The 56,901-nt window shown below is 66.4% G+C and carries 48 protein-coding genes, 6 tRNA genes and 1 other RNA gene (2 of these 55 only partly in view); 43 read left to right on the top strand and 12 right to left on the bottom strand.

Translation table 11 applies throughout. The features are described 5' to 3' along the window. The 7 genes from gltX to BM115_RS01320 form a co-directional block, all read left to right on the top strand. Positions 1–78, top strand: partial view of a glutamate--tRNA ligase gene (gene gltX / locus BM115_RS01350; RefSeq protein ID WP_092289754.1) — the end only. Its footprint begins 1,320 nt before the window's first position; the window shows 78 of its 1,398 coding nt (coding positions 1,321–1,398); its start codon lies beyond the left edge, outside the window; its stop codon occupies positions 76–78. Positions 79–289: 211 nt separating this feature from the next. Beyond that, a tRNA-Ala gene (locus tag BM115_RS01345) sits at positions 290–365 on the top strand. Between the two features lie 7 nt (positions 366–372). Further along, positions 373–448, top strand: a tRNA-Glu gene (locus BM115_RS01340). Positions 449–517: 69 nt separating this feature from the next. Beyond that, positions 518–594 (top strand) — tRNA-Asp (locus tag BM115_RS01335). 191 nt (positions 595–785) lie between these two features. Continuing rightward, positions 786–861, top strand: a tRNA-Ala gene (locus tag BM115_RS01330). 105 nt (positions 862–966) lie between these two features. Further along, positions 967–1,042: transfer RNA gene (locus BM115_RS01325), tRNA-Glu, on the top strand. Positions 1,043–1,111: 69 nt separating this feature from the next. Further along, positions 1,112–1,188, top strand: a tRNA-Asp gene (locus tag BM115_RS01320). A gap of 79 nt (positions 1,189–1,267) precedes the next feature. Here BM115_RS01320 and BM115_RS01315 read toward each other — a convergent pair. The 6 genes from BM115_RS01315 to trxA form a co-directional block, all read right to left on the bottom strand. Next, positions 1,268–2,617 (bottom strand): MATE family efflux transporter, encoded by a 1,350-nt coding sequence (locus BM115_RS01315; RefSeq protein WP_092289752.1) that lies wholly within the window; start codon positions 2,615–2,617, stop codon positions 1,268–1,270. An 83-nt stretch (positions 2,618–2,700) separates the two neighbouring features. Then, positions 2,701–4,485, bottom strand: a complete 1,785-nt coding sequence (locus BM115_RS01310) for an ArnT family glycosyltransferase (protein WP_092289750.1) — start codon at positions 4,483–4,485, stop codon at positions 2,701–2,703. Between the two features lie 133 nt (positions 4,486–4,618). After that, entirely contained in the window at positions 4,619–4,879 is a 261-nt protein-coding gene (locus BM115_RS01305; protein WP_092289748.1) for a type B 50S ribosomal protein L31, read from the bottom strand. A 195-nt stretch (positions 4,880–5,074) separates the two neighbouring features. Beyond that, a complete protein-coding gene (locus tag BM115_RS01300) occupies positions 5,075–5,926 on the bottom strand; it encodes a M90 family metallopeptidase (RefSeq protein ID WP_092289746.1) in 852 nt (283 codons plus the stop codon). Positions 5,927–6,013: 87 nt separating this feature from the next. Continuing rightward, entirely contained in the window at positions 6,014–7,276 is a 1,263-nt protein-coding gene (gene rho / locus BM115_RS01295; protein ID WP_092289745.1) for a transcription termination factor Rho, read from the bottom strand. A 188-nt stretch (positions 7,277–7,464) separates the two neighbouring features. Then, a complete protein-coding gene (trxA, locus tag BM115_RS01290; protein WP_092289743.1) occupies positions 7,465–7,803 on the bottom strand; it encodes a thioredoxin TrxA in 339 nt (112 codons plus the stop codon). Positions 7,804–8,241: 438 nt separating this feature from the next. Between trxA and BM115_RS01285 the strand changes: the two genes are divergently transcribed. The 3 genes from BM115_RS01285 (at position 8,242) to BM115_RS01275 (ending at position 15,149) form a co-directional block, all read left to right on the top strand. After that, positions 8,242–8,520 carry a hypothetical protein gene (locus BM115_RS01285; RefSeq protein WP_092289741.1) on the top strand — a complete coding sequence of 93 codons (279 nt, stop codon included), beginning with the start codon at positions 8,242–8,244 and terminating at the stop codon, positions 8,518–8,520. A gap of 138 nt (positions 8,521–8,658) precedes the next feature. Beyond that, positions 8,659–11,592 (top strand): PD-(D/E)XK nuclease family protein, encoded by a 2,934-nt coding sequence (locus BM115_RS01280; RefSeq protein ID WP_092289739.1) that lies wholly within the window; start codon positions 8,659–8,661, stop codon positions 11,590–11,592. Then, positions 11,589–15,149 carry a UvrD-helicase domain-containing protein gene (locus BM115_RS01275; RefSeq protein WP_092289737.1) on the top strand — a complete coding sequence of 1,187 codons (3,561 nt, stop codon included), beginning with the start codon at positions 11,589–11,591 and terminating at the stop codon, positions 15,147–15,149. The genes BM115_RS01280 and BM115_RS01275 overlap by 4 nt, the downstream gene beginning before the upstream one ends. A 158-nt stretch (positions 15,150–15,307) precedes the next feature. Here BM115_RS01275 and ffs read toward each other — a convergent pair. Beyond that, positions 15,308–15,406, bottom strand: an RNA gene (ffs, locus tag BM115_RS01270) — signal recognition particle sRNA small type. Between the two features lie 154 nt (positions 15,407–15,560). On the opposite strand from ffs, the gene BM115_RS01265 reads away from it, so the two are divergent. The 11 genes from BM115_RS01265 to BM115_RS01215 all read left to right on the top strand — a co-directional run bounded on the left by BM115_RS01265 (position 15,561) and on the right by BM115_RS01215 (position 28,854). Next, the gene (locus BM115_RS01265; RefSeq protein WP_092290833.1) at positions 15,561–18,071 is read left to right on the top strand and encodes an adenosylcobalamin-dependent ribonucleoside-diphosphate reductase; all 2,511 of its coding nucleotides are present in this window, start codon (positions 15,561–15,563) and stop codon (positions 18,069–18,071) included. Between the two features lie 42 nt (positions 18,072–18,113). Next, entirely contained in the window at positions 18,114–20,450 is a 2,337-nt protein-coding gene (locus BM115_RS01260) for a DNA polymerase III subunit gamma/tau (RefSeq protein ID WP_092289735.1), read from the top strand. Between the two features lie 78 nt (positions 20,451–20,528). Further along, positions 20,529–20,855: a YbaB/EbfC family nucleoid-associated protein gene (locus tag BM115_RS01255; protein ID WP_092289733.1), complete on the top strand. Its 327-nt coding sequence runs from the start codon at positions 20,529–20,531 to the stop codon at positions 20,853–20,855. Between the two features lie 25 nt (positions 20,856–20,880). Beyond that, positions 20,881–21,495 carry a recombination mediator RecR gene (recR, locus tag BM115_RS01250; RefSeq protein ID WP_092289731.1) on the top strand — a complete coding sequence of 205 codons (615 nt, stop codon included), beginning with the start codon at positions 20,881–20,883 and terminating at the stop codon, positions 21,493–21,495. Positions 21,496–21,518: 23 nt separating this feature from the next. Further along, positions 21,519–22,424, top strand: a complete 906-nt coding sequence (locus tag BM115_RS01245; RefSeq protein WP_092289729.1) for a LysR family transcriptional regulator — start codon at positions 21,519–21,521, stop codon at positions 22,422–22,424. A gap of 197 nt (positions 22,425–22,621) precedes the next feature. Further along, a complete protein-coding gene (locus BM115_RS01240) occupies positions 22,622–23,818 on the top strand; it encodes a CaiB/BaiF CoA transferase family protein (protein WP_092289727.1) in 1,197 nt (398 codons plus the stop codon). After that, positions 23,815–24,783 (top strand): hydroxymethylglutaryl-CoA lyase, encoded by a 969-nt coding sequence (locus BM115_RS01235; RefSeq protein ID WP_092289725.1) that lies wholly within the window; start codon positions 23,815–23,817, stop codon positions 24,781–24,783. Before BM115_RS01240 ends, BM115_RS01235 begins: the two co-directional genes overlap by 4 nt. Positions 24,784–24,836: 53 nt before the next feature. Continuing rightward, entirely contained in the window at positions 24,837–25,814 is a 978-nt protein-coding gene (locus BM115_RS01230; RefSeq protein ID WP_092289723.1) for a Bug family tripartite tricarboxylate transporter substrate binding protein, read from the top strand. 251 nt (positions 25,815–26,065) lie between these two features. Continuing rightward, positions 26,066–27,109 (top strand): ABC transporter substrate-binding protein, encoded by a 1,044-nt coding sequence (locus BM115_RS01225; protein WP_092289721.1) that lies wholly within the window; start codon positions 26,066–26,068, stop codon positions 27,107–27,109. A 105-nt stretch (positions 27,110–27,214) separates the two neighbouring features. Then, complete coding sequence (locus BM115_RS01220) at positions 27,215–28,027, top strand: ABC transporter ATP-binding protein (RefSeq protein ID WP_092289719.1); 813 nt, start codon at positions 27,215–27,217, stop codon at positions 28,025–28,027. A gap of 35 nt (positions 28,028–28,062) precedes the next feature. After that, on the top strand, positions 28,063–28,854 hold the full coding sequence (locus BM115_RS01215) for an ABC transporter permease (RefSeq protein ID WP_092289717.1): 792 nt from the start codon (positions 28,063–28,065) through the stop codon (positions 28,852–28,854). Positions 28,855–28,936: 82 nt separating this feature from the next. Here the strand turns inward: BM115_RS01215 and BM115_RS01210 are convergent, their stop codons facing one another. Beyond that, positions 28,937–29,911 (bottom strand): NADPH:quinone oxidoreductase family protein, encoded by a 975-nt coding sequence (locus BM115_RS01210; protein WP_092289715.1) that lies wholly within the window; start codon positions 29,909–29,911, stop codon positions 28,937–28,939. Between the two features lie 151 nt (positions 29,912–30,062). Here BM115_RS01210 and surE point away from each other — a divergent pair, with 151 nt between their 5' ends. Genes surE through BM115_RS01185 form a run of 5 tightly spaced genes read left to right on the top strand, consistent with a single transcriptional unit; the run spans position 30,063 to position 34,681 of the window. Continuing rightward, positions 30,063–30,815, top strand: a complete 753-nt coding sequence (gene surE / locus BM115_RS01205; protein WP_092289713.1) for a 5'/3'-nucleotidase SurE — start codon at positions 30,063–30,065, stop codon at positions 30,813–30,815. A 49-nt stretch (positions 30,816–30,864) separates the two neighbouring features. Next, on the top strand, positions 30,865–31,770 hold the full coding sequence (locus BM115_RS01200) for a protein-L-isoaspartate(D-aspartate) O-methyltransferase (protein ID WP_092289711.1): 906 nt from the start codon (positions 30,865–30,867) through the stop codon (positions 31,768–31,770). 8 nt (positions 31,771–31,778) lie between these two features. Beyond that, entirely contained in the window at positions 31,779–32,660 is an 882-nt protein-coding gene (locus tag BM115_RS01195) for a peptidoglycan DD-metalloendopeptidase family protein (protein ID WP_092289709.1), read from the top strand. A gap of 6 nt (positions 32,661–32,666) precedes the next feature. Continuing rightward, on the top strand, positions 32,667–33,842 hold the full coding sequence (rpoS, locus tag BM115_RS01190) for an RNA polymerase sigma factor RpoS (protein WP_092289708.1): 1,176 nt from the start codon (positions 32,667–32,669) through the stop codon (positions 33,840–33,842). Continuing rightward, complete coding sequence (locus tag BM115_RS01185) at positions 33,839–34,681, top strand: 3'-5' exonuclease (protein WP_092289706.1); 843 nt, start codon at positions 33,839–33,841, stop codon at positions 34,679–34,681. Before rpoS ends, BM115_RS01185 begins: the two co-directional genes overlap by 4 nt. On the opposite strand, the gene BM115_RS01180 is transcribed toward BM115_RS01185, so the two are convergent. Then, positions 34,678–35,532 (bottom strand): endonuclease/exonuclease/phosphatase family protein, encoded by an 855-nt coding sequence (locus BM115_RS01180; RefSeq protein ID WP_092289704.1) that lies wholly within the window; start codon positions 35,530–35,532, stop codon positions 34,678–34,680. The genes BM115_RS01185 and BM115_RS01180 overlap by 4 nt on opposite strands. 168 nt (positions 35,533–35,700) lie before the next feature. On the opposite strand from BM115_RS01180, the gene rlmD reads away from it, so the two are divergent. Further along, entirely contained in the window at positions 35,701–37,029 is a 1,329-nt protein-coding gene (rlmD, locus tag BM115_RS01175; protein WP_092290831.1) for a 23S rRNA (uracil(1939)-C(5))-methyltransferase RlmD, read from the top strand. An 84-nt stretch (positions 37,030–37,113) separates the two neighbouring features. On the opposite strand, the gene BM115_RS01170 is transcribed toward rlmD, so the two are convergent. Continuing rightward, positions 37,114–37,815 carry a Bax inhibitor-1/YccA family protein gene (locus tag BM115_RS01170; protein ID WP_092289702.1) on the bottom strand — a complete coding sequence of 234 codons (702 nt, stop codon included), beginning with the start codon at positions 37,813–37,815 and terminating at the stop codon, positions 37,114–37,116. 340 nt (positions 37,816–38,155) lie between these two features. Between BM115_RS01170 and ndk the strand changes: the two genes are divergently transcribed. From ndk to BM115_RS01090, 16 genes are all read left to right on the top strand, one after another. Then, complete coding sequence (ndk, locus tag BM115_RS01165) at positions 38,156–38,581, top strand: nucleoside-diphosphate kinase (RefSeq protein WP_092289700.1); 426 nt, start codon at positions 38,156–38,158, stop codon at positions 38,579–38,581. Positions 38,582–38,630: 49 nt separating this feature from the next. After that, the gene (gene rlmN / locus BM115_RS01160) at positions 38,631–39,785 is read left to right on the top strand and encodes a dual-specificity RNA methyltransferase RlmN (protein ID WP_092289698.1); all 1,155 of its coding nucleotides are present in this window, start codon (positions 38,631–38,633) and stop codon (positions 39,783–39,785) included. Further along, complete coding sequence (gene pilW / locus BM115_RS01155) at positions 39,782–40,561, top strand: type IV pilus biogenesis/stability protein PilW (protein WP_092289696.1); 780 nt, start codon at positions 39,782–39,784, stop codon at positions 40,559–40,561. The genes rlmN and pilW overlap by 4 nt, the downstream gene beginning before the upstream one ends. Further along, the gene (locus BM115_RS01150) at positions 40,554–41,642 is read left to right on the top strand and encodes a RodZ domain-containing protein (protein WP_092289694.1); all 1,089 of its coding nucleotides are present in this window, start codon (positions 40,554–40,556) and stop codon (positions 41,640–41,642) included. The genes pilW and BM115_RS01150 overlap by 8 nt, the downstream gene beginning before the upstream one ends. Positions 41,643–41,687: 45 nt before the next feature. Then, positions 41,688–42,980 carry a flavodoxin-dependent (E)-4-hydroxy-3-methylbut-2-enyl-diphosphate synthase gene (gene ispG / locus BM115_RS01145; protein WP_092289692.1) on the top strand — a complete coding sequence of 431 codons (1,293 nt, stop codon included), beginning with the start codon at positions 41,688–41,690 and terminating at the stop codon, positions 42,978–42,980. Positions 42,981–43,031: 51 nt separating this feature from the next. After that, positions 43,032–44,393, top strand: a complete 1,362-nt coding sequence (hisS, locus tag BM115_RS01140; protein WP_092289690.1) for a histidine--tRNA ligase — start codon at positions 43,032–43,034, stop codon at positions 44,391–44,393. A 92-nt stretch (positions 44,394–44,485) separates the two neighbouring features. Then, the gene (locus tag BM115_RS01135) at positions 44,486–45,118 is read left to right on the top strand and encodes a YfgM family protein (protein WP_092289688.1); all 633 of its coding nucleotides are present in this window, start codon (positions 44,486–44,488) and stop codon (positions 45,116–45,118) included. A 35-nt stretch (positions 45,119–45,153) separates the two neighbouring features. After that, complete coding sequence (gene bamB, locus BM115_RS01130) at positions 45,154–46,341, top strand: outer membrane protein assembly factor BamB (protein WP_092289686.1); 1,188 nt, start codon at positions 45,154–45,156, stop codon at positions 46,339–46,341. Positions 46,342–46,585: 244 nt separating this feature from the next. Beyond that, positions 46,586–47,929, top strand: a complete 1,344-nt coding sequence (der, locus tag BM115_RS01125) for a ribosome biogenesis GTPase Der (RefSeq protein WP_092289684.1) — start codon at positions 46,586–46,588, stop codon at positions 47,927–47,929. 210 nt (positions 47,930–48,139) lie between these two features. Continuing rightward, complete coding sequence (gene hfq, locus BM115_RS01120; RefSeq protein ID WP_092289682.1) at positions 48,140–48,379, top strand: RNA chaperone Hfq; 240 nt, start codon at positions 48,140–48,142, stop codon at positions 48,377–48,379. 164 nt (positions 48,380–48,543) lie between these two features. Beyond that, a complete protein-coding gene (hflX, locus tag BM115_RS01115) occupies positions 48,544–49,803 on the top strand; it encodes a GTPase HflX (protein ID WP_092289680.1) in 1,260 nt (419 codons plus the stop codon). A gap of 118 nt (positions 49,804–49,921) precedes the next feature. Next, complete coding sequence (gene hflK / locus BM115_RS01110; protein WP_092289679.1) at positions 49,922–51,265, top strand: FtsH protease activity modulator HflK; 1,344 nt, start codon at positions 49,922–49,924, stop codon at positions 51,263–51,265. Positions 51,266–51,276: 11 nt separating this feature from the next. After that, entirely contained in the window at positions 51,277–52,176 is a 900-nt protein-coding gene (hflC, locus tag BM115_RS01105; RefSeq protein WP_092289677.1) for a protease modulator HflC, read from the top strand. A gap of 164 nt (positions 52,177–52,340) precedes the next feature. Further along, complete coding sequence (locus BM115_RS01100; RefSeq protein ID WP_092289675.1) at positions 52,341–53,492, top strand: ATP phosphoribosyltransferase regulatory subunit; 1,152 nt, start codon at positions 52,341–52,343, stop codon at positions 53,490–53,492. 177 nt (positions 53,493–53,669) lie between these two features. Beyond that, a complete protein-coding gene (locus tag BM115_RS01095) occupies positions 53,670–55,013 on the top strand; it encodes an adenylosuccinate synthase (protein WP_092289673.1) in 1,344 nt (447 codons plus the stop codon). 149 nt (positions 55,014–55,162) lie between these two features. Next, positions 55,163–55,732, top strand: a complete 570-nt coding sequence (locus tag BM115_RS01090) for a phosphoribosyltransferase (protein ID WP_092289671.1) — start codon at positions 55,163–55,165, stop codon at positions 55,730–55,732. 59 nt (positions 55,733–55,791) lie between these two features. Here BM115_RS01090 and BM115_RS01085 read toward each other — a convergent pair whose 3' ends face one another. Beyond that, positions 55,792–56,403, bottom strand: coding sequence for an NAD(P)-dependent oxidoreductase (locus BM115_RS01085; protein WP_092289669.1), 612 nt, complete (start codon positions 56,401–56,403; stop codon positions 55,792–55,794). 62 nt (positions 56,404–56,465) lie between these two features. Next, a protein-coding gene (locus BM115_RS01080; RefSeq protein WP_092289667.1) for an Rrf2 family transcriptional regulator crosses the window boundary here: on the bottom strand, positions 56,466–56,901 show its 3' portion. 2 nt of this gene lie beyond the right edge of the window; the window shows 436 of its 438 coding nt (coding positions 3–438); only part of the start codon is in view: it crosses the right edge, with 1 base visible at position 56,901; it ends in the stop codon at positions 56,466–56,468.

Below are 56,901 nucleotides of genomic sequence, written 5' to 3'. Positions count from 1 at the left end.
TTGCAGACGCCGGGCATCGACGCGGTGCTGGAACTGTTCGGCCGCGAGACGGTGCTGCGCCGCCTTGCGGCAGCCTGAGAAAAGTGCGGAAAAATCTCGGCAGGGGCTTGCGCTCGGGCCGGGATTTCAGCATAATCTCCTTCTCCCTGCCGCGCGGCAAAAACCACGCGGATCGGTTGAAAGGCCGAAAAAGGGACTTGCAAAGCGGTTGGATTGCTATATAATCTCGGCTTCGCCGGAATCGTAGTAAATCCCGCGACAGCAAGAAGCAGTAAATGACAGTAACATTGGGGCTATAGCTCAGCTGGGAGAGCGCTTGCATGGCATGCAAGAGGTCAGCGGTTCGATCCCGCTTAGCTCCACCAAGTTTCTGTCCCCTTCGTCTAGAGGCCTAGGACATCACCCTTTCACGGTGAGTACAGGGGTTCGAATCCCCTAGGGGACGCCAAAACAGTAGGGCGTAATCAAACGTCCAGCTAGTCGTCCGAAGCAATAGCTTCGAGCGGCGAACCAACACGGAGCGGTAGTTCAGTTGGTTAGAATACCGGCCTGTCACGCCGGGGGTCGCGGGTTCGAGTCCCGTCCGCTCCGCCAAAACTGAACCCGCTTGGGTAAAACCAAGCGGGTTTTTCTTTGGGTGAGAGGTTGATTATCTGATAATCGCCTCGCGGTTTTTGGCGAAAGCAAATGCCACATGGCAGTTGCACTTCGAAAGAAAATCGTAATATAATCGCGGCTTCGCTGAAACGCGATTATGCAGTACTGGTAGTAAAGGGCAGTACCACGGGGCTATAGCTCAGCTGGGAGAGCGCTTGCATGGCATGCAAGAGGTCAGCGGTTCGATCCCGCTTAGCTCCACCAAGGATTTCGAGGCACCGACCCAGCAAAAAAGGTGCCTCAGTCGTTGAAAAGTCTGTTACAGTTACGGACTTCGCAGCGCAGACGGAAACGTTGCAACAAGTTTCTGTCCCCTTCGTCTAGAGGCCTAGGACATCACCCTTTCACGGTGAGTACAGGGGTTCGAATCCCCTAGGGGACGCCAAAACAGCAGGGCGTAATCAAACGTCCAGCTAGTCGTCCGAAGCAATAGCTTCGAGCGGCGAACCAACACGGAGCGGTAGTTCAGTTGGTTAGAATACCGGCCTGTCACGCCGGGGGTCGCGGGTTCGAGTCCCGTCCGCTCCGCCAATATTAAAAATGCCTGCGCAAGCAGGCATTTTTTTTATCCTTCGCTTCCCGTTATTGCATTGCGTGACCCGCCTTTAAATCATGCGGGTTTGCTCACCCGCATGAAATACCGTACCAGCAGCGTGCCGGCCAAGGCCAGGCTGATACTGTTGCCGAACCAGAAACCGGCGGCGCCGCGTGTCCACTCGGGTAGCGCGTCGATCAAGCCGAATCCCATCACATACCCACTACCCAGCCCCACGCCCCACAGCGATCCTGCGTAGATCAACGTCGGAATCAGGGCGATCTTGTACGCGCGCAGGATGAAGGCGGTCATGACCTGCACCGCGTCAAATGCCTGATAGAACGCGACGAACAGCATCAACGGCAGTGCCTTGGTGACTACAGTCGGATCCTTGGCGTAGGCCTGCAGCAGCGGCTCGCGGAGCAGCCACAGCAGGGCGCCTGTCAGCAGCGCCAGCCCGGCCCCGAAGCGGATGCCGCGCCACGCCAGCCGGCGTGCCCCAGCCAAGTCACGCGCGCCAATCGACTGGGCCACCAGCGTGGACGTGGCAATCGCCAGAGAGAGCGGCATCATGTACGCTACCGCGCTCAGATTGGCGATGATCTGATGCCCGGCCAGCGTCTCGGTACCGAGTCGTGTGATGAAGATCGACATCAGCGTGAACGAGGTGATCTCGATCAGATAGGTCAGCCCCATCGGCACGCCCAGCCGCAGCAGCGGGCGGATCTTGCTCCAGTTTGGCCACTCCCAGCCGGCAAAAAGCGCCAGCGGCCGGTAGGCGGCGCCGGTGCGCAGGATCAGCAGGCCGGCGATGCACCAGGTCCAGCTGATCAGCGTGGAGGCCAGTGCGCAGCCCGGACCGCCCATCGGCGCCAGCCCCAGTCCCCCATGAATGAACCACGCGTTGAGCGGCACCTTCATCGCCAGCCCGGCGATCTGGAGCACCGTCACCATGATCGGCCGCGACAGCGCGTTGTTCAGCGCCATATAGATGCGGAAGCTCAGCGCGGCCGGCAGGCCGAACGCCACGATATGAAGATAGTGCGAGGCCTTCTCGACCAGCTCAGGCGGCGCCTTGGCAAACGTGAGCAGCGGCCCAGGGAACAGCAGCAACAGCATGCCCGGCACGGCCAGTGCCACACCCAGCCACGCGGCCTGGCGCACTTCGCTGCCAATCTCGGCGGTGCGGCCCGCGCCATAGAGTTGGCCGGCGATGGGTGCCAGCGCCTGGAGCACCCCCATCAGGCTGATATAGATGGTGATGTAGATGGAGCCGCCCAGGCCCACGGCGGCGAGGTCGGTAGCGGAGGCGCGCCCGGCCATCACCGTATCGATGACGCCGAAGGCCACCACCGCGAGTTGTCCGACCAGGACGGGCGCGGCGAGGTGGAGGATGCGGCGAATGTCTTGCAGCGCGCTGCTCATTGTTCTTGTCGGAAAGCATGGCGCGCCGGCTCAGTCGTGAGTCCGGCGCGTGAGGGGGGGCGAGGGGGGTCCTGCGCGGAGGATTAAGGCTGGCGCGGCAGGCGGCGCGGCACCGTGGGCCGGGGCGGCGCAGCGCGGCCAACATCGACCAGCCGGTACAGGCGGAAGCGCTCGTCCCGGTCCGCAGGCCGGCGGCCTTCCCAGACCAGCCGCCATTCGAAGTGCGAAATGTTGCCGGGCGGGCCGTAATCCACGGCGTCGTGGCGCAGCAGCACGTCGCAGCCGTCATCGGGCCCGCCAAAGCGGATATGGCCGTAATACGAGAACGACGCCAGTTGCGCATTCCCCATGCGGATCGGCTGCACGCAGGTATAGGTCGACGGTAGCGCCATCGAGGCGGCTTGCGCCACATCGCGATAGGTCTTGGCGTAGTTGATGGCGGGCAGCCACAGCGTCATGGCCATCACCCACATCAGCGTCGTGCCGGCGGCCGAGATCACCACCGGGCGCCAGATCTGCTTGGGCGCACGCGACAGCCGCCAACGCACCACCAGTACCCAGGCCAGCGTCACCGCCAGCGCGATCACCACCGCGCTCCAGGTGAACGAGTGCTGGAAGCCCGGAATCAGCCGGTACACGTTGTTGGCGATCTTGGGCGGAAAACCGGTCGTGCGGGCGATCCACATGAACCAGAGGAAGCCGCAGAAGATCGTGAAGAACAGCAGGGCGAACCAGTCGATCGCGTTGATTACGCCACGCGCCAGCGTGGGCAATGCGAAGGCAGCCAGCACGGCCATCGGCGGCAGCAACAGGATGAACTGCACGTCGCCGGGGCTGCGTTGCAGCACCAGCAACAGGAGCAGTGTCGTCAGCATCGACAGCGGCAGCGCTACGTGGGCCGCGCGCCGCATGCCACGCCACGACAACCACGCCCAGACGGCCACCGGCCAGACCGGCCACGCGAACAGGAACAGATTTCGTGCGATGAAGCCGGCCGCGGCCAGTGACGGCCCGCCATAGGTGCGACGGTCGTAGCGGGCCCACTCGCGGATGAAGGTGACAGCCTCGTCGCGGTCGGCCGCGCCCAGGTACACCATCGCCATCCACGCGCCGACGATGGCCAGCGCCAGCGGCAGGCCAATCCCCGCCAGCCACTTCGCGGGCAGCGGCCGGCAGGCCACGGCGGCAAGGGCCGTGGCGAGCAGCAGGGCGGTGGCCAGGATCGGCCCGCTGGACAGGCACAGCGCGCCCAGCCCCACGCCGTACCAGAGGCTGCCCTGCACGGGCTTGTCCAGGCTGCGCACCAGCCCGTACAGCATGAAGGCGATAAAGCAGACCTGGCCGACCTGCGCCGTGGTTTCGTGCCCGCGCATCGCCAGCCCCACGCATGCCAGGAACAGCAGCAGCGCGCCATCGGCCAGCGCACGGCCATAGGAGCGCGCATCGGGCTGGCCGCCGAACGCGAACGCGAACGGCTGCACTTCGTCGCGTCGGCCGAGCAGGTAGGTGGAATACCAGATGAAGGCGCAGGTGCCGAAGTAGAACAGCGCCGTGGCCAGCCGCGACGCGTCCGGGGCGCCGAGCCAGCCGCCAAACAGCCGGATCATGATGCCGCCGAGCCAGAACACCAGCGGGCCGTCCTCGCTGAACGGCCGGCCGGCGATGTTCGGCATCAGCCAGTCCTGTGTACCGCCGGTGGCGAGCTGCCACATCACGCCGAAGCCCGCGGCATCCTCGTTCTTCCACGGATCGCGGCCGAACAGGCCGGCCAGCCCGTAGATGATGCAGATGGCCAGCAGCAGGGCGCGCGGCAGCGCGCCGGTGGCGGCGGCGGTCAGGTGGACGGGAGAGGTCTTGGCTTGACTCATCGGCGGTGAAATCGTAGGCAGCAACAATCGGCTGCACAAAAGCAAAGAGGCAGCCGATGCTGCCTCTTTGTCAGGTCGCGCGCGGCGGGAGCATCTGTTCCCTCGTGCGCGGCATGCTCGCGGCTCCGCGAGATTACTTCTTCATCGTGCTCAGCTTGCTGCCGAACTTCTGACGGAACTTCTCGACGCGGCCGGCCGTGTCCATGATCTTCTGGGTGCCGGTGTAGAACGGGTGCGATTCCGACGACACTTCGATCTTGGCCAGCGGGTAGGTCTTGCCGTCGTGTTCGATCGTGTCCTTGGTCTGGATCGTCGAGCGGGTCACGAACTTGAAGTCGTTCGACACGTCGTGGAACAGGACTTCGCGATAATTCGGGTGAATGCCTTCTTTCATGGTGCTTCCTTTCAGGTTGGGTAGCCAGTCCGCTCATGTCTGCCGCGTGCGTGCATCGGATGACGAATGCTTGCGACGAGCGAACCACTTGCCGATAACGGGCAAACCGGGATTATGCCAGAAAGACAAGCGCTTGGACAACAATACGCGCGCGGCTGTGACCATGTCGTCGGGTGTTCGGAAGTGCATTTTGCGTCATTTTTTGGCCGGGTCCTGACGATAGAACGTGGCCAGCGCTTCGTATAGCGTAGACCAATGCCGGCGCAGGCCTTCGGGCTCCACGAAAAATGCCTCGGACGCCACTGCGAAGAACTCGCTGGGCGCCTCGCATCCGTAGGGGTCGATCACCCGCAGCCGGGGCGGCAGCCGCTCGGGGTGGTTCCATGCACTGTCCGGTACGGCCTCGCAGGCATCGGCGAAGGCATCGTACTGGCTCAGGAACGCCTCGGCCCACTGTTCGGCATCGACGCCCGGATGCAGCACGCGTGAGAAGGGCGGCACGCCGTCGGGCTCGCCGTCGAGCATGTCGAGCTTGTGGGCGAACTCGTGGATCACCACGTTGTAGGTGTCCGCCGGCAGCGCGTGGTCGGAATCGAGCCCGGCGCCGGGCGTGCTCACGTCCTGCCAGGACAGGATGACGGGACCATGCTCCCACGCCTCGCCGCTCGCCTCCTCCTCCACGCCGTGCACCAGCCCGATCTCGTCCTCCACGGTGCGCCGGATCAGGAATTCGCCCGGATACAGCACGATGCCGTGCCAGCCGCGATACCACTCGATACCGAGCTTGAGGATCGGCACGCAAGCCTGCACGGCCACGCTGACCACCATCTCATCGGTCAGCGGCAGGTCGTGGGCAGTCGAATATTCCTTGCCGGCGATGAACAGCGTGGCCAGCTCGCGCAGCGCGGCCTGATCCTCGGCGCCGTAGCGCTGCACGTAGGGCAGGGCAGCCACGGTGCGCGTCCAGAGGTCGTCCGGAATGGCGTAGTGCTCGAGCTTGCGGGCGCGTGAGCGCGAGCGCAGGTAGCTGGTCAGTTTGCCGAACATGGGCGGAGGGTCGTCGGATCGATTGGCAGAGACAAAAAAGGCGCACCCAAGGGTACGCCTTTCCTGCCTGATGCACTACCGGGGCGGTTAGCCGCCGCGGCGCATCATGTCGAAGAACTCCGCGTTGTTCTTCGTCGGCTTCATCTTGTCGAGGATGAATTCCATCGCCTGCACTTCGTCCATGTCGGAGATGAACTTGCGCAGGATCCAGATCTTCTGGAGGATTTCCGGCTTGATCAGCAGTTCCTCGCGGCGCGTGCCCGACTTGTTCAGGTTGATGGCCGGGTAGACGCGGCGCTCGGCCAGACGGCGCTCGAGGTGCACTTCCATGTTGCCGGTGCCCTTGAACTCTTCGTAGATCACGTCGTCCATGCGGCTGCCGGTTTCGATCAGCGCCGTGGCGATGATGGTCAGCGAACCGCCTTCTTCCAGGTTACGCGCGGCGCCGAAGAAACGCTTCGGGCGTTGCAGGGCGTTGGCGTCCACACCGCCGGTCAGCACCTTGCCGGAGGCCGGCACCACGGTGTTGTAGGCGCGTGCCAGACGGGTGATGGAGTCCAGCAGGATCACCACGTCGCGCTTCAGTTCCACCAGGCGCTTGGCCTTCTCGATGACCATTTCGGCCACCTGCACGTGACGGATGGCCGGTTCGTCGAAGGTCGACGCCACCACCTCGCCGCGCACCGAGCGCATCATTTCCGTAACTTCTTCCGGGCGCTCGTCGATCAGCAGCACGAACAGGTCAGCTTCCGGATGGTTGTTCGCAATCGCATGCGCGATGTGCTGGAGCATCACGGTCTTGCCCGACTTCGGCGAGGCCACCAGCAGCGCGCGCTGGCCACGGCCGATCGGGGCGATCATGTCGATCACGCGGCCGGTGATGTTCTCTTCGGCGCGGATGTCACGTTCGAGCTGGAGCGGCCGGTTCGGATGCAGCGGCGTCAGGTTCTCGAACATGATGCGGTTCTTCACCGCTTCGGGCGCCTGCCCGTTGACCTTGTCCACCTTGACCAGCGCGAAGTAGCGCTCGCCGTCCTTCGGGGTCCGCACTTCACCTTCGATCGAATCGCCGGTATGGAGATTGAAGCGGCGGATCTGCGAAGGGCTGATGTAGATATCGTCCGTGCTGGCCAGGTACGAGGTTTCCGGCGAGCGGAGGAAGCCGAAGCCGTCGGGGAGGACTTCCAGCGTGCCGTCTCCGTAGATGGTTTCGCCCATCTTGGCGCGCTTCTTCAGGATCGCAAACATCAGTTCCTGTTTGCGCATCCGCTGTGCATTGTCGATCTCGAGCGTTGCCGCCATTTCGAGAAGCGCAGACACGTGAAGCGATTTGAGTTCTGTCAGGTGCATAGACGAGGGGTACAGAAGTGGCCCGGACGGGCGAGACCAAAGGGAAGGGGGAAAGAATGAGCGAACGCTCGGGGAAGTTGTTGATGGCATCTTAGCACAATCCGGCCGGCGCGCCAGAGCTGGCGCACGCGAAGCCGGATCATGCGGTGCCGCAGCCAGCCATGCCGGGCTGGCCGCGGGGTCTGGCGTCAGGCCAGGGCCGGGACGTTGTTCTTCAGGAACGCGGTCAGGTCCGACTTGGACAGGGCGCCAACCTTCTGGGCGACAACCTTGCCTTCCTTGAACAGGATCAACGTGGGAATGCCACGGATGCCGAACTTGGCCGGCACCTGCTGGTTCTCATCCACATTGATCTTGGCGATCTGCACCTTGTCGCCGAAATCGCGTGCCACTTCGTCCAGGATCGGGGCGATCATCTTGCACGGACCGCACCACTCGGCCCAGAAGTCCAGCAGGACGGGCTTGTCGGACTGGAGGACGTCGGCGTCGAACGATGCGTCGCTCACATACTTGATTTGTTCGCTCATGGCGTGAAACCTCTGGGGCTCAGTTGATGTTGAAGGCTGACCGCTACCTTACACGAGAATCCGGCGATCGGTTTGCGATGGCGCCGGAGGCAGTCAGGTCAGACAGGTCGTGCCGTTGATGTCGATATGTTACCAGCTTGCCGAATTTCAATACCCCCTCGGAACGGGGTGCCGACAGGGCCGGGGACAGGTGCAATTGTGCCCCTGCGCGGTAATACCTGCTCAACATTGTGTTAATCGCGGCAAGAGAATCGCTCAATCGGCATCGGGTTATCCAGTACTCAAATGGATTATCTTTGTGCCCGGGGAATTCCCCCAATAAGGGTATCCGGCATGACCTGAAAAGCACTTTGAGAATCCTCCCCATGCCGGCCGACCGGCCGCGCGCGTAGAATGATATGGATTGCCAACCCCGCAGGCACCACAAGGCCACCGACCATGACTGCCGATCCCCGCAAGCCCGATCCCGCCGACGATCTGCCCGACACGCCACCGGACGTGGATCACCTGAGCGACGCCCTGGCGCACCTGAACAGCGCGGTGGAGACCAACAGCATTGCCACTGGCGCGGCCCGTGGGCTCGTCTACAGCGTGATGGAGACGCTCGGCACGCTGGTTGGCGATCCGGACCTGCCCGAGCACGCCCGCTCCGGCTACGAAGGGTTGCTCGAAACTGCCCGCGAGTTGCGTGCGCGGCTGGAGCGCGGTGATCACTGACCCGCGCCCGCCCGGGCTGCCGGGCGGCCCCGGCCAACGCCATCGTATTTCCTTGACTGACTACGCCGTGGCGCCCTGGCGCGCCACGGCCCCGTGCCCCCATTTGCGCCTGACCCGACGCGGTCGGGCGCGCCATCCATGACCCGGCTTTCGTTTTCTCCCGGCCCCGCCTTCCTTGAGCAGGCCGCCACCGCGACGTGGTATTTCCTTGACCATTGCGGACCGGCCGCCGCCGGCGCACACGTGGTCGTGCCCACGGCCGCGCAGATTCCGGGTGTCAGGCTGGCGCTCGACGCCGCCGCGCGCACCGCCGGCACGCCCCGGCTGCTGCCGCGCGTGCTGACGCTGGGCCACTGGCTGCTGGACCTCCCGCCCGACCTGGAAGCCGAGCCCAGGCCGGTGCGCAGCCATGCCGCGCGCCTGCTGGCCGTGCAGCAGGCCATCCGCGAACAGGACTGGCTGCGCCGCGCGTTCGGCGCCCAGACCGAGGGCGCCGCCTGGGGGCTGGCGCAAACGCTGCTGTCGATCAGCGACGAACTGAGCGCGCGCTGGCTGGAGGACGCCGCCGTCCGCGACGATGACGATATCGATGGCGAGGATCGCGCCGCGCTGCTCCAGGGCGCGTTGCAACGCACCTATGCGCACCTGTCGGAACAATTTCTTGGTCAGGAGGCGCAGATTGTTCTGGCGTTCTGGCAGATGCTTTCCGGTCCGGACGATCCGCTGCCAGCCCGGCGCCGCGCCCTGCAGCGGCTGGCGCAGCAGGTGGCCGGCCCAGTGGTGTGGATTGGCCCGACGCCGCCCGAACCCGTCGAGGCCCGCTTCCTCGCCCAGGCTGGCGAGCAGGTGCCGACGCTCGAAGTGGGCTACGACTGGTCCGGCGGCGCGCACGATGCCGAGGCCACGCCCGACTGGTACGGCACGCTGCTGGCACTGTGGCCCGAGGCACGGCGGATCGATGCAGTGGCAGACGAAGACGAATCTGATGCGTCAGACGATTCCCTGACCCGTCAGTCGCAAAATGCATTGCCTGATCAGCTCCCCGAACATCGCCCCCGCATCCGCGTGGTCGGCAGCGCGCGCTTCGAGGACGAGGCGACCGCCGCCGCCGACCAACTCGTGCAATGGCTCAACGAAGGCCGCCGCCACGTCGCGCTGGTCGCGCATGACCGCGTGGTGGCCCGCCGGGCCCGCGCGCTGCTCGCCCGCGCCGGGGCGCCGGTCCGCGACGAAACCGGCTGGAAGCTCTCCACCACGCGGGCGGCCGCCGCGCTGATGCGCTGGTTCGACGTCCTGGCGCGCGATGGCGACACCGCCGCGCTGCTCGACCTGCTCAAGAGCCCGTTCTGCCTGCCCGGCTTTGCCCATCGCGGCGGCGCCATCGCGCTGATGGAACGCCAGATTCGCCGCGAAGCCATCACCGGCGGCTGGGCGCGCCTGCGTCATCTGTTTGCCGAGCGGCGCGCCAACGCCACGCTGGTCGATGCCGAGACGATGGACGCCGACGAGGCCCAGCAAGCCACCCGCGCCGGCGCGCGCGCGTTGATCGCCACGCTGGCCGACGAGGCCGCCGCGTGGCCGCGCGGCCTGGCGCAGAAGCCCCTGACGGTCTGGCTGGAGCGGCTCGACGCCACGCTGGACGCGCTCGATATGCGCACGCCCCTCGCCGCCGACGACGCCGGCCGGCAGATGCTCGACGCCCTCGCGCGGCTGGCCGAGTTGCCCGACGACGAGACCGGCGCCCACGCCACGCTGAGCCAGCAGGAATTCCGCGCGATGCTGTCCGCCTTGCTCGAATCGGTGGCGTACAAGGAGCCGTCCGCGCAGAGTTCGTCCCGCATCACGATCCTGCCGCTGAACGGCGCGCGCATGCGGCGCTTCGACGGCGTGGTGATCGTCGGCTGCGACGATGCGCAACTGCCGTCCAGCGCCGCCGAACTGATGTTCTTCTCGAACCAGATGCGCCGCGAACTGGCGCTCGAAGACCGCGAGGCGCGCTTCGCCCAGCAGGCGCGCGATCTGGCCGAAGTGCTATTGAACAACGACGACGTGGTGATGACCTGGCAGCGCTTCGGGGGGCGGGGCGAGCCGCACCACGTGTCGGGCTGGATCGAGCGACTGTCGGCGTGCTGCGCGCGCGCCGGGGCGCCGATCGAGGCCAGCATCGCCCCGCGCCTGCACGACACCTTCGCCCAGCCCGGCTATATGCCGGTGCCGACCGCCCCCGAGCGCGTGCCCGCCCGCTGGAGCGCGCAGGCGTACAACATGCTGCGGCGCTGCCCGTACCAGTTCTTCGCCGCGCGGATGCTCGGGCTGGCCGGTCTTGAGGCGGTAAATGACGACCTAGAGAAGCGCGATATCGGCAATCTGCTACACCGCGTGCTGCTGCAATACCACGCCGAAATCGCCGAAGCCGACGAACAGGACGCCGCGCGGCGGCTGGCCCGGCTGCGCCAGATTTCCGACACCGTGTTTGGCGCGCTGATGGCCGAGGACGGCAACGCCATCGGCTACTACCGCCGCTGGCTGGAGGTGCTGCCGTCCTATATCGACTGGCAGGCCGCGCGTGAGGCCGAGGGCTGGCTGTGGCGCGCCGGCGAATTCGACGTGAGCGTGGATGTGGCGATGCCGGACGGCTTGCCGCTGCGGCTGGCGGGCCGCATCGACCGGCTCGACAAGGGCCCGGATGGCGCGCACGCGGTGCTCGACTACAAGACGCAGCCGGCCAGCCGCCTGCGCCGCAAGGCCGGGGATGCCGAGGAAGACTGCCAGCTGCCGTTCTACGGCCTGCTGCGCGCCGATGCAGTGGCGGGAAGCTGGGTCGCGCTGGAAGGCGTGAAGCACGGCGGGAAAGACAGCGCCGCCGCCGCGCAGCGCGAAGTGGAACTGCCCGACTTCGCCGCCGCCGTCACGTGGCTGGAGCGCCAGCTGCGCCACGATGTGGGCCGCCTGCGTACCGGCGCCAAGTTGCCGGCCTTCGGTGACGCCGCCGCCTGTACCTATTGCGAAGCCCGCGGCCTGTGCCGCAAGGGCTTCTGGGAATCCACCGCCTTGCCAGATCTGCAGTCATGACCGACGTCCACGCCTACCTTCGCGATGGGCACCCCATCGAAGAGGCCGATTTCACGCGCGCCGCCTGCGACCCCGCCCGCTCGGTGGTGGTGGAGGCGTGCGCCGGCAGCGGCAAGACCTGGCTGCTGGTGGCGCGACTGGTGCGCTTGCTGCTGGCCGGCGCCGCCCCCCACGAGATTCTGGCGATCACCTTCACGCGCAAGGCCGCCGAGGAGATGCGCGAGCGCCTGCTGGAAGTGCTCTCGCAACTGGCCAGCGGCACCGACGCCGAGGTGCTGGCCGCCCTGACCATGCGTGGCCTGACCCCGGACGCCGCCCGGGCCGCGCTGCCGCGTGCGCGCGGGCTGCACGCGAAGGTGCTCGCCTCGCCGGGGCGCATGGCCATCGACACCTTCCACGGCTGGTTCGGCACGCTGCTGCGTGGCGCACCGCTGGCCTCCGGCATCGTGCCGGGCGCATCGCTGCGGGAAGACGCCCTGCGCATGAAGCGGGAAGCCTGGGCGCCGTTCTGGCGTGCGTTGGCCCAGCCCCAATTCGCCGAATTGCGGGCATCGTACGAACAACTGGTCGATGCCATCGGCGACTTCCAGGCGCGCAGCCTGCTGGACCGCATGTTCCACGCGCGCAGCGAATGGTTTGCGATGCGCGAGGCTGGCGACCCGGCGACGATGCTCGCGGAACACCTCGGCGACGATGCCACGGCGGACGTACTGGTGGAGGCGCTCTGCGAGGGCGAATGGCTCGACGACTGCACGGCCCTCGCAAAACTGCTAGGGCAGGGCGGCAAGACCGAGCACGGCCATGCTGCCCGGATGATCGACGGCCTGACCGCCATCCGCACCTGGCGCGAGGCGGGCGGCGCGCCCGGCGACGCCGCCGCGCAAGCCTTCCACCGCCTGCGATCGGCGTTCTTCACGGCGGCGGGCGAGCCACGTGCGATGCGTCGCACCACGGCGCTGGTCAAGGCCGCGGGCGGCGAGTCCGCCGTGGACGATCTGCTAGCCCGCCATGCCGAACACTGCGCCCGGCTCGACGAGATCGCCGCGCGCCGCTGCGAGGCCGCCGTGCTGGCCATCAACCTCGCGCTGTACCAACTCGGCGATGCCCTGCTCGAGCGCTACCAGCGCTACAAGAACGACCAGCGCGCGATGGATTTTGCGGATCTCGAATGGCTCGCCGCCCGGCTGATGGCCGACGAGGAGACCGCCACCTACCTCCAGGTGCGGCTGGACGCGCGCTACAAGCACCTGTTGCTCGACGAGTTCCAGGACACCAATCCGCTCCAGTGGCGGATCCTGCAGGGCTGGCTGGCCGGCTACCAGGGCCTGGGCGAGAAGCCGACAGTCTTCCTGGTGGGCGATCCAAAGCAGTCGATCTACCGTTTCCGTCGCGCCGACGCCCGCCTGTTCGGCGCGGCGAGCGCCATGCTGCAGGCCGATTTCGGCGCCACCGTACTGCGGACCAATCGCACGCGGCGTAACCGTCCGGAGGTGCTCGACTGGGTCAACGCCGTGTTCGACCATGCGCGCGCCGAGGGCCGCTATCCGCTGTACGAGACCCAGACCACGGCGCTGCGCGAGCCCGGCGGGCCGGTCTGGCTGCTGCCGCTGGTCGAGGAGCCGGCTGAGGACGAAGCCGAGGTTCCGGCTGACGCCCCATCCCACCGCGACACGCTGACCCAGCCGCGCACGCGGCAGGGCGATTCGCTGCGCTACGAAGAAGGCCGGCGCGTGGCCGCCTGGCTGCACCATGTGCGCGACCACGTGCCCGTGCGGGAAGGCGACACCACGCGGCCTGCCTGCTGGCGGGACATGCACCTGCTGGTGCGCCGCAAGACCCATCTGGCCGATTACGAGCGCGCGCTGCGCGAGGCCGGCATCCCGTGCCTGAGTCCGCGCCGGGGCGGCCTGCTGGCGACGCTGGAGGCGCTCGACATCTCCGCGCTGCTCGCCTTCCTGATGACGCCGGAGTCCGACCTCGACCTCGCGCACGTGCTCAAGAGCCCACTGGTGGGCGCCACCGACGATGACCTGCTGCTGCTGGCCGGCCTGGAAGGCGAGGGCGGCTGGTGGGCGCGCATCCACGCGGTGGGCGTGCCGCCCGAATGTTCCGATGCGCTACGTGGCGGCGTGGCCCGGCTGCGCGCCTGGCTCGCGCTGGCGCCACAGCGACCCGTGCATGACCTGATCGACCATATCTATGATGCGGGCGAGGTGCGCCGCCGCTACGCCGAGGCCGCGCCAGCCGCCATCCGCGAGCAGGTGCTGGCCAATCTCGACGCCTTCCTGAAGCTGTCGCTGGACCTCGATGGCGGTCGTTATCCGAGCTTGCCGAAGTTTATCGACGAGTTGCAGGAAATTCGGCGCGGCGACGAGGACGAGAGCCCCGACGAGGGCGGCATGGGCGAAGGCGTGGAGGACGGCGAGGCGGAGCCGGAAGATGACGGCGAAAGCCAGCTTGATGCGGTGCATATCCTGACCGTTCACGCCGCCAAGGGGCTCGAGGCCCCCTTCGTGGTGCTGCTCGACGCGAACCACAGCGACCCGGCGGCGGACCGTGGCGGCATTCTGGTTGACTGGCCGCCTGAGTCGCCGGTGCCCCGGCATTTCTCGGCCTACGGCAAGCGCAGCGAGCGCGGCCGGGCCCGCCAGCCCCTGTTCGAGGCCGAAGCGGCGCTGGCCGAGCGCGAGAACTGGAATCTGCTCTATGTGGCGATGACGCGCGCCCAACAGGGTTTGCTGGTGAGCGGCGTGAAGGGCCGTGCGAGCAAGGCCGAGAAAGAGGGCGCGGCGGCCGAGATCGCGGGTAGCTGGTACGTGCGACTGGCGGCGGCAGGCGTGGGCGAAGCGGTGGACGGCTACCCGGAAACCGAAGCTGCCCCAGGCGATGCCGCGCTGACGCCAGTGAGCGAGCGCGTGCGCTACGCGGACTTCCGCCTGCGCTATCGCGACGCGGCGCCACTCCCGCAAATTGACGAATTCGATGAGTTCGACGACAAAGACCAGGAAGAAACGGTGGTGTTCGACGCCGCAGCGGCGGCCCATGGCGAACTGGTCCACGCCTTGCTGGAACGGGTGACGCGCTATCCGGAAGCCTTCGGCGCCTTGCCGGACGTGCCCACGGTCATGCGCTGGTTCCCGCTGACCGGCGCCGGGGCGCCGCAGGCGCGCGAACGCTGGCAGGCCCAGGCCGAAGCGGCCGTGGCCGACGTCCGCACGATGCTGACCGCACCGGCGCTGCGCCCGCTGTTCTTCCCCGAAGCGGCGCTATCGTCGCGCAACGAGGTGGAACTGTACGACGGGCGCGGCCGGCTGCTGCGGATCGACCGACTCGTGGAATTCACCGACCGCGTGGTCGTGATCGACTACAAACTGCGTTTGCTGCCGCAGGAACATGCCGCCTATGGCGCCCAACTCGCGCGCTACGTGGCGGCAGTGGGGCCGATGTTCCCCGGCAAGCGCATCGAGGCCGGCGTGGCCACGGCGGCCGGGGAGTGGATCGACGCGGGCAGTTTGCGCGCGCCGGTTCCGGCAATGCAGCAGGGGTCGTTGTTCTGAGCGATTGGGGGCATGCGCCCCCAATCGAAAAATGGGAGCAGAATAGGCGGCATTGCAGGGCGTTGCCGACGCTGTTGCCTGATTGTGCGGGGAGTGTGTGACGTGTAACGCGAACGGCTACGAAGATGTGCCGCGAAGGAATGCAGCAAAAGAATATGGGGGACGAGCCTGACCCTCGGCACTGATGGAAAACGGCTGTGGCTGCTTCGTTCCCGACCTGACCAGGTTGACCGCGCCACCATGCGAGGAGGCCCGTCCGACCGGCATTGTATCGCAACCGGCCGGCGGCGTCCCGAAATTAGTTGGAATACGATTTGTTCTAGCTAGTTTGATCTGACGCAGGCTGTGCGCCGGAGGATCGCTGGCAGCATGGCGGACTGGAAAAATCGTTCCATCTGAATGAGCCAGGACATGAACGCAAACGACCAGATCTTGCGCGGCGCGCTGGCGCCGCAGGACATTTCCACCGAAGTGCTGCTGGAGAAGTACGCCAAGGGCGAGGAAAGCACCATTGCCGATGTGCGTGCCCGCGTGGCGCGTGCGCTGGCGGAGGCCGAGCCGGCCGACCGGCGCGAGATGTGGGGCGCGCGCTTCCTCTGGGCGCTGGAGAACGGCTTCGTGCCGGCGGGGCGGATCAATTCCGCCGCTGGCACGGGTATCCAGGCCACGCTGATCAACTGCTTCGTCCAGCCCGTGGGCGACTCGGTTTCCGAGGCGCGCGACGGCAAGCCCAGCATCTACGCGGCCGTGGCCCAGGCGGCCGAGACCATGCGGCGCGGCGGCGGGGTGGGCTACGACTTCTCGGCCATCCGCCCCGGCGGGGCGCTCGTGCGCGCGACGCACTCGCGCGCGTCCGGGCCGGTGTCGTTCATGAAGGTGTTCGATGCTTCCTGCGCCACCGTGGAGTCCGCCGGCGCCCGGCGTGGCGCGCAGATGGGCGTGCTGCGCTGCGACCACCCCGATATCGAGAGCTTTATCCACGCCAAGGACCAGGGCGACCTCACCAACTTCAATATCTCGATCGGCGTGACCGATGCGTTCATGCAGGCCGTGGAGGCAGATGGCGAGGTGGAACTGGTCCACGAGGCCGAGCCGGGCATGGACATGATCGCCGCCGGCGCCTATCGGCGTGATGACGGCCAGTGGGTCTACCGCCGCGTGCCGGCCCGCCAGCTCTGGGACCAGGTCATGCAGGCCACGTATGACCATGCCGAGCCGGGCATCCTGTTCCTGTCGCGGATCAACGCGGACAACAATCTCTATTACTGCGAGACCATCGAGGCGACCAACCCGTGCGCGGAGCAGCCGCTGCCGTCGTATGGCTGCTGCTGCCTCGGGTCGATCAACCTGACCGGCTTCGTGCGCCAGCCGTTCACGGCCGAGTCCTATTTCGATTTCGAGGCCTTCGCCGAGGTCGTGCGGGTGTCCACGCGCATGCTGGACAACGTGCTGGACGTCACGTTCTGGCCGCTGCCCGAGCAGGAGGCCGAGGCCCGCGCCAAGCGCCGCATCGGCCTGGGCTTCCTGGGGCTGGGGAGCGCGCTGGTGATGCTCGGCCTGCGCTACGACGGCGATGCCGCGCGCGAGCTGGCCGGGCGGATTTCGGAAGCCATGCGCGACCATGCCTACCTGGCATCGGTGGAGCTGGCCGACGAGAAGGGCGCCTTCCCGCTGTTCGAGGCCGACCAATACCTGGCCGGCGGCTTCGTGAGCCGGCTGCCCGAGGCCGTGCGCGACGCCATCCGGGCGCATGGCCTGCGGAACTCGCACCTGCTCTCCATTGCCCCAACGGGCACGATCACGCTGGCATTTGCCGATAACGCGTCGAATGGCATCGAGCCGGCGTTTTCGTGGACCTACAACCGCCGCAAGCGGATGCCGGACGACAGTTACCGATCGTTCGAGGTGGCCGATCACGCCTGGCGACTGTATCGCCACATGGGCGCCGACATGGAGCGGCTGCCGGAGAGCTTCGTCACCGCGCTCCAGATGTCGGCGCTGGACCATATGCGCATGCTGGAGGCGGTGCAGCCCTATATCGACACCAGCATCAGCAAGACCGTCAACGTGCCGGAGGACTATCCGTACGAGGCCTTCCGCAACCTCTACCTGGAGGCCTGGAAGGCCGGCCTGAAGGGGCTGGCGACCTATCGGCCCAACAGCGTGCTGGGCGCCGTGCTCTCGGTCACGCCTGCCGCCGCCCCGGCGACGGCCTCCACCGCCACCACGGCCACCCCGGACGACGATCCGCTGACGCGCCCGTTCAACAGCCGGCCGCTCGGAGACCTGGAAGGCGTGACGTCCAAGGTGGAGTATCTGACCTACGAGGGCCACAAGACCGTCTACCTGACCGTGAACTTCATGCGGGTCTCGGGCGTCATCGATGGCAAGCCGGTGACGGTGGAGCGGCCGCTCGAGTTCTTCATGCCGGCGGGCCAGCGCACCGAGGGGCAGCAGTGGATCACCTCGACCATGCGGCTGCTGTCGATGGTGGCGCGCTCCGGCGGCCCGGTGGCCAAGGCACTGGCGGACATGCGCAACGTGGTCTGGGACAAGGGCACGGTCCGATATGGTGCATTGGTGCGCCAGGACGGCACCGAGGTGCCGCGTTTCCATGATTCCGAGGTGGCCGCCATCAGCTACGCGCTCCAGCGCATCCTGATCAAGCGCGGGTTCCTGGACGAGGACGGCGCCCAGGTGCCGGCGGCGGCGCTGGCGGCCCGGCTGGCCGGGCGGGACGCGTTCCAGGCCGGCGAACCGGCCCTGGCGCTGGCCGGCAACCCGACGCGGCCGGCCCCGGCCGGCCACAACCCCGGCGTGGGCACCGGCAAGCCTTGCCCCGAGTGTGGCGCCCACGCCCTGCACAAGGTGGATGGCTGCGCCAAATGCGCCAATTGCGGCTACGTGGGGGAGTGCGGTTAATCGGCGCCATTCGGGGCGGCGCGTTTTGCTACAATCGGCGCCATGAGTTATCAAGTTCTAGCGCGCAAATGGCGCCCCAGGGATTTCACCACGCTGGTGGGCCAGGAGCACGTGGTCCGCGCGCTCACGCACGCGCTGGAACAGCAGCGGCTGCATCACGCCTACCTGTTCACCGGCACCCGTGGCGTGGGCAAGACCACGCTCTCCCGGATCCTGGCCAAGGCCCTCAACTGCACCGGCATTGACGGGGCGGGCGGCATCACGGCCCAGCCGTGCGGCCAGTGCAAGGCCTGCCTGGAGATCGACAGCGGCCGTTTCGTCGACTACATCGAGATGGACGCGGCGTCCAACCGGGGTGTGGACGAAATGGCGCAACTGCTGGACAAGGCGGTCTACGCGCCGACCGTGGGCCGATTCAAGGTCTACATGATCGACGAAGTCCACATGCTGACCAACCACGCCTTCAACGCGATGCTGAAGACGCTGGAAGAGCCGCCCGGACACGTCAAATTCATCCTCGCCACCACCGATCCGCAGAAGATTCCGGTCACGGTGCTGTCGCGCTGCCTGCAATTCAACCTGAAACAGATGCCGCCGGGGCATATCGTCTCGCATCTGGACCATATCCTGGGCCAGGAAGGCATCGGCCATGACGGCAACGCGCTGCGGCTGCTGGCCCAGGCGGCCCATGGGTCGATGCGCGACGCGCTGTCGCTGACCGACCAGGCCATCGCCTATAGCGCCGGACAGGTCTCCGAGGAGGCCGTGCGCGGCATGCTCGGCGCCATCGACCAGAGCTACCTCGTGCAATTGCTGGACGCGCTGGCAGCCGAGGACGGCGCCGCCATGCTCGGGATTGCCGATGCGATGGCGGACCGCAGCCTGTCGTTCGCCGGCGCGCTGCAGGATCTGGGCTCGTTGCTGCACAAGGTGGCGCTGGCGCAGGCCGTGCCGGCGTCCGTGCAGGACGAATGGCCCGAGGCTGACGAAGTACGGCGGCTGGCTGGCGTGTTCGACGCCCAGGAAGTGCAGCTGTTCTACCAGATTGCCAATATTGGCCGCAACGAACTGGCACTGGCGCCGGACGAGTACGCCGGCTTCACCATGACGCTGCTGCGCATGCTGGCCTTCCGGCCGTCCGCCAGCCCGGCGACGGTGGGCGGGCAGGGCGGTGGCGGCCAGCAGCAAGTTGCCCGACCGCGCCCCGCCGCGCCGGCAGCACCCGCGCCGCGTGTGGCGGCTGCGCCGGTGGCGATGGCCCCGGCTGCTGTTCCGGTTGCTGTGCCCACGCCTGCCGCTGTTTCGGCTCCGGTGGCGCCAGTCGCTCCGGTGCAGGCCGCCGAGCCGGTTCGACCCGCACCCGTGGCACCTTCTGTCCGCGCCGCCGAGCCGGTGACGCCGGTCCGGGCGGAAGCGCCCGCGCCGTCCGCTCCGGCACCGGTGGCCGATGCCGCCGCGATGTCGCCCGCCAAGGCCGCCTTGCTGGCCGCCCGCCAGGCCACGGCTGGCCGTGGCGGCGCGCGGCCGATGTCGGCGCCCGCTGCTGCGGCAGCGCCGAGCCCGCGTCCTGCCGCCCAGCCGTTGCGTCCGCCTGCGGCGGCGCGTCCGGCCACGGCCGCCACGCCGGCACGGCAGGTGCCGGCCGCACCCGCTGCCCAGCCGGCCAGGCCAGCCCAGACGCCGCAGCCGGTGCAGTCCGCCCCGGCAGCCAAGCCGGCCAGCAGCGAAGTGCCGCCTTGGGAGGAATTGCCCCCCGATTTGCCGGTGATCGGCCCGTACGACAGCGATCCGGGCTATGACCCGAGCTTCGGCGGCTACGACAGCGGTTTCGAGTCGGACTCGTTCGAACCCGCGCCGCGCGCCAGCCGCGCCGCGCCGCAGTCGAAGCCGGCGCGCCGGCCGGAACCGGAGGCCGCCGCACAGCCCGCTCAGCCGGCTGTGCAACTGGCCCCGGCGATTCCGCCCGTGGCGCCAAGCGCCGCCGATGACGGCACGCCGCCCGTGTTCACCGACGACTGGCCGACGCTGGCCGCCACGCTGCCGCTCAAGGGCTTGGCCCAGCAGTTGGCGTTCCAGAGCGAGTTGCACCGCGTGGTCGGCCGCACCCTGCACCTGCGCGTGCCGGTGGCGGCCATCGCCGAAAACAATGTCGCCGAACGGCTCCAGGCCGCGCTGGTCGAGCAATTCGGCGTGGAAGTGCGCGTGCAGTGCGAAATTGGCGCTGTCACGCACACGGCGGCTGCTGTCGATGCAGCGGCACGGGCCGAGCGCCAGCGCGAGGCCGAGTCCACGATTGACGGCGATCCGTTCGTGCAGGGGCTGTTGCGCGAGTTCGGCGGGCAGATCGTGCCCGGCTCCGTCCAGCCACGCGCCGCCTGACAACCATTCCCGGGGCGGCCAGACCAGCACCACCGGCGCCGCCCCGCCATCCACACATATTGATTCAGGAGTATCCCCATGATGAAAGGTCAACTGGCCGGGCTGATGAAGCAAGCCCAGCAGATGCAGGAAAACATGAAGAAGATGCAGGAGCAGCTGGCCCTGATCGAGGTTGAGGGCCAGTCCGGCGCCGGTCTCGTGAAGGTGCTGATGACCTGCAAGAACGACGTGAAGCGCGTGACCATCGACCCGAGCCTGCTGGCCGACGACAAGGACTTGCTGGAAGACCTCGTCGCCGCCGCGTTCAACGACGCCGTGCGCAAGGCCGAGGCCACCACGCAGGAGAAGATGGGCTCGATGACGTCCGGCCTGCCGCTGCCCCCGGGCTTCAAGCTGCCGTTCTGATGACGCATCTGACAGGGGCGCGCCGATGAGAGCGGCGCCGCCCACCTCGCTGCAGGCGCTGATCGAGGCGCTCAAGGTGCTGCCCGGCGTGGGGCCGAAGTCCGCCCAGCGCATGGCCTATCACCTGCTGCAGCACGACCGCGACGGCGCACGCAAGCTTGGCGACGCGCTGCGCGGTGCTGCCGACGGCATCCGCCATTGCGAGCGCTGCAACACCTTCACCGAGCAGGAGATCTGCGAGACGTGCCGTGACACCGCGCGCGACGCCTCGCTGCTTTGCGTGGTGGAGACGCCGGCCGACCAGGTGATGATCGAGCAGACGCTGACCTATCGCGGCCAGTATTTCGTGCTGATGGGGCGGCTCTCGCCGCTCGACGGCATCGGCCCGAAGGACATCCACCTGGACCGGCTGCTGGCCCGCGCCACGGACCCCGAACTCGGCGGACCGGTGGGCGAGGTCATCGTGGCCACTAATTTCACGAGCGAGGGCGAGGCCACTGCGCACTACATCGGCGAGATGCTGAAGTCGCGCGGGCTCAAGGTGTCGCGGCTGGCGCGCGGCGTGCCCGTGGGCGGCGAACTCGAATACGTGGACGCGGGCACCATCGCCCGCGCCGTCATGGACCGGCGTAGCCTGTAGGTATCGGACTTCCTCGGACAAACATGAATCTGGCGCGCTTCGACCTCGTGACGCTTGGCCTGTTCGTGGCCGTGGCCCGACAGGGCAGCATCTCGGCCGGCGCGCGCCAGTCGCACCTGGCCGTGGCGGCCGCCAGCAAGCGGATTTCAGATCTCGAAGCCGCCGTGGGCGCGCCGCTGTTCTTCCGCCACGCCGCCGGCGTGCAACTGACCGAGGCCGGACAGGCCTGCTACCACCATGCGCTGACCATCCTCCAGGACGTGGAACGGATGGCTGGCGTGATGTCGGACTACGCGTCCGGCGTGCGCGGGCAGGTGCGCGTGTGCGCCAACACCTCGGCCATTACCCAGTTCCTGCCGGACGACCTCGCGGCGTTCATGCGCCAGCATCCGACCATCCGCATCGAGCTGGAGGAGCAGAACAGCAGCGAGATCGTCGCCGCGCTGGTCGAAAACCGCGCCGATGTCGGCATCTTCGCCGATCGCACGCCAAGCTCCGGGCTGGTGACCGTGGAATACCGGCAGGACGAGTTGGTCATCATCACGCCGCCCGGGCATCCGCTGTCCGAGCGCGGGCCCGTGCATTACGCCGATACGCTCGAATACGACTTCGTGAGCTTGCCTCAGGTGACCTCGCTGGCGGCGCGGCTGCTCGAGGAAAGCAGCCGGCTGGAGCGGCAGTTCCGGCTGCGCATCCAGGTGCGCAGCTTCGACGCGATGTGCCGCATGGTCATGGCCGGGCTGGGCGTGGGCGTGCTGCCGCGCATCGCGGCCGAGCCGCACGTGAAATCGATGGGGCTGTCGCTGGTGCCGCTGCAGGACGCCTGGGCGCGCCGCTCGCTGCTGATCGGCATGCGCGATCCGGCCGGGCTGACCGTGTCGGCGCGGCTGCTCATCACCCATCTCTGCGGCGACCGCGCGCCGTTCTAAGGCGATCTCCGCGCCATCCCCCGGGATCCCCGGGCGAACTCCGGGTAAGCCCGCCCCTTCGCGTTCCGAGAAAGCCCGCTTGCCGGAATGCCGATTCCGTCGCCCGCGCCGCTGGTGCACACTCCGACCCAACATGAAAAGCCAGTCCCGCAGATCGATGCGGCGCGGCAGCCACGGTCATCACGGAGACACCTCACATGGCGCAACAGATTCTCGAAGGCATTCGCGTCCTGGAACTGGGACAACTGATTGCCGGCCCCTTTGCCGCCAAGACCCTCGCGGATTTCGGCGCCCACGTGGTCAAGGTGGAGCCGCCCGGCCAGGGCGACCCCCTGCGCAAGTGGCGCATGATCCACGAAGACACCTCCGTCTGGTGGGAAGCGCAGTCGCGCAACAAGCAGTCCATCGCCATCGACCTCCGTCAGGCGGAAGGCCAGGCGCTGGTGCGCAAGCTGGCCACCGAGGCCGATGTCCTGATCGAAAACTTCCGCCCCGGCACCATGGAAAAGTGGGGTCTGGGCTGGGATGTGCTCCACGCCGCCAATCCGAAGCTGATCATGGTGCGGGTGTCCGGCTACGGCCAGACCGGCCCGCGCCGGGACGAACCCGGCTTTGCCGCCGTGGCCGAGGCCATGAGCGGCCTGCGTTACCTGACCGGCGAGCCGGGCCGGCCGCCGGTGCGCGCCGGGCTCTCGCTGGGCGATACCATCGCCGGCCTGCATGGCGCCCTCGGTGTGCTGCTGGCCCTGTACGAGCGCGATGCGCGCGGCGGGGTGGGGCAGGTGATCGACGTGGCGCTCTATGAGTCGCTGTTCAACCTCAGCGAAAGCCTGCTGCCCGAGTACTCGGCCTTTGGCGCCGTGCGCCAGCCGGCTGGCGGCGCGCTGCCGGGCATCGCGCCGTCCAACGCCTATCCCTGCGGTTGCGGCGAATATGTGCTGATTGCCGCCAATGGCGACGCAATCTTCCGCCGCCTGATGGCTGCGATGGGCCGCGCGGACCTCGGCGAAGATCCCGCGCTGGCCCGCAACGACGGCCGCGTGAAGCGCGTGGACGAGATCGACGCCGCCATCGCCGCCTGGACCCAGACCCAGACCGTCGAGTCCGCACTGGTGGTGCTGCGCGAGGCCGACGTGCCGTCCGGCCGCATCTACACGGTCAAGGACATCGCCGAAGACCCGCACTACCGGGCGCGCGGTGTGATCGAAACCGTGACGTCGGCCCGGGGGCTGAGCGTGGAAGTGCCGGGCATCATCCCGAAGCTGTCCGCCAACCCCGGGGCCATCCATGACCGCGCGCCCACGCTGGGCGAGCATACCGATGCCGTGTTGGCCGAATCCGGCTTCGACGCGGCCGCCATCGCCGACCTGCGCGCCCGAGGAGTGATCGCATGAGTGCCCAACGTTATCCGCTGGCCGGGCCGGCCAAGATCGAAATCAACGATGTGGCGCCGCGTGACGGCCTGCAGATCGAGCCGGTGGTCGTGCCGACCGAAGGCAAGGTGGCCTTCGTCAACGCGCTGGCCCACTGCGGTTTCGCGCGCATCGAGGCGACGTCGTTCACATCGGCCCGCGCCATTCCCGCGCTGGCCGATGCCGAGGCCGTGATGCACCAGATCGAACGGGTGCCGGGCGTGGCCTACACGGTGCTCGTGCCGAACCTGCGCGGGCTGGAGCGCGCGCTGTCGTGCCAGCCGGACGAGGTGAACCTCGTCATGTCGTGCAGCGAAACCCACAACCGCGCCAACCTGCGCATGACGCGCGAGCAGTCCAAGGCGCAGCTGACGGCGATGATCGACGAGGCCGGCAAGGCTGGCGTGCCGGTGAACGTGTCGCTTTCCACGGTGTTCGGCTGCCCGTTCGAGGGCGATATCCCCGAGGCCGATGTGATGGCCCTGGCGCGCCGATTTGCCGATGCGGGTGCGTCGGGCATCACTTTGTGTGATACCACGGGCATGGCCTATCCGAACCAGGTGGCGGCGATGTGCGAGGCATTCCAGCGCGCGCTGCCGCAGACCGGGCTGACCATCCACCTCCACAACACGCGCGGCATGGGCCTGGCCAATGCCATCGCGGCCTGGCAGACCGGCGTCACGCGCTTCGACGCGGCCGCCGGCGGTCTTGGCGGCTGCCCGTACGCGCCCGGCGCGAGCGGCAATGTCAGCACGGAAGAACTCGTCCACATGTTCGCGTCGATGGGCGTGGACACCGGCGTAGACCTGGACGGCCTGCTGGCCGTGGTCGGGGGCCTGCCGGCACTGGTTGAGCGCGAAATTTCCAGCCAGCTGCTGCGCGCCGGCCCGCGCCTGCGCACCCATCAACCCCCGGCCTGGATGGCTGAGCACTTCGCCGGGCAGTAACGCCAGAGATTCAGATCCCTTCGCTTCCCTATATAACAAGCACGGAGACAACCATGAACCGCAAGACTCAACTGACGGCCGCCGCGCTGCTGGCTGGCATGACACTCGTACCTGCCGCCCAGGCGCAGGACAGCACCTATCCCAACAAACCGGTGATGCTGGTGGTGTCCGCCGCGGCCGGTGGCACGACGGACATCGCCGCGCGCCTGATCTCGGAGCCGCTGTCCAAGGCACTCGGCCAGTCGGTCGTCGTCGACAACAAGCCGGGCGGCAACGGCACCATCGCCGCGCAGGCCGTGCAGCGCGCCAAGCCGGATGGCTACACGCTGCTGGTGCAGTATTCGGGCTACCACGTGATCACGCCGCTGCTGACCAAGCAGCCGTGGGATCCGGTGAAGGACTTCGCGCCCGTGGCGAACCTGCTGTCCGCCCCGCAGGTGCTGGTGGTGCGGCCGAGTCTGCCGGTCCACTCGCTCAAGGAACTGGTGGCCTACGCCAAGGCGAATCCGGGCAAGCTCAACTACGCGTCGTCGGGCAATGGCTCGCTCCAGCACGTGTCCACGGAATTGCTGAACCTGCAGGCCGGCACGAAGATTACCCATGTGCCATACAAAGGTACCGGCCCGGCGATGACCGACCTGCTGGGCGGCAACGTCGACCTGACCATCACCACGCCGCCGCCGCTGATGGGCCATATCGCCGCCGGCAAGCTGCGCCCGCTGGTGGTGACCAGCAAGACGCGCCTGCCTAGCCTGAAGGACGTGCCGTCGGCACCGGAGGCGGGCTATCCCGACCTGGACGTGTCGTCGTGGTTCGCCATGTACGCGCCGGCCGGCACGCCGAAGCCCGTCATCGACAAGCTGACTTCGGAGATCGAGAAGATCATGAAGTCCGATGCCTTCCGCAAGAAGGCCGAGGAACTGGGCGCCGAGGCGCGCTACATGAACCCGCAGCAGCTTGATCAGTACCAGCGGGCCGAACTGACGCGCTGGGGCAAGGTCATCAAGTCCGCCGACATCCACGCGGAGTAAAGCGGAGGAGGTCACGGAGCCAGACATTCCGACCATGGCAAGGTGATCGAAAGGCGGCGCACGTACACTGTGCGCCGCCGCGCTGCGTTTACGGCCGGCATTGCGTTGCGTTGGCAATGTCCGCCAAATGTCTGCATCGTCCGGTAGGTGTTGATCCCGATGCGGGCACCGGCCGCGGCCAGTAGCATCGCAATTTGCCGCAAGGCGGCACGCAACGAACAAAAACAGGTAGTCAGGTAGGAGAGCATCTCATGTACGACAAGACATTCTGGAAGCGGGCGCTGATCGCACTGGCCCTGTTCCTGGCCGGGTGGTTCACCTTCAGCAGCGCGCAGGCGCAGGGCAAGCCCGAGAAGACCAAGGTGACCATCGCCGTGGGGGGCAAGAATCTCTTCTATTACCTGCCGCTGACGATTGCCGAGCGCCTGGGCTACTTCAAGGAAGAGGGCCTGGACGTGGAAATCGTCGACTTCGCCGGCGGCGCCAAGGCGCTCCAGGCCGTGGTCGGCGGTAGCGCGGACGTGGTGTCCGGCGCCTACGAGCACACCATCAACCTGCAGGCCAAGGGCCAGCAGTACCAGGAATTCGTGCTCCAGGGCCGTGCGCCGCAGATCGTGCTGGTGGTGTCGAACAAGACCATGCCGAACTTCAAGTCGATTGCCGACCTGAAGGGCAAGAAGATCGGCGTGACCGCGCCGGGTTCCTCGACCAATATGATGGCCAACTTCGTGCTGGCCAAGTCGGGCCTGAAGCCGTCGGACGTGTCGTTCATCGGCGTGGGCGCCAGCGCCGGCGCGGTGGCCGCCATGCGCTCGGGCCAGATCGACGCGATGGCCAACCTGGATCCGGTGGTGTCGATGCTGACGCAGAAGAACGAGGTGAAGATCGCCTCGGACACCCGCACGCTCAAGGAAACCCAGGCGGTGTTCGGCGGGAATATGCCGTCGGGCTGCCTGTATGCCTCGACCGCCTTCATCCAGCAGAACCCCAACACCACGCAGGCGATGACCAATGCCATGGTCCGCGCGCTCAAGTGGCTGCAGAAGGCTGGCCCGTCGGACATCGTGAAAACCGTGCCCGAGAGCTACCTGCTGGGCGACCGCGCGCTCTATCTGGCCGCCTGGGAGCAGGTCAAGGAAGCCATCTCGCCGGACGGCACGATGCCGGCTGATGGCCCGAAGACGGCGCTGAACACCTTGCAGCAGTTCGATCCTGAGCTGAAGGGCAAGTCGATCAAGCTCGAGAACACGTTCACGAACACGTTCGTCCAGCGCGCCAACGCCAAGTACAAGTAATCGACAAGTCAGCGCACCCGCCTTCACGCCGCCCGCCGCGCGCGCAACGCTCGGCGGGCTTGTGTTTTCTCTGAGTCCAGTTTTTCGACGAGTTTTCTTCGAGCAATGAGCACGCCCGCACTTTCCCTCGAGAACGTTACCTGCACCTTCGTCTCGCGCGAGGACCGCAGCCAGCGCTACACCGCCGTGCGCGATGTCACGCTGTCCATCCAGCCCGGCGAGTTCGTCTCGGTGGTGGGCCCCACGGGCTGCGGCAAGTCCACGCTGCTGAACGTCGGCGCCGGCCTGCTGGAGCCTTCCAGCGGCACCGTGCGCGTGTTCGGCGAGCCGCTGGTCGGCATCAACCGCCGCGCCGGCTATATGTTCCAGTCCGAGGCGCTGATGCCGTGGCGCAGCGCACTGGACAACGTGATTGCCGGCCTGGAATTCCGCGGCGTGCCGCGCGCCGAGGCCGAGGCGCAGGGCGAGGAATGGCTACGCCGCGTGGGCCTGGGTGGGTTTGGCGACCGCTATCCGCACCAGCTCTCGGGCGGCATGCGCAAGCGCGTGAGCCTGGCGCAGACGCTGGTGCTGGACCCGGACATCATCCTGATGGACGAGCCGTTCTCGGCGCTGGACATCCAGACCCGCCAGCTGATGGAAAACGAGGTGCTGGACCTCTGGGCCGCCAAGCGAAAGGCCGTGCTGTTCATCACGCACGACCTGGACGAGGCCATCGCCATGAGTGACCGCGTGGTGGTGCTGTCGGCCGGCCCGGGCACCCATCCGATTGGCGAATTTGCGATCGACCTGCCGCGTCCGCGCGACGTGGCGGAAGTCCGCAACCATCCGCGCTTCGTGGAGCTGCACGCCGCCATCTGGGACGTGCTGCGCGAGGAAGTGCTCAAGGGCTACGCGCAGCAGCGCAAGGTCGCCTGACCCTCTGACGATACAAAAACTCGTAGAACAACGATATGGCTTTTCGAGCGGATTCTAAGGGCATGCTGCGTGTGTGGCAGCTGCTGGTGCTGGTGGTGATCCTGGGGGTGTGGCATGCGGCCACGCGCTCGCAAGAGGTGGCGTTCTTCTTCGGCGAACCGCTGATGGTGGCGAAGCGCATCTGGACCTGGTTCGTCGTCGAGCGTGACATCTATATCCACCTGGGCGTGACGCTGCTGGAGACGGTGCTGGCGTTCGGCATCGGCACGGTGGCCGGGCTGGGCGTGGGGCTGTGGCTGGCGTTGAGCCCGTTCACCTCGGCCGTGCTCGACCCGTATGTGAAAGCGGCCAACTCGATGCCGCGCGTGATCCTGGCGCCGATCTTCGCGGTCTGGTTCGGGCTGGGGATCTGGTCGAAGGTGGCGCTGGCCGTGACGCTGGTGTTCTTCATCGTCTTCTTCAACGTCTACCAGGGCGTGAAGGAAGTGAGTCCGGTGGTGCTGGCCAACGCACGCATGCTCGGCGCGAACCAGAAGCAACTGCTGCGCCACGTGTACCTGCCCAGCGCCACGAGCTGGGTGTTCTCGTCGCTGCACACGTCAGTGGGTCTGGCGTTCGTGGGCGCGGTGGTGGGCGAGTACCTGGGTTCCGCGCGCGGCGTGGGCTACCTGATTCTCCAGGCCGAAGGCACGTTCGACATCAACACGGTGTTCGCGGGCATCGTAGTACTGACCGCGTGCGCGCTGGTGCTGGACTGGATGGTGACGGTGGGGGAGATGCGGCTGATGAAGTGGCAGCCGAGTTCGGGTGAGACCGAAAAACTCTGAAATACTGCGTTAAACGTTGTTGAATTCGCCCTCTCCCGGCCATGTCCAGACAAAGGACAGGCCGGGGAAGGGCGGAGAAGCGTTACGGCATGATGACGATCTTGCCGGTCACCTTGCGCGCTTCCATGTCCTTCAGCGCCTGCGGCGCCTGCTCCAGCGGGTAGCGTGCCGAGATGTGCGGGCGAATCTTGCCTTCCTTCATCCAGCCCAGCATCTGCGCCATATTGGCCTGATTGTTACGTGGCTCGCGACGGGCGAAATCGCCCCAGAACACGCCGACCAGCGACGCGCCCTTGAGCAGGGCCAGGTTCAGCGGCATCTTCGGGATCTCGCCGTTGGCGAAGCCCACCACGAGGTAGCGGCCACGCCAGCCGATCGAGCGGAAGGCCGGCTCGGCATAAATCCCCCCAACCGGGTCATAGATGACGTCCGGGCCCTTGCCGTCGGTCAGCGCCTTGACGCGCTCGCGCAGGTCTTCGGTGCTGTAGTTGATCAGCGCGTCGGCGCCGTGCTCCTTGCAGACCGCCAGCTTCTCGTCGGTAGACGCCGCCGCGATCACCCGCGCGCCAATCGCCTTGCCGATCTCGATGGCCGCCAGGCCCACGCCGCCGGCCGCGCCCAGCACCAGCATCGTCTCGCCAGCCTTCAGCTCGCCCCGGTCCACCACGGCGTGGTGGGAGGTGCCGTAGGTCAGCGTGAAGGCGGCGGCCACGTCGAAGTCGATGCCGGGCGGCATCGGCACCACGGCGCTCGCCGGGGCCTTGGCCTGCGTGGCGAAGGCGCCGTTGCCGAGATAGGCGATGACCTTGTCGCCGGGCTTGACGTGCGTCACGCCCGCGCCCACCGCGTTGACCACGCCGGCCAGCTCCGAACCGGGCGAGAAAGGCAGCGCCGGCTTGGCCTGGTACTTGTTCTGGATGATCAGCACGTCGGGGAAGTTGACCCCGGCGGCCTTGACGTCGATGACGACCTCGCCATCGCCGGGCACGAGGTCCGGGAGGGTGTCGAGCGAAAGGGAATCGGGCGGGCCCCAGGCTTTGCAGAGTACGGCTTTCATCTTGTCTCCGGTGGTGGTGTTGTGGTGTGGCGATGGTCTGCGCTCCGGGAAGTGTAGCGCAAAAAAGCACGATCGTTCTGTTCGCGTCGGGCGGCGGTTCCACGCCGTTTTGGTGCCGCGATGGCCGCTTTGCTCGGGTACAATCGCGGCCATGCATATCCTTCTCGCCAACGACGACGGTTATCTCGCGCCGGGCCTTGCCGTTCTGCATGCCGCGCTCGCCCCGCTTGCGCGCGTGACGGTGATCGCGCCCGAGCAGAACCATAGCGGTGCGTCGAATTCGCTCACGCTGCAACGTCCGCTCTCGGTTTTCGAGGCGCGCGAGGGCGTGCAGAAGGGTTTCCGTTTCATCAATGGTACGCCCACCGACTGCGTGCACGTGGCGCTGACCGGCCTGCTCGAGGATCGGCCCGACCTGGTAGTGTCCGGCATCAACCAGGGCCAGAACATGGGCGAGGATGTCCTGTACTCGGGCACCGTGGCCGCCGCCATCGAGGGCTATCTGTTCGGCATCCCGTCCATCGCGTTCTCGCAGGTGGACAAGGGCTGGGAGCACCTGGACGCCGCCGCGCGCGTGGCGCGCGAGATCGTGGAGCGCGTGATCGCCAGCCCGCCCCAGGAGCCGTTCCTGCTCAACGTCAACATCCCGAACCTGCCGTTCGAACATCTGAAGGGCCAGCGCGCCACGCGCCTCGGCAAGCGCCATCCTTCGCAGCCGGTCATCACGCAGGTGAATCCGCGTGGCGATACCAACTACTGGATCGGCCCGGCCGGCGACGCGCGCGACGCGAGCGAAGGCACCGATTTCCACGCCACCGCCAATGGGTTTGTCTCGCTGACGCCGTTGCAGCTCGACCTGACCCATCGCGCGCAGCTCGAACAACTCGGACAGTGGCTGGGGTAGGCGTGTCGTTCGCGTCGGCCCTCCAGTCTTCGATTCCGGTATCGCGCCGATGAGCACCACGCCGCGCCGATCCCGCTTTCCGCTGCCGCTCGATGCGGTAGTCGAACGCAAGCCCGCGCCGAAGCGCACGGCCGGCCTGCCCGCCGTGGGCGGCCGGCATGTGGCCGCGCCCGCGCCGGCGACCGTCAAGCCACGCAAGCCGTCCGCACCGCCTGCGGCCCCGCCGCCACCGGGCAGTGCCGTGGAGGCGCGTGCCTCGGCGGCCACGGCGGGCGGGGGCGGCATGGCGTCCGATCGCGCCCGCACCGCGTTGGCTGCACGGCTGCGTGCCGGCGGCATCCGCGACGAGCGCGTGCTGAGCGCCATCGCCACGGTGCCACGTCATCTGTTCATGGAGCCGGGGCTGGCCTCGCAAGCCTATGAGGACGCCGCGCTGCCGATCGGCCATCAGCAGACCATTTCCAAGCCGTCGGTGGTGGCGCGCATGATCGAACTGCTGCGCGAGGGCCTCACGCCGGACCAGCCGATCCCGCGGGTGCTGGAAATCGGCACCGGCTGCGGCTACCAGGCTGCCGTGCTGAGCCTCGTCGCGCAGGAAGTGTTCTCCATCGAGCGGATTCGTCCGCTCCACGAACAAGCCAAGGCGAACCTGCGTCCGCTGCGCGTGCCGAACATCCGCCTGCATTACGGCGATGGCATGCTCGGGCTGCCGCAGGCCGCACCGTTTTCCGCCATCATCCTGGCCGCCGCCGGGATGGACGTGCCCGAGGCGCTGCTCGGGCAACTGGCGATTGGCGGCCGGCTGATCGCCCCGGTGGTGGCATCCGCACCGGGCGGCCCCGGCCAGACCGTCACCCAGCAGCTCTTGCTGATCGAGCGCCTGAACCGTCATCGGTTTCACAGGACCGCGCTTGAAGCCGTTTTCTTTGTGCCCTTAAAATCGGGCACCATCTGAGTCGAACTATGCACAACATCGTGAAATCGGAACATTTCGCACGTTTGGGACAACGTTTCACCGTCACCGCGCTCGTCGCCCTGCTGGCTGCCTGCGCCAATTCGCCCATGCCCGCCCCGGTGGTGGACCGTACCTCCACCGCAGGTGGACAGGCCGCCGCGTCCGTGGAGCCGGCGCCGCCTGGATACTATCGGGTCAAGCGAGGCGATACCCTTTACCGTATCGCGCTCGAGAACGGGCAGTCGTATCGCGACGTGGCGTCGTGGAACAATATCGGCAATGCGAATCAGATCGAGGTCGGACAACTGCTGCGCGTTGTGCCGCCGAGCGCCGACGCTAACGTAGCCCCGGGCGTCGCCACGGTGCCGGTGGCGCCTGGCACGGTGCAGTCGCAGCCGATTGACGCGGCGCGCCCGGTCGGCACCCCTGTCGGGACCCCCTCCGGCACCACGGCAGCGGCCTCGGTGCCGGCCGCCACGCCCTCGGCCGGTGCATCGGCAGCAGCGGCGGCTTCGGCCCCGGCTGGCGACGTCCGCCTGTCCTGGCCCGCCAGCGGTCAGCTGATCGGAAAATTTGATGACAAAGGTAACAAAGGCATTGATATCGCTGGTAAAAAAGGCGATGCCGTGCTGGCTGCCGACGAGGGTAGGGTGATTCACGTAGGCCCCTTGCGCGGCTACGGGAATCTTGTCATCATCAAACACAACGACACGTATCTCACCGCCTACGGTCATAACGACAAGGTGCTGGTGGCAGAGCAGTCAATGGTCCGCAAGGGCCAGAAGATTGCCGAAATGGGTAACAGTGATACTGACAGGGTCAAGCTGCACTTTGAGGTTCGCAAGAACGGAAAACCGGTCGATCCGATGCGGTATCTGCCGCCACAGTGAGGTTTCATGCCACGCCAGAAAACTGTCTCATCCGGAGTTGTCAGCAGGACCCGTCGTCCCAAGCAGCCGGAAGGAAAGGCTGGTGTGGCGAAATCTGCCGACGTGGTGGACGCCGAGGGCTTCGGCGACGATCCTGCTGCCGAAATGGTCCCGGCTACCGACGAGCCCATCACGCCCGTTTCGCGTGCCGGCCTGCGTGACACCGATCTCGCCACCGACCTGCGCGTAGACGTCGTCGCCGCCGACGACGGCGACGACGATGAAGCCGAGGACGAGGAAGAGGAAGAAGAAGCCGCCGAGGCCGCGCCCGAGCACGACGACTTCAAGACCGTGCTCCACACGGAACTCGCCGCCGACACCGTCCAGCATTACCTGAACCGCATCAGCATCAAGCCGTTGCTGTCCGCGCCGGAGGAACTCCATTTCTCCACGCTGGCCAAGGGCGGGGATTTCTCCGCGCGGCAGGTGATGATCGAGCGAAACCTGCGCCTCGTGGTCAGCATCGCCAAGGGCTACCTGAACCGTGGCGTGCCGCTGCTCGATTTGATCGAGGAAGGCAATCTCGGCTTGATGCACGCCATCGAGAAGTTCGATCCGACCCGTGGTTTCCGCTTTTCCACCTATGCCACGTGGTGGATCCGCCAGAGCATCGAGCGCGCGATCATGAATCAGGCCCGCACGGTGCGGTTGCCGGTGCACGTGATTCGCGAACTCAATCAAGTACTGCGTGCCAAGCGTCATCTTGAAAAAGGTGGCACCGATGGCCGCGACGCCAGCCTCGAGGACATTGCTCATCTCCTCGGAAAGACGCCTGACGAGGTGCAGGACGTGCTGGCACTCAATGAACATACCACCTCGCTCGATACGCCGTTCGATCTCGACCCAGGCTCCAGCCTGCTCGATTTCCTTTCCGACGAGCACAACGCCGCGCCCGACCAGGAAGTGGCCCACCGCGAGTTGGAAAACCTGATGAAGCTTTGGCTGGCCCGCCTGTCGGAGAAGCATCGCTATGTGGTGGAGCGCCGCTTCGGCCTGAACCACATCGAGCCGGCTACGCTCGAGGAGCTGGCCGAGGAAATGGGTCTGACGCGCGAGCGCGTGCGCCAGATCCAGCAGGAAGCGCTGGTCAAGCTCAAGCGGCATTTCGCTTCGCAAGGTGTCAGGAAGGACGCCGTTTTATGACCCCTGTGCTGGTATTCGACATCGAGACGATTCCCGATGTCGCCGGCCTGCGCCGTTTGCATGACCATCCCGCATCGATGAGCGACGCCGAAGTCGCCGAGCATGCGTTTGCCGCCCGCCGGGACAAGACCGGCTCCGACTTCATGCCGCACCACCTGCAGCGCGTGGCTGCCATTTCCTGTGTGCTGCGTCGCACGCAGCGCGATGGGTCCGCCGTGTTCCATGTCGGCTCGCTCGGCACGCTCGAGGATGGTGAGGCCACGCTGATCCAGAAGTTCTACGAACTGATCGCGCGCTACAGCCCGCAACTGGTGTCGTGGAATGGCGGTGGCTTCGACCTGCCCGTGCTCCACTATCGTGGGCTGATCAACGGGGTCGCTGCGCCGCGTTACTGGGAAATGGGTGAGGGCCGCGACGACGACAGCCGCGAGTTCAAGTGGAACAACTACATCAGCCGCTATCACATGCGGCATCTGGACCTGATGGACCTGCTGGCGATGTACCAGCCACGGGCCAGTGCGCCGCTCGACGACCTGGCCAAGCTATGCGGCTTCCCCGGCAAGATGGGGATGGACGGCAGCAAGGTATGGGAGGCCTACCAGCAAGGCCAGCTCGCCGCAATTCGCGATTATTGCGAGACTGACGTCGTCAACACCTACCTGATGTACTGCCGCTTCCAGTTGATGCGCGGCGGGCTGACGCCGCGCGAGTTCGACATGGAAGTGTCGCTGGTTCAGGAGTCGCTGGCCGAGCTGCCGGGCGAGCAGTGGATGCAGTACCTGCGCGCCTTCCAGCTCAAGCCGATGAGCCCCGAGGACGACGAAGAGCCCGAAATCTAGGCGTCCAGTGTCAGATGGATGGGCTGGTGGTCCGATGCATCGGTCTCGCCGTTGACCTCGCAACGTTGCACATCGGCGAGCAAATTCTCCGTCACGAACACGAAATCACACGCGAAGGGCGGCTCCGGCCATTGCTTCTTGTCATAGAGGGCGCAGGTCGGCGCGTGGGGCTCGCCCGGGTGGGTGTGGATCCACGCGTCTTGCCAGTTCGGCGTGGCATCGGGGTAGCGCTCGAGCATGGTCCGGTAGGCCACATCCTCCGGCTTGGCGTTGAAGTCGCCGCACAGGATCGCTTCAACGGGCCGTGGCTCCGGCGTGAACGGGCCGGGCCGTGATTCCGATTTGCTGGGCCGCCGCGCGTGATCGCACGCCTCCTTATGCCAGTCGCGCAGGGCGGTAGCCTGGGCCTCGCGTTGGAGCTTCGAATAGAACTCCAGGTGCGTGGAGATCACACGCAGACGCCTGGCGCCAATCTGCACTGTGACCTCCAACGCCACGCGTGGCATCGACGCCACTTCCGGATCAGCCGGCCAGGGTAATGCATGGCGGAAGACCTCCCGCACCGCGAGCCGAGTCGCGACCACGTTGCCGAACTGGCGATGGCTGCCATCGTTCCCGGTGCGGTCGACGCCCGGCGCGAAGATGACGCGGTAGCCGGGAAGCAGGGCGGTCAGCTCGGCCACCTGATCGCGGCTCGGGTTGCCGGCCATGTCCGTGAAACCCCGCGTGACCTCCTGCAGGCAGATCACGTCGGCGTCGGCCATGCCGCGCATGGTGTCGACGATCCGCGCGAGGTCGACCTTGCCGTCTGCCCCGCGCCCCCATTGGATATTCCACGTAATCAGTTCCATCGCCGTCCTCTATTGCGGCTGCCGTTTGGCGCCGTGACTGGAATACAATCGCGCTTTCGCAAAACAATACGTCAGGTCCCACTGGTGTCTCAAGCCGTGTCTTCACCCGCCCAGCCGGCGACGCAGTCTAGTGTCGCTTCCGCCACAACTCCGGGGTCTCCCGACCCGATCGTCAAGATCGAAAGCCTTGACATGGAGGCGCGCGGCGTCGGCCGCCTGGTCAATGAAGACGGCACGCCGGGCAAGGTGATCTTCGTCGAAGGTGCGCTGCCGGGCGAGACGGTCAGCTATCGCAGTTTCCGCCGCAAGCGGAGCTACGAGCAGGCCCATCTGGTGGAGGTGAAGCAGGCGTCTGTGATGCGCGTGGAGCCGGGGTGCCAGCATTTCGGCGTGTGCGGCGGTTGCTCGATGCAGCACCTGGACGCGCGCGCCCAGTTGGCCATCAAGCAGCGCGTGCTGGAGGACAATCTCTGGCATCTGTCGAAGGTGCGGCCGGACGTCGTATTTCGTCCAATTGCCGGCCCAGACTGGGGCTATCGCTACCGTGCGCGACTGACCGTCCGCTATGTGGCGAAGAGGGGCGGGGCGCTGGTGGGCTTCCACGAGCGCAAGAGCAGTTACGTGGCCGACATGACGCGCTGCGAGATCCTGCCGCCGCATGTGTCCGCCTTGCTGGTGCCGCTGCGCGAGCTGGTCGCGGCGTTGTCGATCCGCGACCGCATGCCCCAGATCGAACTCGCGGTGGGCCAGGAAGTGACGGCGCTGGTGCTGCGCATCCTTGAGCCGCTGACCGATGCCGATAAGGACCTGCTGCGCGCCTTCGCCGACCGCCACAGCGTGCAGTTCTGGCTCCAGCCGAAGGGCCCGGACACGGTCTATCCGTTCTATCCGGCCGATCAGGAACTGGCGTACACGCTGCCCGAGTTCGGCATCCGCATGCCGTTCAAGCCGACCGATTTCACGCAGGTCAATCATCAGATCAACCGTGTGCTGATTGGCCGCGCGCTGCGCCTGCTGGACGCCCAGCCCACGGACCGGCTGCTCGACCTGTTCTGCGGTATCGGCAATTTCACGCTGCCGCTGGCCACGCAGGGCGCATCGGTGATGGGCATCGAGGGCAGCGAGGTGCTAACCACGCGCGCGCTGGCCAATGCCGAGTACAACGGGCTGGCTGGCAAGACGTCGTTCGCCTCCCGCAACCTGTTCGAGGTGACGGCCCAGGATATCGCCGCGCTGGGCCGCTTCGACCGCTGGCTCGTCGATCCGCCCCGCGAGGGTGCGCTGGCGGTCTGCAAGGCGCTGGGTGATCTCAACCAGGCCGGCAGCGACGTGCTGCCGCAGCGCATCGTCTACGTGTCTTGCAACCCGGCCACGCTGGCGCGCGACGCGGGTATGCTGGTGCGCGAAGCCGGCTATCGGCTGGCCGGCGCCGGTGTGGTCAACATGTTCCCGCACACGTCCCACGTGGAGTCGATCGCGGTCTTCGAGCGGGACTGACCGGCGGCGATGCTCATCGCGCAGGCATGAAAAAACCGGCCCGAAGGCCGGTTTTTCGTTTGCAACAACGTTGCGGGTCGTGCGTCAGTCGCGGCTGCCGCCGAAGATGCCGAGCAGCGCCAGCAGGTTCGCGAACACGTTGTAGACGTCGAGGTAGATCGCGAGCGTGGCGGTGATGTAGTTCGTCTCGCCGCCGTTCACGATGCGCTGCACGTCAAACAGGATGTACGCGGAGAAGATGCCGATCGCGATCACGGACACGGTGATCATCAGCGCGGGCATCTGCAGCCAGATGTTGGCCACGCTGGCCAGGATCAGCAAGATCACGCCGACGAACAGGAACTTGCTCATGCCGGAGAAATCGCGCTTGCTGACCGTGGCGACGGACGCCATCGTGGCAAACACGGCCGCCGTGCCGCCGAACGCGTACATGATCAGCGCCGGGCCGTTCGAGAACGACAGCGTCGCGCTGATCAGTCGCGACAGCATCAGGCCCATGAAGAACGTGAACGCCAGCAGCAGGACCACGCCCATGCTGCTGTTCTTGGTCTTCTCGATGCCGTACATGAAGCCGAACGCGACCGCGAAGAAGATCAGGATCGAGAGGCCGGGGCTGCCCGCCATCAGGGTGAAGCCGGAGGCCACGCCGATCCACGCGCCGAGCACGGTCGGGATCATCGAGAGGGCCAGCAGCCAGTAGGTGTTGCGTAGGACCCGATTGCGGACGACGACATCGGTCGCGCCCGCGTTGTTGCCGAAACCGTAGGTGTTCAGCTTGTTGTTCATGGTGACTCCTGTCATCAATGTTCGGTGAGGCGCCGGGTGAGACCCGGGCGGCACAACGTCAATGTGGCATTGCGTAGGCGGTTTTGCAAGGGCCTTTGTCTTAACAATAACGCATTGGCCTGGTTGTTTTCCGATTTCGCAAACATTGGACGAGACTTTGGGCCTTCCGTTCCCCGGCTGCGCACCCAAAAAGTGTATTTTACGCTACTTATTGCGCCGCAACATCGTGCGCCAGGGCTCACAACGGGGCGAACGGGTCACGCGCTCGAATCCGTCTTGGTCTCGTGCTAGAATTGCACGTTTAATCCATTTGTAACCCCTTCATTTTTCGGAGTTTTTCATGGCGATCGAACGCACCCTGTCGATTATCAAGCCGGATGCCGTGGCCAAGAACGTTATCGGCCAGATCTACGCCCGTTTCGAGGCCGCTGGCCTGAAGATCATTGCTGCCAAGATGGTTCACCTGTCGCGCGGTGAAGCCGAGCAGTTCTACGCCGTGCACAAGGCACGCCCGTTCTTCAAGGACCTGGTGGACTTCATGGTTTCCGGCCCGGTGATGATCCAGGCCCTGGAAGGCGAAGGCGCCATTGCCAAGAATCGCGACCTGATGGGCGCCACGGACCCGAAGAAGGCTGAAAAGGGCACGATCCGCGCCGATTTCGCCGACAGCATCGACGCCAACGCCGTGCACGGCTCGGACGCCGCGGAAACGGCAGCTCAGGAAGTGGCTTTCTTCTTCCCGGGTATGAACGTTTACGGCCGCTGATTGTCCCTGACATCACGACCTGTACTGAAGTAAAGCTGGAATTGCCGTCATGAACCCTCTCGTCAACCTGCTCGATCTCGACGCGGACGCGCTCACCGCCTATTGCGGCGAGCTCGGCGAGAAGCCGTTCCGTGCCCGGCAATTGCAGCGCTGGATCCACCAGTTCGGTGCCAGCCAGTTCGACGCCATGTCGGATCTCGCCAAGTCGCTGCGCGAGAAGCTCGCCACGCGCGCCGAGATCCGCTCGCCGGCCATCATCACCGACAACGTGTCGACCGATGGCACGCGCAAATGGCTGCTCGACGTGGGCGCTGGCAACGCGGTGGAGACGGTGTACATCCCCGAGGACACGCGCGGCACGCTGTGTGTGTCCTCGCAGGCTGGATGCGCCGTCAACTGCCGGTTCTGTTCGACCGGCAAGCAGGGTTTCTCGCGCAATCTGTCGACTGGCGAGATCATCGGCCAGCTGTGGATGGCCGAGTTCGCCATGCGTGCCCAGCTGGGCCGCGGCCCCAAAGACGAGCGCGTCATCTCCAATGTGGTGATGATGGGCATGGGCGAGCCGCTGCTCAACTACGACGCCGTGGTGCCGGCCATGCGCCTGATGCTCGACGACCACGCGTACGGCCTGTCGCGCCGCCGCGTCACGCTGTCCACCTCCGGCGTGGTGCCGATGATGGACCGCCTGTCGAAAGACCTGCCGGTGGCGCTGGCGGTGTCGCTGCATGCGTCGAACGACCCGCTGCGGGACATGCTGGTCCCGCTCAACAAGAAGTACCCGCTGGCCGAACTGATGGCGGCATGCCGCCGCTACCTCGAGTTCGCGCCGCGCGATTTCATCACCTTCGAATACTGCATGCTCGATGGCGTCAACGACGGCGTCGAGCACGCGCGGGAACTGCTGAAGCTTGTGGCCGACGTGCCGTGCAAGTTCAACCTGATCCCGTTCAACCCGTTCCCGGAATCTGGCCTGAAGCGCTCGAACAACGAGCAGATCCGCCGCTTCGCCCAGGTGCTGATGGACGCGGGCATCGTTACCACGATCCGAAAGACCCGCGGCGACGATATCGACGCCGCCTGTGGTCAGCTGGCCGGGGAGGTCATGGATCGGACCCGTCTGGCCGAGCGCGGCAAGTTCGGCAAGATCACGCCACTGGTGCCGGTGGTTGCCGCCGGTCAATCTCGGGAGGCCCGTCCTGCATGACCCGTCTGATTGTCGCAGCCCTGTCAGGGCTGATGATGTTGTCCGCCTGCACGTTGCCGCCTCCGCCTTCGCAGGACATCAAGACCGCCTCCGACCAGACCGCAGCGAGCCGCCGCGCCGCCATCCGGCTGCAACTGGCTACGCAATATCTTGACGCGCGCCAGTATCCGGTGGCGTTGGACGAGGTGAAGCAGGCCATCGCGATCGATCCGGCCTCCGTGGACGCCTACCATGTGCGCGCCCTGATCTACATGGGCATGAACGAGAACGCGCTGGCGGAGGATAGCTTCCGCACGGCGCTCTCGATGCGCGCCAACGATCCGGACGTGCTCAACAACTACGGCTGGTTTCTCTGCCTGACCAACCGTTTTGCCGAGGGCAAGGCCACGCTCCAGCGCGCGGTGCAGGCGCCGTCCGCCAACGGCCCGGTCAAGCCGCTGACCAACCTCGGCGCTTGCGAGCTGCGCAACGGCGACATGGTGGCGGCGGAAAAGAACCTCCAGACCGCGTATGGCTATGATCGCAGCGATCCGTCGGTCAATACGAACCTGGCGCTGCTGAACTACAAGCGCGGCGACTTCGCACAAGCACAGGAATATGCCGGCAAGGTCAACAACAGCCGGTTTGTCAGCGCGCAATCCCTCTGGCTGGGAGCGCGTATTGCACGCCGTCAGGGCGACACAGCGACACAGAATTCGCTGCTGTCGCAACTCCGCAACCGGTTTCCCGACTCGCGCGAGCTGACGGCCTACGAGAGAGGAGCTTGGGATGAGTGAACAAGAGCGCGCCTTGGAAGCTGCGACGACGGGTCACGTCGGCAGTGGCGCGACAGACTCCGACCGCGAGGCCGTGGCCCGCGAGATCGGGGCGCAACTGAAAGAAGCACGCCAGACGCAGCGTCTGTCGCTGGAGGACGTGAGCGCGCGGCTCAAGGTGGCGTCGGCCAAGCTGGCGGCCATCGAGTCCGGCAACGTGGCGAGCCTGCCTGACGTAACGTTCGCCAAGGGCGTGATGCGGGCCTACGCGCGCACGCTCCATATCGATATCGACGCGCTGCTGGGCCAGTATCACGCCCAGGCGCAGACCGCGCCGGTGCAGGAAATCACGCGCCGCCGCGAAGGTGCGATCAACCAGACGTTCGACGACCGCAAGCGCTTCGGCTCGAAGAGTTCGAGCGGGGCGGGCGGCCGCTGGGTGTGGCTGTTCTTCGTGCTCGTGGTGCTGGGCGCCGGCGGCTATTTCGGCTTCGACCACGCCCGTGCATGGTGGGAATCGCGTGAGCAAGCCGCCGCGGAAGCGCCGGCCGCCGCCGTTGTCACGGAAGACCCCACCACGGCGCAGAGCCATGGCGACGGTACGGTGACCGCAGCGCTGCCGCCGGTCATGGCGGGTAACGATTCCCCGGCGCCGTCGGAGGCACCGCCCACGACCGTGGCCGGCCTGCCGCTGGCAACGGGTGGCGCATTGGGCACTTCGGATGCCACTTCGGCGGCCCCTGCCGCGCCGTCGGCACCCGCTGCAACGAAGCCCGCTCCGGCCGCCACGGCGACGCCCGTGACGGAAACGACCAAGCCTGTCCCGGCGACGCCTGCGGCCACGGCCACCACGGCTGCGGACGGCACGATCCAGATCCGCTTCTCGGCGGACACCTGGTACGAGGTGCGTGACCGCACCGGCAAGATCATCCTGGGCGGCACCGCCAAGGCCGGCGATACCGCTGCCGGCAGCGGCGCGGGCGGCCCGTACAAGATGATCCTGGGTAATGTGAAGGGTGTGGAATCGATCACGCGCAATGGCGCGCCCGTCGATTTCCAGTCAGCCAACCGAAATAATGTGGCGCGCCTGACGCTGCAGTGATGCAGTCGGGTGGCGCATCAAGCGATGCAACAAGGTGGTAACGCTATGAACGAGAAGGCTTCCCAGCCGGTCCTGCCGGGTTCGTTGCCGCGCCGGCAATCGCGCCAGGCGCGTGTAGTGTGGGGCGACAATATCGTCACCGTGGGTGGTGGCGCACCGGTCCGTGTGCAGTCGATGACGAACACGGATACGGTTGATGCCATCGGTACCGCGATCCAGGTCAAGGAACTGGCGCGCGCCGGGTCCGAGATCGTCCGCATCACGGTGAATACGCCCGAGGCCGCCGCCGCCGTGCCGGCCATCCGCGAACAGTTGGACCGCATGGGTGTGGACGTGCCGCTGGTCGGCGACTTCCACTACAACGGCCATACGCTGCTGCACGATTATCCCGAGTGCGCACAGGCGTTGTCGAAGTACCGGATCAACCCCGGCAACGTCGGCAAGGGCGCCAAGCGCGACCGGCAGTTCGCCGAGATGATCGAGCTGGCGTGCCGCTATGAGAAGCCGGTGCGCATCGGCGTGAACTGGGGCAGCCTGGACCAGGACCTGCTCGCCCGCATCATGGACGAGAACGCCGCCCGTGCCGTGCCCTGGGGCGCGCAGAGCGTGATGGTCGAGGCGCTGATCACGTCGGCGATCGAGTCCGCGCAGAAGGCCGAGGAAATCGGCCTGCCGGGTAGCCAGATCATCCTGTCGTGCAAGGTCTCGCAGGTGCAGGAGCTGATCGCGGTGTACCGCGAGCTGGCCCGCCGCTGCGAGTACGCGCTGCACCTGGGCCTGACCGAAGCCGGCATGGGCAGCAAGGGCATCGTGGCCTCGACGGCCGCGCTGTCGGTGCTGATGCAGGAAGGCATTGGCGACACCATCCGCATTTCGCTGACCCCGGAACCGGGCGCGGCGCGCGAGAAGGAAGTCTACGTGGCGCAGGAAATCCTGCAGACCATGGGGCTGCGCAATTTCACGCCGATGGTGATTGCCTGCCCGGGTTGCGGTCGCACCACGAGCACCACGTTCCAGGAACTCGCGTCCAGCATCCAGTCGTATCTGCGCGAGCAGATGCCGACGTGGAAGACCGCGTATCCGGGCGTCGAGGAAATGGATGTGGCCGTGATGGGCTGCATCGTGAACGGCCCCGGCGAGAGCAAGCATGCCAATATCGGCATCTCGCTGCCGGGCTCGGGCGAGTCGCCGGCGGCGCCAGTGTTCGTCGATGGCGTCAAGGTGAAGACGCTGCGCGGCGAACGCATCGCCGAGGAATTCCAGGCGATCGTGGACGAGTACGTGCGCACGCACTACGGTCCCGGCGCCACGCAGCAAGTACAAGAATCGGTGGCCTGAACCCGGCTGCATCGCAGCGAAGCAGGCAACACCGCAGGTAACGAAACGGATATGAGCGAAGAGAAGACGAAGGCCGCCAAGGCACTGCAGGGCGTGAAGGGCATGAACGACATGCTGCCCGCCGACGCCCCGCTGTGGGAAATGTTCGAGAATGCCGCACGCAGCATGCTGCGTGCCTACGGCTACCAGCAGATCCGCACGCCGATCGTCGAGCATACGCAGCTGTTCGTCCGTGGCATTGGCGAGGTGACGGACATCGTCGAGAAGGAGATGTATTCCTTCACCGATGCGCTGAACGGCGAGCACCTGACGCTGCGCCCGGAAGGCACGGCGGCGGCGGTGCGCGCGACCATCGAGCACAACCTGCTCTATGACGGCCCGAAGCGCCTCTGGTACACCGGTCCGATGTTCCGCCATGAGCGTCCGCAGCGCGGCCGCTATCGCCAGTTCCACCAGCTTGGCGCCGAGGCACTTGGCTTTGCCGGCCCCGACGTGGACGCCGAGATCATCCTCATGTGCCAGCGCCTGTGGGACGACCTGGGCCTGGTCAACGTGCGGCTGGAACTCAATTCGCTGGGTCAGGCGCATGAGCGCGCGGCCCACCGTGAGGAACTGATCAAGTACCTCGAGGGCTTCCAGGACATCCTCGACGAGGACAGCAAGCGCCGCCTCTACACGAATCCGCTGCGCGTGCTGGACACGAAGAATCCGGCGCTCCAGGAAATGGCCGCCAACGCGCCCAAGCTGATCGACTTCCTGGGCGAGGAATCGCTGGCCCACTTCGAGGGCGTGCAGCGCCTGCTGCTGGCCAACAATATTCCGTTCAAGATCAATCCGCGCCTCGTGCGCGGGCTCGATTACTACAACCTGACCGTGTTCGAGTGGATCACGGACAAGCTCGGCGCGCAGGGCACCATTGCCGGCGGCGGTCGCTACGATCCGCTGATCCAGCAGATGGGCGGCAAGCCCGCACCGGCCTGCGGCTGGGCGATGGGCATCGAGCGGATCATCGAACTGATGCGCGAAGAGAAGCTCGCGCCGGAAGCGCCAGGTTGCGATGTCTATCTGGTCCACCAGGGTGAGGCGGCCGGCCAGCAGGCCATGATCGTCGCCGAGCGGTTGCGCGACGCCGGCCTGGACGTGGTGGTGCATGCCACGCCGGATGGCAAGAGCGGCAGCTTCAAGTCGCAGATGAAGCGCGCCGACGCAAGTGGCGCATCCTTTGCCGTTATTATTGGCGACGACGAAGTGGCGGCCGGCGTGATGCAGGTCAAGCAGCTGCGTGGCGGCAGCGCTGGTGACGGCGGCCCGCAGGCAAGCGTTGCGGCCGAAGCGGTGGTGGACCACATCATCGACGCGATGATCAACGCGACAGAGTCTGACACCGCGGACGACGCGGAAGACGAACAATAAGCGAATTCAGCGGTATCCAGCCTGGCCGATCCCGGGGGACGGCCGGACTTATCAACCTTTGCGGGTAACTGCCGCGACATGGCTTGCGAGACATGGCTTACGATCTAGAAGAACAGGAACAGCTTGAGAGCCTGAAGGCCTGGTGGAACCAGTACGGCAACATCATCACGTGGATCGTGATTGCCGCGCTGCTCGGTTTCGCGGCCTGGAGTGGCTGGAACTACTGGCAGCGCGTGCAGGCGCGCGATGCCGCGCTGCTGTACGAGCAGGTCACCAAGGCTGCCGAGGCCCGCGACGCGGACCGCGTGAAGCGCGCCGCCACCGACCTCGAGGACAAGTTCGGCCGTACGGCCTATGGTCCGATGAGCGCGCTCGTGGCGGCCAAGGTGCTGTACGATGCGGGCGATCTGGCCGGCGCCAAGACGCAGCTGCAGTGGGCCGTGGATCATGGTGGCGACGAGTACGCGCCGCTGGCGCGCGTGCGTCTGGCCGGCGTGCTGCTCGACGAGAAGGCGTACGACCAGGGCCTCGCGCTGCTGAAGGACACGCCGCCCGCCCAGTTCGAGGCACTGTTCGCTGACCGCCGGGGCGACCTGCTGGCCGCGCAGGACAAGCGCGACGACGCTCGCACTGCTTACCGCCAAGCGCTGGAGAAGCTGAGCGCCGATGAAGGTGGTATGCGCCAGATCATCCAGTTCAAGCTCGACGCGCTGGGCACGGCCTGAGCGGCACATCGAATAATCCTTAGGATCGTATCCCTATGACGTCATTGCTCCGCGCCGCCGCCATCCGTTCTCTGTCTCCCGTGGTGTCTCGCCGTGTCGCCCGCGTGGTAGTCGCCGGCGCCTGCGTGAGCGCGCTGGCCGGCTGCTCGCTGTTCGGCAAGGAAAACAAGCATCCGCCCACCGAGCTGAAGCCGATTTCGGCCACGCTGTCCGTCAAGCAGGCCTGGAAGGCCGACGTGGGCAAGAGCGGCCCGTACGTGATGGCCCCGGTGGCGGCTGGTAATAATGTATACGTGTCGTCCAAGGGCGGCACCGTGCTGGCGCTGGAAGGCAATTCGGGGCGTACGCTCTGGAAGGCCAAGACCGACCTCGACCTGACCTCGGGCCCCGGCTCGGACGGCTCGGTGACGGCTGTGGCCGGCGAGAAGGGCGCGATCTACGCCTTCGACACCAGCGGGAAGCAGATCTGGAAGAAGCAGGTCAACGGCGAGGTGCTGTCGGCGCCGCTGGTCGGCAACGGCCTCGTGGTCGTGCGCACGACCGATACGCGTGTGATCGGCCTCGACGCCCAGACCGGCGACCGCCGGTGGATCTACCAGCGCTCGCAGACCCCGCTGAACCTGCGCGCCGCCATGGGCATGGTCTATGCTGGCGACGGCATCGTCATGGGCTTCCCGGGCGGCAAGCTCGGCGTGCTGGCACCCGGCAACGGCGTGCTGCGCTGGGAAAGCACGGTGTCGTATCCGAAGGGCGTGTCCGAGATCGAACGGCTCAACGACGTGACCGGCGTACCGGCCGTCAATGGCCGCCAGGTGTGCGCCACGACCTTCCAGGGCCGTGTGTCGTGCCTGGAACTGGCCAACGGCCAGCCGCAGTGGGGCAAGGATTTCTCCTCGCCGACCGGGCTGGCCCAGGATGAAACGTCACTGTTCGCCAGCGACGAAACCTCGACCCTCTTCGCGTTCGACCGTTCCAACGGCAACGAGCGCTGGAAGAACGACCAGCTCCGCTATCGCAGCCTGGGCGCGCCGATCGCGCTCGGCCGCTCGGTGGTGGTGGGCGATTTCGAGGGCTTTGTCCACTTCCTGTCCCGTGAAGACGGGCAGATCGTGGCCCGCATGAAGACCGACGGCAGCGCCGTCAGCGCAGCGCCGGTCGTGGCCGGCCAGACGCTGGTCGTACAGACCCGCGACGGTGATATCTTCGGTTTCGTACCGAACTGATCGCCAGCGCACGCAAGCCTGGCCGTGCCCCTGTCGCACGGCCGGCGCCAATCCGGTAGCATGATCCCTGGTCGTGCCAGCAACTGCGGAAGGTGGCGATTCGCCCCGGTTCCGCGCCCGACAGGAAGCCCCATTTCAGGGAATACGGCCAGCCGCGCGGTAATCCGTGCGATGGTTGTCGGATCAACATGACTCCGGAGTTGCCGGGGGACGGCATATGCCGCCCCCCGTTTCCGTTTATTGCATGAAACCAGTTATCGCACTCGTCGGACGCCCGAATGTGGGCAAGTCGACGCTATTCAATCGCATGACCCGCTCCCGGGACGCCCTTGTGGCCGACCTGCCGGGTCTCACGCGTGACCGCCACTACGGCGAAGGCCGCATCGGCGAGCGTCCGTTCATCGTTATCGACACGGGTGGTTTCGAACCCGTGGCCAAGGACGGCATCGTGGCCGAGATGGCCAAGCAGACGCGCCAGGCCGTGGTCGAGGCCGACGTGGTCATCTTCCTGGTCGACGGCCGCCTGGGCCTGGCGCCGCAGGACCGTGTGATCGCCGACTACCTGCGCAAGACCGGTCGTCGCATCATGCTGGCCGTGAACAAGGCCGAGGGCATGAAGTACACCTCGGTAGCCGCGGACTTCTACGAACTCGGCATGGGCGACCCCTATGCGATCTCGTCCACGCACGGCGACGGCGTGAGCGAACTCGTGGACGAGGCGCTGGAGATGGCCGTGCAGGAGCGTCCGGAGCTCGCCGAGCAGACGGATGAGAGCCATCGCGGCGTGAAGATCGCGATCGTGGGGCGCCCGAACGTGGGCAAGTCCACGATGGTCAACACGCTGATCGGCGAGGAGCGCGTGATCGCGTTCGACATGCCGGGCACCACGCGTGACGCGATCTATGTGGAATTCGAGCGGGGCGGCAAGCCGTACACGCTGATCGACACGGCTGGCCTGCGCAAGCGCGGCAAGGTGTTCGAGGCGATCGAGAAGTTCTCGGTGGTCAAGACGCTGCAGTCGATTGCCGACGCCAACGTGGTCGTCCTGCTACTCGACGCCCAGCAGGACATTTCCGAGCAGGACGCGCACATCGCCGGCTTCATCGTCGAATCCGGCCGGGCGCTGGTGGTGGGCGTGAACAAGTGGGACGGACTGGACGGCCACGCGCGTGACCGCATCAAGCACGACCTGGAGCGCAAGCTGCAATTCCTGAGCTTCGCGAATTTCCACTTCGTATCCGCGCGCGAACGCACCGGCATCGGCGCGCTGCTGCGCTCCGTGGATGAGGCGTACGCCGCCGCGATGGTCAAGCTGCCCACGCCGCAGCTGACCCGTGTGCTGGCCGAAGCGGTGGAGTTCCAGCAGCCCAGGCGGGTGGGCGCGTCGCGCCCCAAGCTGCGCTACGCGCACCAGGGCGGCTCGAATCCGCCGATCATCGTGGTGCACGGCAACGCGCTGCAAGGTGTGGCCGAGACCTATCGTCGCTATCTGGAAAACCGCTTCCGGACAGCGTTCAAACTCAAGGGCACACCGCTGCGCATCGAATTTCGTACGAACAAAAACCCGTACGCCGACTCGAAGGAATGAGGCGCAATGGTGCCTTTCTTCGCGGCCAAGTTTCGTTTGCGTTCGTTTGGAACTGAGGCTAAATTCACGGTAGCAGGGGAAGCCCTGCACGTTGATGCCAGCCTGGTACCGTTTTGATCTTTTTTCTGGCGCGGTTTTGCGCCAACTGACTTGAACCGGGGACTTTTGTCCCCATCATCCATCACTAAATCTATAATTTTGGAGTGTGCCATGAGCAACAAAGGGCAATTGCTACAAGACCCGTTCCTGAACGCGCTGCGCAAAGAGCACGTGCCGGTTTCCATCTACCTCGTCAATGGCATCAAGCTGCAAGGCAACATCGAATCGTTCGACCAGTACGTCGTCCTGCTGCGTAACACCGTGACGCAGATGGTCTATAAGCATGCGATTTCCACCGTCGTGCCTGCGCGCGCGGTCAACTTCCGCGTGGATGACTCCCCCGAGGGCTGATACTTCCTCTCTCGCTGCCGGCCGCATTGCGATGCGGCCGCAGCACCGTGCCTTCCCTCTTCAGTACCGTCCCACGCGGATGGTGCCATCCGCCGCGGCACGTTGCCGCAGCCGGCCATTGTATTAACAACCGTTTCTCCTTCAGGCGCTTCGCGTCCTCCCGCTTGCAACCCAGAGCTACCTCCAATACCGATCCGTCTCGCGCCATCCTGGTGGGCGTGGATTTCGGCAAGCATGATTTCCAGGAAAGCCTGTCCGAACTGGCGCTGCTGACCTCCACGGCCGGCTCGCTGCCGGTGCATACGCTGACGGGCAAGCGCTCGCGTCCCGACCCCGCGCTGTTCATCGGCTCCGGCAAGGCGGAGGAACTCAAGGAAGCGGCCGACGCGCTCGACGCCGACATCGTCGTGTTCAACCACGCGCTCAGTCCCGCCCAGCAGCGGAATCTGGAGCGATTCCTGAACCGGCATGTCATCGACCGTACTGGCCTGATCCTCGACATCTTCGGCCAGCGTGCGCAAAGCCACGTCGGCAAGGTGCAGGTGGAGCTCGCCCAGGTCCAGTACCAGGCGTCGCGCCTGGTTCGCGCATGGAGCCACCTGGAGCGGCAGAAGGGCGGTATCGGCATGCGCGGCGGCCCCGGCGAGCGCCAGATCGAACTGGACCGCCGGATGCTCGATGAGCGCGCCAAGCGGCTCAAAGCCGACCTGTCGCGGCTCCAGCGCCAGCACCATACGCAGCGCCGTGCCCGCGCGCGTAACGACACACTCAGCATCTCGCTGGTGGGTTATACCAACGCGGGCAAGTCCACGCTGTTCAACGCGCTGACCAAGGCGCGCGCCTATGCCGCCGACCAGCTGTTCGCCACGCTCGATACGACGTCGCGCCGTCTGTTCCTGGAGGGCCTGGGTAATGTCGTGCTGTCGGATACGGTCGGGTTCATCCGCGACCTGCCGACGCAGTTGGTGGCGGCGTTCCGCGCCACGCTGGACGAGACCGTGCACGCCGACCTGCTGCTCCACGTGGTGGATGCCTCCAGCCCGGTGCGGCATGAGCAGATCGAGCAGGTCAACCGCGTGCTGGCCGAGATCAACGCGTCGGATATCCCGCAGATCGTCGTGATGAACAAGATCGACGCCGCGCCCGAACTGCTTGAGCAGGGCCCGCGCGTGGAGCGCGACGAGGATGGCGTGCCGAAGCGCGTGTTCCTGTCCGCCCGCGAGGGCGTGGGGCTCGACGTGCTGCGCGAGGCCATCGTCGATGTGGCGCGCTGGCTGGCGGAGCAACCCGATGCGCCGGCGCCGTACGACCCGCGCCTGGCCGAGGTGCCGGGGCTGGCCGACGACGCCATGTTCGAACCGGACGGCCGGGAGGGCCCAGATGCCCCAGATGACCCCGATTCGGACCCTCCGCGCGCGAATTAAGCAGGCAATCTCATTGTTGTTCAGCGAGATTCGCCACCCGATTGGGGATTTTGAGCAAAAGTGATCAAGATGACTGCTAGAATCCCCCTGTTCCAAACTTCCCGGACCCGTGCACTTCATGCCCCTGTTCCAACGGAATCCTGACTCGCGCTCTGTGCCAGGCAGCCAAGCCCTGCATCCTGCAGGCTGGTCGCGCCTGCGCGCCATCTTCTCGCTGAACGATCCCCGCTGGGGCCGTAACGGTCAGGACGATGAAGACAAGGACAAGGATAAGAATCGCCAGCAGAACCAGCGGCCGCAGGACGGCCCGCCCGACCTCGACGAACTGTGGCGCGACTTCAACCGCCGCCTGAACGGCCTGCTGGGCCGCAAGGACAACGGCGGGGGTGGCCCGAACTTCGGCAACGGCCCCCGTACGCCGGGCAAGGGTTCGAACATCGGCATGGGCATCATCGTGGCGGCCGTGGTCGGTATCTGGCTGGCCAGCGGCTTCTTCATGGTGCAGGAAGGCCAGACCGCCGTGATCCTGCAGTTCGGCAAGTTCAAGTACACGACCGGCCCCGGTATCAACTGGCGCATGCCCTGGCCGGTTCAGTCGGCCGAGGTGGTCAACCTGTCGAACGTGCGCTCGGTGGAAGTGGGCCGTGCCACGTCGATCAAGGACAGCAACCTCAAGGACTCGTCGATGCTCACGCAGGACGAGAACATCATCGACGTCCGTTTCACGGTGCAGTACGACATCCAGGACGCCGGCGAATTCCTGTTTTTCAACAAGACCGACCGCGGTGGCGATGAGGAACTGGTGACGCAGGCCGCCGAGACGTCGGTGCGCGAGATCGTGGGCCGCAACAAGATGGATGCGGTGCTGTACGAGAACCGCGAGGAGATTGCGCAGTCGTTGGCCAAGTCGATCCAGACGATCCTGTCCGCGTACAAGACCGGCATCCGCGTGATCTCGGTCAACGTCCAGAGCGTGCAGCCGCCCGAGCAGGTGCAGGCTGCGTTCGATGACGTGAACAAGGCCAGCCAGGATCGCGAGCGTGCGATCAGCGAAGGCCAGTCGTACGCCAACGACATCCTGCCGCGTGCCAAGGGTACTGCCGCCCGCCTCAAGGAAGAGGCCGAGGGCTACCGCTCCCGCGTGGTGGCGCAGGCCGAGGGTGATGCGGCCCGTTTCCGCTCGGTGCAGACGGAATACGCGAAGGCGCCGCAGGTGACGCGTGATCGCATCTATCTGGAAACCATGCAGCAGATCTACGCCAACACGAACAAGATCCTCATCGACGCCAAGGGCGGCAACAACCTGCTGTACCTGCCGCTGGACAAGCTGATGTCGCAGGTGCAAGGCACCGCCGCCACGCCCGCGCCGACGCCGGGCACGAGCGCACCGCCCGTGCCCGAGGCAGGCACCGACATCCGGTCGCGCGAAGGCATGCGCAACCGCGACCGCGATTCGCGCTGAGGAGACCCGTCATGAACCGACTGATTTCCTTCGCGATTGGACTTTTCATCCTGCTGGCCGTGGTGTCGTCGATGCTGTTCGTGGTCGACCAGCGCCAGTACGCCGTGGTGTTCGCGTTCGGCGAGATCAAGCAGGTGGTGCGCGAGCCCGGCCTGCACTTCAAGCTGCCGCCGCCGCTGCAGAACGTGGTCTTCATGGACCGCCGCCTGCAGACGATCGACGTGGCCGCCAGCGAGCGTTTCCTGACCGCCGAGAAGAAGAGCATGGTGGTGGACTGGTTCGTCAAATGGCGCATCACCGATCCGCGCAAGTTCTTCGTGGCGTTCAACGGCAACGTGCGCGGCGCCCAGGATCGCATGACGCAGCGGATCGACTCCGTGGCGCGCGAGGAGTTTGGCAAGCGCACCGTGGCTGACGTAGTCGCTGGCGAGCGCGAGAAGGTGATGCAGAACATTCGTGCCGGCATGTCCGAGTACGCGCAGTCGGTGGGCGTCGAGATCCTCGATGTGCGCCTGAAGCGCGTGGACCTGCTGCCCGCCATCAGCGAATCGGTCTACCGCCGCATGGAAGCCGAGCGCAAGCGCGTGGCGAACGAGCTGCGTTCCACCGGTGCCGCAGAGGGCGAGAAGATCCGCGCCGATGCCGACCGCCAGCGCGAGGTGCTGCTGGCCGAGGCCTATCGCGACGCCCAGGTGGTCAAGGGTGAGGGCGATGCCAAGGCATCGCAGGTCTATGCCGATGCCTTCGGCAAGGATCCGAGCTTCGCGCAGTTCTGGCGCAGCATGGAGGCCTATCGCAACACGTTCCGCGACAAGCGTGACGTGATGGTGCTGGAGCCCAATTCCGACTTCTTCCGCTATATGCGCTCGTCCGGCGGAAGTCCGGCTGCCGCACCCGCAGGCAAGAAGTAGGGCGGCACGCGCAGACTCGCGTGCGTTCGACAAAACCCCGGCCCGCCCGGGGTTTTGTCCGGCTGGAGGGGCCGCGCCGAAGTGCGCCGCCGTCCGCGCCGGATAGCCAGGCCGGCCGGTCAGACCAGCCGGCCTGAAACCGTTTTTGAGAGAAGAGATTCACCATGTCCAACCACTGGCTCCTGCCCGAAAACATTGCCGACGTCCTGCCGTCGGAAGCGCGCAAGATCGAAGAACTGCGCCGCCGCATGCTGGACCTGTTCCGCACCTATGGCTACGAGCTGGTCATGCCCCCGATGCTCGAGTACCTGGAGTCGCTGCTGACCGGTACCGGGCATGACCTGGACCTGCGCACGCTGAAGCTGGTGGATCAACTGTCGGGCCGCACCATGGGCCTGCGCGCGGACATCACGCCGCAGGTGGCGCGCATCGACGCCCATCTGCTGAATCGTCCCGGCGTGACGCGCCTGTGCTACGCCGGCAACGTGCTGCACGCGCGCCCGGCCGGCTTCCATGCCACGCGCGAGCCGCTGCAGATCGGCGCCGAGATCTACGGCCATGCCGGCCTGGAAGCGGACGTCGAGATCCAGGAACTGATGCTGGCCGCCCTTGATGCTGCCGGCCTGACCAATGTGCGGCTGGACCTCTGCCACGCCGGCATCCTCGAGGCGCTGCTGGACGGCCTGCCGTCGATCCGCAAGATCGAGGACGCGATGTTTGCCGCGCTGGAGACCAAGGACGTGCCCGCACTGCGCGTGCTGACCGAAGGCCTGCCCCAGACCGAGCGCGACGCGCTGCTGGCCCTGCCGACGCTTTACGGCGGCATCGAGGTGATCGAGCGCGCCCGCGCGACGCTGCCGGCCAGCCCGGCCATCGGCCGCGCACTGGACGAGCTGTCGGCGCTGGCCGCGCAGGTACGCGGCGCCAGCGTGAACATCGACCTTTCCGATTTGCGCGGTTACCACTATCACAGCGGCGTGATGTTCACGGCCTACGTAGCGGGTCTGCCCAATTACGTGGCCCGTGGCGGCCGTTACGACAAGGTCGGCGAGGCCTTCGGCCGCGCGCGCCCGGCTACCGGCTTCTCGCTCGATCTGCGCGAGGTGGCGGCACTGTCGCCGGTGGAAGTCCGCGCGCTGGCAATCTACGCCCCGTGGGACGCCGATCCGGGCCTGCGCACGACCATCGCGTCGCTGCGCGCGACCGGCGAGATCGTGATTCAGTCGCTGCCCGGCCATACTCATGAGCTCGATGAATTCAACTGCGACCGGCAGCTGGTTCGTCAGGGCGATGCCTGGGTGGTGGTACCGCGCTAAGACCCGATTCAGCCGGTTCGCACGACGCGTTCCGGCATTTTCCTCCGCTCTCCATGTGACTTTTTGCGCCTTTTTTCGGCGCAAAATCGCTGTCGCGGTGTCATACGTGCGCCCGAAAATCGGGAACCGTCCGGCAACGAGAGTAGAATACGTTTTTAACCTTCTGACCAATTCAACATGTCCGCATCCGCAGTAGGCCAGGGACGCAATGTCGTCGTGATCGGAACCCAGTGGGGTGACGAAGGCAAAGGGAAAATCGTCGATTGGCTTACCGATCATGCAAAAGGCGTGGTGCGGTTCCAAGGCGGCCACAACGCTGGCCACACGCTCATCATCGGCGGCAAGAAGACCATCCTGCGACTGATCCCGTCGGGAATCATGCGCGAGAGCACCGTCTGCTACATCGGCAACGGCGTTGTGCTGTCGCCCGAGGCACTCTTCCGTGAGATCGAGGAACTCGAGGCCGCCGGCCTCCAGGTGCAGAACCGCCTGCGCATCTCCGAAGCCACCACGCTGATCCTGCCGTACCACGTAGCCATCGACAAGGCCCGCGAAGCGCGCCGTGGTGCCGCCAAGATCGGCACCACCGGTCGTGGCATCGGCCCGGCCTACGAAGACAAGGTTGCCCGCCGCGCGCTGCGCGTGCAGGACCTGTTCGATCCGAAGCACTTCGCCGAGCGCCTGCGCGAGAACGTGGAATTCCACAACTTCATGCTGACCCAGTACCTGGGCGCCGAAGCCGTGGACTACCAGCAGATTCTCGACGAGATGCTGTCGTACGCGCCGCGCCTGAAGCCGATGGTGGCGGACGTGTCGGCCGAGCTGTACGCCGTGAACGAGAGCGGCGGCAACCTGATGTTCGAAGGCGCGCAAGGCACGCTGCTGGACGTGGACCATGGCACGTATCCGTTCGTCACGTCGAGCAACTGCGTGGCTGGTGCGGCTGCAGCGGGCGCGGGCGTCGGCCCGGGCCGTCTGAACTACATCCTCGGCATCACCAAGGCCTACTGCACGCGCGTCGGTGCGGGCCCATTCCCGAGCGAGCTGTATGACAACGACAACCCCGCGCGCCAGGACGCCGTGGGCGTGCGCCTGGCCAACGTCGGCAAGGAATTCGGCTCGGTGACCGGCCGTCCGCGTCGCACCGGCTGGCTCGACGCCGCCGCGCTGAAGCGTTCGGTGCAGATCAACGGCGTTTCGGGCCTGTGCATGACCAAGCTCGACGTGCTGGACGGCCTGGAAACGATCAAGCTGTGCGTGGGCTACGAGCTCGACGGCAAGACCGTCGACATCCTGCCGCGCGGCTCGGATGCCGTGGCCGCCTGCGTGCCGGTGTACGAGGAATTCCCGGGCTGGAACGAGTCGACGTTCGGCGTGAAGCAATGGGACGCGCTGCCCGAGGCGGCCCGCGTGTACCTGAAGCGGATTGAGGAAGTCGTCGGCATTCCGATCGACATGATCTCGACCGGTCCGGACCGCGACGAAACGATCCTGCTGCGCCACCCGTACCAGGTGGCCTGACGTATCGGTATTACCCGTGAGCATGATCGCGGCGCCACGAGTGTCGCGGCCTCACCAAGCCAATCGGCCCGCGGAATGCGGGCCGAAGCTTTATCGGCTTTGTCTATCGGTCATCGACCAGAGACCTGACCTGAGAGAAGAAACAGATCATGAACCTGCCTACCAATGACGAAGAGAACCTGTGGGTCTCTTGGGATGATTACCACCGCCTGGTCGCGCGGCTGGCGCTGAACGTGCACGAGTCGGGCTGGAAGTTCGACAAGATCCTGTGCCTGGCACGCGGCGGCCTGCGCGTGGGTGACCAGATGTCGCGGATTTTCGACGTGCCGCTGGCCATCCTGGCCACCAGCTCTTACCGCGAGGCGGCGGGCACGCAGCAGGGCGATCTCGACATCGCCCAGTACATCACGATGACGCGCGGCGAGCTGTCCGGCAAGATCCTGCTCGTGGACGACCTCGTAGATTCCGGCGTGACGCTGGAACGTGTGGGCCGCCACCTGAAGGAGCGCTATCCGGCCGTGACCGACGTGCGCTCGGCCGTGCTCTGGTACAAGGCGTGCTCGAAGGTGGAGCCGGATTACCATGTGACGTTCCTGCCGTCGAACCCCTGGATCCACCAGCCGTTCGAGGAATACGACACGCTGCGTCCGCACAACCTGGCGGCCTGGCTCAAGCGCGGCAAGCGCGCCTCGCTGCTGGACGACGACTCGGCGGCCTGAGCCGGCCGAGCCATCGCCATGTCGGCTGCGCTATCCGCGATCCGGACTCAGTAGCCGGACTAGTAGCCGACCGTGAACCGCTGGCGCACATGCGCCGGCGCTTCGATCTCGTCGAGCATGGCGATCGCGTAGTCTTCCATCGAGATCGTGCTCTTGCCGGCCGCATCGGCCAGCAGTTCCTCCCCACCGAGCCGGAACTTGCCCGTGCGTTCGCCCGGCAGGAACAGGGCGGACGGGGACAGGAACGTCCACGCCAGCGCGGTTTCGCCGCGCAGCGCATTCAGGAAATCACGGCCTGCGGCGGCCTCGTCCTTGTACTGGGCTGGGAACGTCGGCGTGTCGACCAGTTGCACGCCGGGCGCCACGAACAGGCTGCCTGCGCCACCCACCACCAGCAAGCGCTCGACCCCGGCGGCCTTGACCGCATCGACGATCTGCGGCGCTTTGGCCTGCAGGAATCGCACGGTGCTGATCACGGCGTCGTGGCCCCGCAGGGCGGCGGCGAGAGCTGCGCCGTCGGCCACATCCACGTTGCGCGGCGTCACGCCGGTGCGTGCCGGCAGGCTGCTGGCCTGGCGGGCGAGGGCGGTCACGGTGTGGCCGCGGCGCAGGGCTTCATCGGTGAGGCGGGTGCCCACGTTGCCGGTGGCGCCGATGATGGCGATTTTCATGGGTGTTGCTCCTTCACAGTGGCGATATGAAACCAAAATGGTTACATATCGAGGTAAAAAAATCAGCGCTTGCGGCGCTGCGCGGCGGCGTGTTCGACATCCGCGAGCATGCCGGCAATGGTGATGTCCGCGAGCGTGGCGTCCATGGCAGCTTGCGCCCGGTCTGCCACCTGGCGCAGCGCCCCGGTGATCTCGCGGCCGACCATGCAGGCTGGGTTGGGCGCGCTCTGGTGCAGCGTGATCATCGACGGTGTCTCCACGGCACGAAACACTTCGAGCAGCGTGATGGCCGATGCGGGCCGCGCAAGCGTGGCGCCGCCGGTGCTGCCCATCGTTGTGGCCACGAATCCGGCGTCGGTCAGGGCGCCGATGATGCGCCGGATCAGCGCCGGGTTCGTCCCCACGCTGCCGGCGATCATCGACGACGGCACGGGGCCGTCGCTCTGCGCGAGCAGGGTCAGGGTGTGAACGGCGACGGCAAACCGGCTGCTGGTGCTC

The sequence above is a fragment of the Cupriavidus sp. OV096 genome (assembly GCF_900115455.1).
Taxonomy (GTDB): domain Bacteria; phylum Pseudomonadota; class Gammaproteobacteria; order Burkholderiales; family Burkholderiaceae; genus Cupriavidus.
Note: the sequence above shows the minus strand (reverse complement) of the source record. Positions and strands in the feature narration are given on the sequence as shown.

What these genes read in the sequence shown, in the direction of transcription:
- BM115_RS01315 (WP_092289752.1), bottom strand. Translation starts at nt 2,617, where the DNA reads ATGAGCAGCGCGCTGCAAGACATTCGCCGCATCCTCCACCTCGCCGCG.
- BM115_RS01310 (WP_092289750.1), bottom strand. Translation starts at nt 4,485, where the DNA reads ATGAGTCAAGCCAAGACCTCTCCCGTCCACCTGACCGCCGCCGCCACC.
- BM115_RS01305 (WP_092289748.1), bottom strand. Translation starts at nt 4,879, where the DNA reads ATGAAAGAAGGCATTCACCCGAATTATCGCGAAGTCCTGTTCCACGAC.
- BM115_RS01300 (WP_092289746.1), bottom strand. Translation starts at nt 5,926, where the DNA reads ATGTTCGGCAAACTGACCAGCTACCTGCGCTCGCGCTCACGCGCCCGC.
- rho (WP_092289745.1), bottom strand. Translation starts at nt 7,276, where the DNA reads ATGCACCTGACAGAACTCAAATCGCTTCACGTGTCTGCGCTTCTCGAA.
- trxA (WP_092289743.1), bottom strand. Translation starts at nt 7,803, where the DNA reads ATGAGCGAACAAATCAAGTATGTGAGCGACGCATCGTTCGACGCCGAC.
- BM115_RS01285 (WP_092289741.1), top strand. Translation starts at nt 8,242, where the DNA reads ATGACTGCCGATCCCCGCAAGCCCGATCCCGCCGACGATCTGCCCGAC.
- BM115_RS01280 (WP_092289739.1), top strand. Translation starts at nt 8,659, where the DNA reads ATGACCCGGCTTTCGTTTTCTCCCGGCCCCGCCTTCCTTGAGCAGGCC.
- BM115_RS01275 (WP_092289737.1), top strand. Translation starts at nt 11,589, where the DNA reads ATGACCGACGTCCACGCCTACCTTCGCGATGGGCACCCCATCGAAGAG.
- BM115_RS01265 (WP_092290833.1), top strand. Translation starts at nt 15,561, where the DNA reads ATGAACGCAAACGACCAGATCTTGCGCGGCGCGCTGGCGCCGCAGGAC.
- BM115_RS01260 (WP_092289735.1), top strand. Translation starts at nt 18,114, where the DNA reads ATGAGTTATCAAGTTCTAGCGCGCAAATGGCGCCCCAGGGATTTCACC.
- BM115_RS01255 (WP_092289733.1), top strand. Translation starts at nt 20,529, where the DNA reads ATGATGAAAGGTCAACTGGCCGGGCTGATGAAGCAAGCCCAGCAGATG.
- recR (WP_092289731.1), top strand. Translation starts at nt 20,881, where the DNA reads ATGAGAGCGGCGCCGCCCACCTCGCTGCAGGCGCTGATCGAGGCGCTC.
- BM115_RS01245 (WP_092289729.1), top strand. Translation starts at nt 21,519, where the DNA reads ATGAATCTGGCGCGCTTCGACCTCGTGACGCTTGGCCTGTTCGTGGCC.
- BM115_RS01240 (WP_092289727.1), top strand. Translation starts at nt 22,622, where the DNA reads ATGGCGCAACAGATTCTCGAAGGCATTCGCGTCCTGGAACTGGGACAA.
- BM115_RS01235 (WP_092289725.1), top strand. Translation starts at nt 23,815, where the DNA reads ATGAGTGCCCAACGTTATCCGCTGGCCGGGCCGGCCAAGATCGAAATC.
- BM115_RS01230 (WP_092289723.1), top strand. Translation starts at nt 24,837, where the DNA reads ATGAACCGCAAGACTCAACTGACGGCCGCCGCGCTGCTGGCTGGCATG.
- BM115_RS01225 (WP_092289721.1), top strand. Translation starts at nt 26,066, where the DNA reads ATGTACGACAAGACATTCTGGAAGCGGGCGCTGATCGCACTGGCCCTG.
- BM115_RS01220 (WP_092289719.1), top strand. Translation starts at nt 27,215, where the DNA reads ATGAGCACGCCCGCACTTTCCCTCGAGAACGTTACCTGCACCTTCGTC.
- BM115_RS01215 (WP_092289717.1), top strand. Translation starts at nt 28,063, where the DNA reads ATGGCTTTTCGAGCGGATTCTAAGGGCATGCTGCGTGTGTGGCAGCTG.
- BM115_RS01210 (WP_092289715.1), bottom strand. Translation starts at nt 29,911, where the DNA reads ATGAAAGCCGTACTCTGCAAAGCCTGGGGCCCGCCCGATTCCCTTTCG.
- surE (WP_092289713.1), top strand. Translation starts at nt 30,063, where the DNA reads ATGCATATCCTTCTCGCCAACGACGACGGTTATCTCGCGCCGGGCCTT.
- BM115_RS01200 (WP_092289711.1), top strand. Translation starts at nt 30,865, where the DNA reads ATGAGCACCACGCCGCGCCGATCCCGCTTTCCGCTGCCGCTCGATGCG.
- BM115_RS01195 (WP_092289709.1), top strand. Translation starts at nt 31,779, where the DNA reads ATGCACAACATCGTGAAATCGGAACATTTCGCACGTTTGGGACAACGT.
- rpoS (WP_092289708.1), top strand. Translation starts at nt 32,667, where the DNA reads ATGCCACGCCAGAAAACTGTCTCATCCGGAGTTGTCAGCAGGACCCGT.
- BM115_RS01185 (WP_092289706.1), top strand. Translation starts at nt 33,839, where the DNA reads ATGACCCCTGTGCTGGTATTCGACATCGAGACGATTCCCGATGTCGCC.
- BM115_RS01180 (WP_092289704.1), bottom strand. Translation starts at nt 35,532, where the DNA reads ATGGAACTGATTACGTGGAATATCCAATGGGGGCGCGGGGCAGACGGC.
- BM115_RS01170 (WP_092289702.1), bottom strand. Translation starts at nt 37,815, where the DNA reads ATGAACAACAAGCTGAACACCTACGGTTTCGGCAACAACGCGGGCGCG.
- ndk (WP_092289700.1), top strand. Translation starts at nt 38,156, where the DNA reads ATGGCGATCGAACGCACCCTGTCGATTATCAAGCCGGATGCCGTGGCC.
- rlmN (WP_092289698.1), top strand. Translation starts at nt 38,631, where the DNA reads ATGAACCCTCTCGTCAACCTGCTCGATCTCGACGCGGACGCGCTCACC.
- pilW (WP_092289696.1), top strand. Translation starts at nt 39,782, where the DNA reads ATGACCCGTCTGATTGTCGCAGCCCTGTCAGGGCTGATGATGTTGTCC.
- BM115_RS01150 (WP_092289694.1), top strand. Translation starts at nt 40,554, where the DNA reads ATGAGTGAACAAGAGCGCGCCTTGGAAGCTGCGACGACGGGTCACGTC.
- ispG (WP_092289692.1), top strand. Translation starts at nt 41,688, where the DNA reads ATGAACGAGAAGGCTTCCCAGCCGGTCCTGCCGGGTTCGTTGCCGCGC.
- hisS (WP_092289690.1), top strand. Translation starts at nt 43,032, where the DNA reads ATGAGCGAAGAGAAGACGAAGGCCGCCAAGGCACTGCAGGGCGTGAAG.
- BM115_RS01135 (WP_092289688.1), top strand. Translation starts at nt 44,486, where the DNA reads ATGGCTTACGATCTAGAAGAACAGGAACAGCTTGAGAGCCTGAAGGCC.
- bamB (WP_092289686.1), top strand. Translation starts at nt 45,154, where the DNA reads ATGACGTCATTGCTCCGCGCCGCCGCCATCCGTTCTCTGTCTCCCGTG.
- der (WP_092289684.1), top strand. Translation starts at nt 46,586, where the DNA reads ATGAAACCAGTTATCGCACTCGTCGGACGCCCGAATGTGGGCAAGTCG.
- hfq (WP_092289682.1), top strand. Translation starts at nt 48,140, where the DNA reads ATGAGCAACAAAGGGCAATTGCTACAAGACCCGTTCCTGAACGCGCTG.
- hflK (WP_092289679.1), top strand. Translation starts at nt 49,922, where the DNA reads ATGCCCCTGTTCCAACGGAATCCTGACTCGCGCTCTGTGCCAGGCAGC.
- hflC (WP_092289677.1), top strand. Translation starts at nt 51,277, where the DNA reads ATGAACCGACTGATTTCCTTCGCGATTGGACTTTTCATCCTGCTGGCC.
- BM115_RS01100 (WP_092289675.1), top strand. Translation starts at nt 52,341, where the DNA reads ATGTCCAACCACTGGCTCCTGCCCGAAAACATTGCCGACGTCCTGCCG.
- BM115_RS01095 (WP_092289673.1), top strand. Translation starts at nt 53,670, where the DNA reads ATGTCCGCATCCGCAGTAGGCCAGGGACGCAATGTCGTCGTGATCGGA.
- BM115_RS01090 (WP_092289671.1), top strand. Translation starts at nt 55,163, where the DNA reads ATGAACCTGCCTACCAATGACGAAGAGAACCTGTGGGTCTCTTGGGAT.
- BM115_RS01085 (WP_092289669.1), bottom strand. Translation starts at nt 56,403, where the DNA reads ATGAAAATCGCCATCATCGGCGCCACCGGCAACGTGGGCACCCGCCTC.